The organism is Euzebya tangerina, assembly GCF_003074135.1.
GTDB classification, from domain to species: Bacteria; Actinomycetota; Nitriliruptoria; order Euzebyales; family Euzebyaceae; genus Euzebya; species Euzebya tangerina.
Window position 1 is genome coordinate 1547889 of record NZ_PPDK01000001.1, and the last position, 57077, is coordinate 1604965.

Consider the following 57077-nt stretch of genomic DNA (forward strand, 5'->3'; position numbering starts at 1 on the left):
CGATGTCGGACCGGTCCCGGCCGCTGGCCTCCAGCCCCTCGCGAATCCGGGGCAGAACGACCTGGTCCAGGTACTCGGGCGATCCGAGCTCGTGCCCCAGCCACCCATCGGCCACCCGTCCGGCCAGATCGCACATCTTCGGCCCGACGGCTGCCAGGTAGACGGGGATGGCTCGGCGTGGCTGGGTGTGCCCTCGGTCCCAGCCGCGGATCGAGGTGGACACCAGCTCTCCGCCCGCCTCGATCTCTTCTTCGTCTGGTGCGCCGGCGATGACGGCGCGGATCACCTCGACGGTCTCCTCCAGCCGCTCGACCGGGTGGTCGAACTCGGCGCCGTGCCACGACTCGACCAGTCGACGCACACCGGAGCCGAGGCCGAGGACGAACCGGCCCTGGCTCTGCTCGTCGAGGTCCATGGCCTCCAGGGCCGTGGTCATGGGAGTCCGGCAGAAGGCCCAGGCGATGCCGGTCCCGACGACCGCGTGCTCGGAGTTGGCCGCCAGCACGGACGCGGTGATGGTGGCCGAGCGCTGCAGTTCGGCGCTCCAGAGCCCCGCGACGCCAGCCTCGTCCGCCGCTCGGGCTGCCTGACCGAGTTCGGCCATCGACTCACCCCAGGGCATCAGGGTGGTGCGCGGCAGATCACGCATCGGGCCACGGCTCCTCTGCACGGGGGAACAGGTCCTTGTCCTGGGGTGCTGAGCGCTTGTAGACCATCACGGTCCGGTTGTACGTCATCACCACATCGCCGTCCTGGTTCAGCCCGCGGGTCATCGCCGAGACGATGCCGGCGTAGGGGCGCGAGTTGGACTCCCGCAGGTCGGTGATCTTGCTCTCGGCGTACAGCGTGTCGCCGACGAACACCGGGTGGGTCAGCGCGATGTCGGTCATCGCGAGGTTGGCGATCGCGTTCTCGGAGAGGTCCTGCACCGTCATCCCGAGGACCAGCGCGATGGTGAAGCCGCTGTTGACCAACAGCTTGCCGAACGTGGACCGCTCGGCGTAGTGGCGGTTGAAGTGCATCTGGTTGGTGTTCATCGTCAGCAACGTGAACCAGGTGTTGTCGACCTCCGATATGGTCCGGCCACGCTGGTGCTGATGGACGTCCCCGACCGCGAAGTCCTCGAAGTACCGCCCCTGCCAGTCCGCCACGTCGGCCATAGCCGCACAATAAACATCTGATGATTGCCTCGCAAGCTGTTGTGTCCAAAGCATCAGATGTTTTACGGTGCCGCTGGACACCGTCTTGAACGGACCGTCACCCGGACCAGCCGAGCGGTGTGACACCCAGCCCACCGAGGAGCCTGCCTGATGCCCGACGCCCCCCTGAGCGACATCCGGGTGATCGCGGTCGAGCAGTACGGGGCTGGCCCGTTCGGTTCGCTGCACCTGGCTGATCTCGGGGCCGAGGTCATCAAGATCGAGGATGCGAGGACCGGTGGCGATGTCGGGCGGTACGTGCCGCCGTTCGCGGATGCCGAGGCCGAGGACAGCCTGTTCTTCCAGACCTTCAACCGTGGCAAGCGGTCCCTCTCCCTCGACCTGTCCACGGCGGCCGGGCAGGAGGTGCTTCGCGATCTGGTCGCGGGGGCGGACGCCGTCTACTCCAACCTCCGTGGTGACCTGCCCGAGCGGCTCGGCATCACCTACGACGCCCTGGCCGACGTCAACCCGATGATCGTGTGTGCCTCGGTGTCGGGGTACGGCATGACCGGCCCGCGGGCCAAGGACCCCGCCTACGACTACATCCTCCAGGGGCTGACCGGGTGGATGTCGCTGACGGGTGAGCCGGATGGACCACCCACGAAGACCGGTCTGTCGCTGGTCGACTACCTGGGTGGTGTCCTCGGAGCCTTCTCCCTGCTGGCCGGCGTCCACCAGGCGCGGCGCGACGGGATCGGCTGCGACTGTGACGTCTCCCTGTTCGACGTGGCTGTCTCGATGCTCACCTACCCGGCCACGTGGTGGTTGAACGAGTCTCACCAGGCAACCCGCCGGGCCGACTCCGCCCATCCGTCGCTGGTCCCCTTCCAGAACTTCCGGACCGCCGACGGCTGGATGGTGGTCGGCTGTGCGAAGGAGAAGTTCTTCGTGCGCCTGGCCGAGGCCATCGGCAGGCCCGAGCTGGCGACGGACCCCCGCTACGTCGACTTCACGGCCCGGGCCGAACATCGAGAGTCGCTGCTCGACATCCTGATCCAGACCTTCCAGACCAAGCCGACGGCGGAGTGGTTGGCGATCCTCGGTGATGCCGGAGTGCCGTCAGGCCCGGTCAACGACGTGGCCACCGCCTTGCAGGATCCGCAGATCGAGGCTCGCGGCTCGATCGTCACCGTCGACCATCCGCGGCGCGGCGAGCTACGACTGCCGGGGACCGCCGTCCGCGTCGGTGACCAGGGACCGGGACGGGCGGCGGCGCCCGAGCGGGACGCCGACGCCGCGGTGCTGATGGCAGAGCTGGGCTACGACGAGGCGCGGGTGCGAACACTCCGCGATGCAGGCGCCTTCGGGTCGGTGGCCGACGGATGAGTGCGAGGGCCCGGTGACCCTCGCCGCAGACCTGGCGGAGTGGGCTGAGAACGCAACGATCCCGGACCACGTCGAGGACGTTGTCGCTCGGCACCTCGCCGATGCCCTGACCTGCGCCTGGGCCGGTCGCGGGACGCCGGTCGTGCAGTCGGCGCTGGCAGCGGTCGCGGGTGACGCAGGTCCCTGCAGGCTGCCCGGTCTCGGCGTGTCGCTGGCTGCCCCCTCTGCCGCGCTCGTACTCGGTACCGCCATCCACGCCTTGGACTTCGACGACACCCACGCTGCAGGCCTGGTCCACGCCTCAGCGCCAACCGTCGCCGCGGGGCTGGCCGTCGGGCAGGTACAGGGCTCCCGGCCGGTTGAGATCCTCGCCGCCATCGCGGTCGGGATGGAGATCATCTGCCGACTCGGCACGGCGGTCCGCCACGGCTTCCACGCCCGCGGGTTCCACGCCACATCGGTGTGCGGCACCCCCGCGGCCGCCGCGGTGGCAGCCCGCCTATCCGGCGCTGACAAGCAGGGGATCGCGGCTGCCATGACCCTGGCCACGTCGATGTCCTCGGGACTGCTCGAATTCCTGGCCGATGGCTCATCGACCAAGCAGGTCCACCCGGGGTGGGCGGCACACGCCGGGGTCATGGCAGCTCGGCTTGCAGGACAGGGCATCGCCGGCCCCGCCGCCGCGCTGGAGGGGACGAACGGCCTCTTCGCCACCTTCACCGGGACGGCGGTTCCGCCCGAAGCTGTCACCGACGCTCTGGATGAGCGGTGGGAGGCGACCCGCATCACGATCAAGCCCTACCCGGCCTGCCAACTGGTCCACGCCGCGCTGGACGCGGCCGTCGAGATCGGCCCGCAGGTGGACGAGCACGGCCTGGCCGACATCACGTCCATCACGGTCGACCTGCCCAGAGCGGCCGCTGACGTTGTCGCCGAACCCGACGCGACCAAGCGCCGGCCACGAACGCCGTACGAGGCCAAGTTCTCCCTGGTCTGGTCGCTCGCGGCGATGCTGCACGACGGCGCGGTGACGGCCACGACGTTCGCCGCGGGGCGGCTGGCAGACCCGGCGCTGCTCGCACTGGTGGACCGGACCGACGTCCGGCTGGTCGAGTCGGACGGCCCGGCCGCCGCAGCACCCGGACGGGTCGCCATCACCTGGGTCGACGGTCACACCGCCGAGGGCCGCGTGGCGCACAGCAGCGGCGGCCCCGACGACCCCGATCTGGACCAGGTGGTCCAGCGCAAGATGGTGGCGGCCCTCGGCTCGGAGCGGGCGACGGCGCTGGCGACAGCCGTTGACGGTTTGCGCCGGAGCGGCAGCCCCGCAGCCCTCGAGGTGATGCTCGCCGCCCTCGAGGACACCACACCCCCGCAGCTGACAGGATCCACGACGTGACCTTCACCCCCATCACCCCGACGGACTTCCCCTGGTTCGACTACCAGCGCTACAGCTTCTCCCTCGGCCTGCGCACCGGTGGTGCCGAGGGGAAGGTGGTGCTGTCCGGCCACTCGGCGTCGGAGTACAGCCCCGACCGCGGGCGGATCGTGGTCGACGGTGACATGCGAGCGCAGGCGAACACGGCGTACGACAAGGTCGAGCGGATCCTGGAGGCCGCGGGGCTGACGCTGGAGGACTGTGTCAAGGTCACCGAGAACATCACCCGTGCCGGGATCGACGACGTCGCCATCGCCGCGGAGGTCCGGCGCGAGCGAGTGGGCTCGGCCGCGCCGGCCGTCAACACCATCTGCGTCGACGCGCTGCTCCGGCCCGACGCGCTCATCGAGGTCGCCATCACGGCGGCCCCCGGCGGCGGCCGGGCCGTGGTCGCCGACTCCACCCGCCCGGGGCTGCTGGCCGACGCGCCGGCTCGCGCGGCCGAGGGCATCACCTATCTGCCATCGGTCCTGCCGGTGGACGACGACGGCAAGATCCTCGGTGAGGACCTCCTCACCCAGACCGAGGCCGTCTACGACCGGGCGGCCCGCATGCTGGAGGACGCCGGTCTGGCTTGGTCGAACGTCGGCTTCGTGGTCGACTTCACGACGCCGGACACCCTCCGGGACTACAAGAAGACCGGTCGGATCCGCCGCGACCACCTGGCCGCCCCCTACCCCGGATCGGCCGGGATCCTGATGTCGCGCCTGGCACACCCGGGCGCGCTGATCCAGCTGGACCTGATGGCATCGACGGCGCCGCTGGAGGCCATCAACCCCGGCTGGGAGCGCTACGAGAAGCTGACCTACTCGCCGGCGGTCAGGGCCGGCAACGTGCTGTTCATGTCCGGCCAGGCGGCGCTGGATCCCGAGACCGAACAGGCCGTCCACGCCGGCGACATCGCCGCCCAGGCCGAGTACACCTATGGCAACATCATCACCGTCCTCGAGGCTGCCGGGGCCGGGCCCGAGCACCTGGTAGAGACCGTCGAGTTCGTCACGCCCGCCGGGCTACCGCGCTACCGCGAGACCGCGGCCGTCCGCTCGCGGCTGCTGGCCGAGCCATATCCATCCTCGACAGGAATCATCTGCCAGGGTCTGCTACGACCCGAGTTCGAGCTCGAGGTCCTGCCACTCGCGATCCTCGACGACGCTGCCGCCGCGGGTGGGGATCCGCATGCGGAGGGTACGTCGTGAGCCTGCTCACCGATGAGCTCCGCGCCCGGATCGGCGAGCAGGCCACCTACACCGCGCCGGAGCCGCTGGGCCGTGCCGCCATCCGGTACTTCGCCGTGGCGATCGGCGACACCAATCCGGTGTACACCGACGCAGGCGCTGCGGCCGACGCCGGGTTCGCCGATGTCGTGGCCCCGCCGACCTTCGTCGTGGAGACCAACGCGTACGCCGACCGGCAGCCTGACGCGATGGGCTCGATCGGGCACCGCTGGGACATCGAGATCCCGGGGACCCGGGAGATCCGGGGCGGCCACACCTACGAGTTCGGTCGCCCTGCCCAGCCCGAGGACGTCCTGCACGTGACCTGGCGGCTGGACGACGCCGTGGAGAAGACCGGTCGGGACGGCCGCGCGATGCTGATCGTCACCTCCTCCCAGACCGTCGCCACGACCACGGGCGACCACCTGGCCACCAACGTGGAGACCACCATCTACCAGGCCCTGGACGCACCTCGATGAGCGCCCCGAGCGTCGGGACCGAGCTGCCGCCCTTCACCCGTCACCTGGACAGCGTCACGCTGGTCGCCTATGCCGGCGCCACCTGGGACTGGTACGCCACCCACCACGACGCCGACGCCGCCGCAGAGGCCGGCCTGCCCAGCCCGATCGTCGACGGGCAGCAGTTGGGCGCAATGCTCGCAGCGCAGGCGCTGGCCGGCCTCCCGCCCGGCAGCTGGCCGACCCGGATGGCGTTCCGCTTCAGCGCCATGGTGTTCGCCGGTGAGACCGCCACGGTCACGGGGACCGTCACCGCCGCCGGGGACGGTCTGGTCACCATCACCCAGCAGATCACCACCGACGCGGGGACCGTCGCCATCCGCGGAGCAGAGACGGTCGTCCGACTGCCTGCCGGCGAGGGAGCCGCATGACCCTACGCGACGTCGCCATCGTCGGGGTCGCCGAGTCCGAGCTCGGCATCACCGGTGCCTCGATCGCCGAACTGCAGACCCAGGCGGTGACCCGGGCGCTGGCCGAAGCGGGCCTGACCCCGGCCGACGTCGACGGCTTCGCGACCAACGGTGCCGCCCGGTTCTCCGTCACCGCGATGGCCGAGTACCTGGGCATCCAGCCGCGCTGGACCGATTCGACGTTCGCTGGCGGGGCCAGCTACGAGATCTTCGTCGGCCACGCCGCCACCGCCATCGCAACCGGCCAGGCCGAGGTCGTCGTGATCGCCTACGGGTCCAACCAGCGCTCGGCGTCGTCCCGGTCCCTGGGTGGTGTCGTCGAAGCCCACGTCCCGGACGCCCAGTTCGATGCGCCGTACGGTCCGCTGCAGCCGATCTCCGCCTACGCCCTCGCGGCTGATCGGCACATGTACACCCACGGCACCACTCGGGCCCAGCTGGCCGAGGTGGCCGTCGCGGCCCGCGAGTGGGCGCTGCTGAATCCGATCGCCTACCGGCACGACGAGGGTCCGCTGACCGTGGCTGATGTGCTGGAGAGCCGGCCGCTCTCCACGCCGCTGTCCGCGCTGGACTGCTGCTTGGTCACCGACGGCGGCGGTGCGGTGGTGCTCACCTCCCTTGACCGCGCCCGTGATCTGCCCACCACGCCGGTCCAGGTCCTGGGGTTCGCCGAGACCACCACCCACAACGCCATCTCGCAGGCCCCTGATCTGCTGCAGACCGGAGCCGCGGTGACCGGGCCGGCTGCGCTCGCAGCCGCCGGGGTCGACCTGGCCGACATCGACGTCGCGCAGCTGTACGACAGCTTCACGATCACCGTGCTGCTCACCTTGGAGTCCCTCGGCTTCTGCGGGCCGGGTGAGGCCGGTGCCTTCGTCGAGGACGGCCGCATCGCACCGGGCGGCGGCTTCCCGCTCAACACCTCCGGCGGTGGCCTCAGCTACTGCCACCCTGGCATGTTCGGGATCTTCCTGCTGATCGAGGCCGTCCGGCAGCTGCGGGGCGAGGCCGGCGCCCGCCAGGTCGGGGGTGCCGAGCTGGCGCTGTGCCACGGCACCGGTGGGATCCTCTCGACCCACGCCACCACGATCCTCGGGATCGACCGATGAGTGCGCACCGATGAGCGCCGGGCACCCCAACCCACTTGAGCCGCCGCTGGAGGACCGGATCACGACGGGGTGGTGGGACGCCACCCGGGATCGTCGCCTGGTCCTGCAGACCTGCGCGGCGTGCGGCACGGCCCAGCACTACCCCCGGGCGCTGTGCACGACCTGCGGGGCGACGGACCAACTCACCCTCGAGCCGGCGAGCGGCGAGGGTGTGGTCCACGCCTCGACCGTGGTCCACCGCGCCCCCCACCCGGACCTCGAGACCCCCTACGTGATCGCCCTGGTCGACCTGGCCGAGGGCCCACGCCTGATGACCCGGCTCGACGTCGACCCTGAAACCGGACCGTTCACCGGCCGGTCCGTCACCGTCGGCTGGTGGCCGCTGCCCGACGGCCGAGCCCTGCCGGTCTTCACCCCCACCCCGTCCCAACCCTGAGGAACCGCAGATGGACTTCACACTCTCCGACGAACAGGCCCAGTTCCGCGACGTCATGCGACGGTGGGTCGCCGAGCAGGTCCGCCCCGTCGCCTCCCGCTACGAGCGCGAGGGGATCTACCCCGACGAGCTCGTGGCCGCCATGGGTGAGATGGGTCTGTTCGGGATGCTCGTGCCCGAGCGGTTCGGCGGTCTGGAACTCGACGCGGTGTCCTACGGCATCGTCTTCGAGGAGATCTCCAAGGCCTGGATGGGATTGGCTGGGATCCTCGGCTCCCACTCACTGGCGACGAACCTGATCCTGAAGTACGGCACCGACGAGCAGCGGGAGCGCTACCTGCCGGACCTGGCCACCGGCGCGCGGCGCTCGGGGATCGGGCTGACCGAACCGGGAGCCGGATCCGACCTGCAGGGCATCTCCACCACCGCGACCCTCGACGGCGACCACTACGTGGTCAACGGGACCAAGACCTGGATCACCAACGCCCGGCACGCCGACCCGCTCCCGGTGCTGGTCAAGACCGACCCGTCCGCCGACCCCTCCCACCGCGGCATGAGCGTCCTGCTCATCGACGGCGACACGCCGGGGTTCACGGTGTCGAAGGACATCGGCAAGCTGGGCTACAAGGGCCCGGAGTCCTGCGAGGTGGTGCTCGAGGACGCCCGCGTGCCCGTCGGGAACCTGCTGGGCGGCACCGAGGGGACCGGACTCAAGCAGGCCCTGTCCGCGCTCGAGATCGGGCGGGTCAACATCGCCGCCCGAGCGATCGGGATCGCCACCGCGTCGCTGGAGCAGTCCCTGGACTACGCCAAGCAGCGCGAGGCCTTCGGGCAGCCGATCAGTGAGTTCCAGGCCATCAAGCTCAAGCTCGCGGACATGGCCACCAAGATCGAGGCCGGCCGGCTGCTCATGTGGTGGGCCGCCGACCGCTTCGACAGCGGCGAGCGAACCGACCGCGAGTCGGGCATGGCCAAGCTGTTCTGCTCCGAGGTCGCCATCGAGTGCTCGCTCGAGGCCATGCGGATCCACGGCGGCTACGGCTACTCCACCGAATTCGAGATCGAGCGGCTCTACCGCGACGCCCCGCTGATGGCCATCGGCGAGGGAACCAACGACATCCTGCGCCTGGTCATCGCCCGCTCGTTGCTGCGCGACGGCCTCTGACCCCACCACATCCGACCGACCCAACAGCGAGGAGACCGACATGCCACTGCCCGACACCGACCTGACCGAAGACACCGTCCTGCTGGTGATCGACATGCAGAACGGGTTCTGCCACCCCGACGGCTCCTTCGGGACCCTCGACATGGACGTCTCGATGACCGGCGGCGCCATAGCGGGCTGCAAGACCCTGGTCGCCGCCGCCAGGGAGGCGGGGGTGCCCGTGGTGTGGACCCGCTACGTCTACCGGCCGGACTACGCCGACGGTGGGGTGCTGGTCGCCGACCTGCTGCCGGCCATCAAGGACATCCGCTCGCTGGAGGACGGCACCTGGGACGCCGAGATCGTCGACGACCTGCCCCCTGCCGAGGGTGAGGAGATCATCGACAAGAACCGCTACTCCGCCTTCTACGGCACCCGGCTGGAGCCGTACCTGACCTCGCAGGGCATCCGCAACATCGTCCTGTGCGGCGTCACGACCAACATGTGCGTCGAGACCTCGGCCCGGGACGCCGCCCAACGGGACTACCGGACGGTCGTGGTGTCCGACGCCACCGGCGAGTTGGAGCAGGCCCGCCACGAGCATGCGCTGACCGCCATCGGCTTCGGCTTCGGCTGGGTGGCCTCGACCGACGACGTCGTCGGTGCCTGGAGCTGAGCCGGCGGCGTCACGCCTGGGCCACGCCCGCAGCCTGCTGTACGTGCCTGGCGACCGGCCGGACCTGCTGGGCAAGGCCGAGACCGCCGGCGCCGACGTCATCGTGGCCGACCTCGAGGACGGCGTCGCCCCCGACCGCAAGGACGATGCCCGCGCCGCGGTGGCCGCTTGGCTGCGTGAGCCCTCCGCGACGGGCCCGACGGACGGGCCCGCCGACCCTGAGCGCACCCACCACCCGCACCGAGTCGTCCGCATCGACGGCAGCGCACCGGCCCCGGATCTGGAGTCGATGACCGGTCACCTGCCCGACGCCCTTCTGGTCTCGAAGGCCTCCGTGGATCGTGTACGGACCGTCGCCGCCTGGCTGGCCGAGCGCGCCACGAGGCTCCCTCCGCTGATCGGACTGATCGAGTCCGCCATCGGCGTGCAGGAGGCGCCGGCTCTCGCCGCCTGCGGCCACCTGGTCCAACTCGCGATGGGCGAGGCGGATCTGGCCGCCGACCTGCACCTGCAGCCCTCCCCAGACGGCCGCGAACTGCTGCCCCACCGCGCCGCCGTGGTCGTGGCTTCAGCAGCCGGTGGACTGCCGCCACCCGCGGGACCGGTGTCGACGGACTTCACCGACCTCGACACGCTCCGGGCCGACACGCTCGCGCTGCGACGGCAGGGGTTCCGTTCCCGGCAGGCCATCCACCCCGCACAGGTCGCCGTCATCAACGAGGTGTTCACCCCCACGGCGGCAGAGGTGGCACGGGCCGCGGATGTGGTGGCCCGCTTCGAGCAGGCCGAGGCCCGCGGCTCGGGCGTCTGCGTGGACGCCGACGGCCGGCTGATCGATGTAGCCGTGGTTCGGACGGCCCGTGAGGTCCTGGCGCGCGTGGCCTACTCGACGGGATCGATGACCTCGTAGGTGATGCGCAGCCGGTCCAGGTGCGCGGCCATCTCGGCAGCTGCAGCATCCGCGTCGCCGGCCGCGATGGCATCGGCGATCCGCCCATGGTCGTGATGGACGTCACGCCAGAACGCCGCGCCGGCCTTGTCTCGCAGGAATCGGGTGCGCAGTGGCTGATGGACCGACCGGCTCATGATGGACAGCAGGGGGTTCTTCGACGCCCCCACGACCCGGTCGTGGAAGGCCAGACGCACATCGAGGGCGGAGGACACCTCCACCTCCTCCTCGACGCAGATCCGCAGCTGCGTGACATCGTCCTCGGTGCGCCGCTCCGCTGCCAGACGCGCAGCAGGCACCTCGACCATGGACCGGGCCTCGAGCAGATCCTGCACGCTGAGGACCTCGGCGGCCGACAGCAGGCCCACGGACGTCTCCAGTCGGTCGGCGACGTGGGCGGGCGCCGGTGCCACGATGAAGCTGCCGCCGTTGACGCCCCGCTTGGTCTCGATCAGGCCCTCGGACCCAAGCGCCTTCAGCGCCTCCCGCGCCGTCAGCCGCGACACGCCGAAGAGGTCGCCGAGCTCCCCCTCGTTCGGGAGCTTCGCGCCCAGTGACAGGTCGCCCGACACAATTCGGTCGCGCAACTCGCTGGCGACCTTGTCTGAGGCCGACGCCATCCGGTCACCCCTTTCGCGCTCCGTGTGAGATGGCTGGCCGAACCACCTCGGTGACCGAGCGTACCCGCCCGTGAGAACGACCTTCCGTCGCGTAAACATCTGATGTATTGTCCGAGGTCCGAACCGGACCCAGAGGAGAGCAGCCGTGAGCGACCGTTTCGTCATCGACGGGGTGTGCCACCCCTACAACTTCGCGCCGGAGAACCAGGTCGGCCGCTTTGGTCGGATCTTCACCGACGTGATGCACAGCTACTACCCGCTGGTCAACGACCCCGCCACGGCCTTCGACCGGCAGGCGTGGGAGCGGGAGTGGCAGACCGAGGAGTTCATGGACACCATGCTCCTCGAGTCCGACACCGACATCTGCGCCGTCCACACCCTGCCGATCTACGACGCCTACCGGGATGGGCTGACTGCCACCGATAAGGGCATCCAGCTCAAGCGCGACTACCCGGACCGGGTGCTGCTGTACGTCGGGATCGACATGTTCGCCGAGCCGGAGGAGATCGAGGCCGAGGCGCAGATGGCGGTCGAGAACGGCGCCGACGGTCTCAAGTTCTACCCCTCCCGCTACATGGAGGGGCGGACGGAGACGTGGCCGGTGGACCGCATGTTCCCTGCGTTGCAGATCGCGCAGGACGCCGGCGTCACCAACATCGGCTGGCACAAGGTGCTGCCGATCGGGCCGGTCTCGACCGAGGGCATGGGGGTCGACGACGTCTCGACCGCGGCCAACGTCTTCCCCGACCTCAACTTCCAGGTCATCCACGCGGGCTTCATGTTCATCGACGAGACCACGTTCCTCATCGCCAACCACCCCAACGTCTACGTCACGATGGAGGCCTCGATGCTGCTGGCGATCCTCAACCCGCCGAAGCTGCAGGAGATCCTCGGCAACTTCATCGGCTTCGGTGGGCCCCACAAGGTCATCTACGCCTCCGCCGCCGTGAACCCGCACCCGCAGGCGGTGATCGAGGCGATGGAGAACTTCCAGATGCCGGAGGGCAGCCCACTGCAGCTCACCGAGGAGATCCGCGACATGATCATGGGCGGGACCCTCGCCCGGCTGCACGGGATCGACGTCGAGGAGCGGGCGGCGGCGCTGGCCAGCGACCGGTTCTCGACCTACAAGGCCGAGCACGGCCTGCGTGAGCGATGGACGGCTGTCAACGGCGAGCCGGCGAACGCGTGACCGCGGCTCCGACGCCCGGACCTGACCCCGACCTCGCGGCCGGGGTCGCCGCGGCCCTCGCCGAGATCGACGACCCCTGCCTGGCGGCGGCGGGCCTTCCGGGCAGCATCACCGAGCTCGGGCTGGTCCAAGGGATCACCGCGGACAGCGAGGGCGTCGTCGAGGTCCGGGTTGCGCTCACCGAGATCGGGTGCGCCTTCACCCACCACCTGATCGATGCGATCACCACGGCGACCGAGCGCACAGCTGGTGTCACCAGCGCCAGTGTCCAGACGGTGTGGACGTGGGTGCCAGAGCAGATGGACCCGACCCTGCGCGACCGGCTTGCCGCGAACTCGACCGGGCTGGCGGAGCAGTTGGGAACCGCGCCGGGGCGCGTGACGCGCCTGCCGATCGTGACCGCCTGACCGCGCGCGGGGGTCAGTCGGCGGCGCCCGCTGTTTCGTCGCCCTCGCGGGGCTCACCGGAAGCGAATCCGCTGCCGCCGAAGGCGACCGCGCTCTTCGGCCGGTCGTCGATGTCCAGGCGCAGCACCTCGGCACGCCCGTAGTGGCCGGCGGAGTCGACGAACACCTTGACGCCGCCGAGCTCGTCGAGGTCGAGGTCAGCGACCAGGATCGTCTCCTCGGACCCGATGTGCGGTCCGGCCAAGTACGGCGTCATCGGGTGGATGATCGCCGACCAGCCGCCACCGACACCGACGAACTCCTGCTCTCCGAGTGCCTCGGCCATCACGTCCAGCATCTGCTGGGTGACCGGGTTGCTGGCCACGACCACGAAGGTCTGGCCGGTGATGGCATGGCTTCGGCTCATGGCTTCGACCTGCGGGTCGAAGACCTCGTTGAAGCCGGCCAGGGTCGACAGCCCCGGCCATGAGCCGGCGTGGATCTGCTCGCCTTGGACCACGAGGGCCTGCCGGGCCAGGTTCATCGTGTGCTCCCAGCACGCCAGCGCGCCGACGCGGCCCGCCGCGGTGTCCACCACCCGGAGGGTCGAGCCGTCGCCCTGCCCCCAGACGGTGCGCTCGGCGAACGTCGGTTGGAGCTTGCGGTGCACCGAGCGGATCTGGCCGTCGGCGTCGATCGTCGCCTGGCTGTTGTAGAGCGTTCCGCCGTTCCGCTCGCTGAACCCCATGACGACCGTCATCCCGTGCGTCTTCGCCGCCTCCGCGACCGCGGCGAGTTCAGGGCCGTCGGCCATGACCGATGCGGCGGCGTAGCGCTGGTGCAGCCTGGCCTGGACGATGGGCGGATAGCAGTTGATCCAGTAGGGGAATCCGGGCAGGAACACCTCCGGGAACACCGCGAACGTGGCCCCCTGCTCGGCTGCGTCGGCGATCAACGAGCGGGCCTTGTCGGTCGAGGCGGCGGTGTCGAGGAGGATCGGAGCGGCGTGCACGGCCGCGGCGCGAACGGTGGTCATACCGCACCCTAAACATCAGAGGATTGACCGTCAAGCTGCTCGTGATCCTCCGGTCAACCTGGGTTGACGAGTGTGATCTGTCAACGTATGTTGACGATATGACTGCCCCCCCTGTCGTCACCGCCGCCGGTGCGGCGTCGAGCCGCGACCCGGACACCGGCCTTCGAGCCGTGGCAGCGCTCCGTCGCCTCACCGACGACCTGGAGGCGCTGCAGGTCGACAACGCCCGGGAGCAGGGCTGGACCTGGCGGCAGATCGCAGAAGCCCTCGGCGTCTCCAAGCAGGCCGTCCACAAGAAGCACGGCCGCCCCCGCCTACGGAGAGGATGATCCATGTTCGAGCGATTCACCGAGGATGCGCGCGAAGTCGTCGTCGAGGCCCAGCGGATCGGCCGCGAGCGGGGCGAGCGAGCAATCGACGAAGAGCACCTGCTCCTCGCCCTGCTGGTGATCGGCCAACCGCTCGGCGGGGCGCTGTTGACGACCGGCGGCCTGACTGCCGCGGCAGTGCGGGAACGGATGGACCGGTCGGACGAACAACTCCTGGCCACGCTCGGCGTCGATGTCGAGGTGGTGCGAGCGCGGATGGTCAGGACCTTCGGTGAGGCGGCCGTCCGCCGTCTGGGCCGTCACCGACGAGGCGGCCACATTCCGTTCACGAGTGCCGCGAAGACGCTCCTCGAACGCTCGCTGCGGGAGGCGCTGGCCCGGAAGGACCGGCACATCGGCCCCGAGCACATCGTCCTGGCCATGTTCCGCCGCGGCGGCCGTGTAGCCGCAGACCTGCGGGAAGCCGGGATCACTCGCAGCCAGGTGGAGGTCGAGGTTGACCGGGTGCGGCGGGCGGCCTGAGGACCGGTGCCCCGCCGGTGGTCGCAACAGCGAGGACCGAACAGGCGCCGTGGTGACGTCGATGCCCGCGGTGTCGAACAGCGCCGCGCGTAGGATCTTCGCATGGTCGGCATCGTGTGCCTGCAGGGCGGTCGGGAGCGCCACGGATGAATGCGGCCGGATCGCTGCACGACGACGAGCCACACGCGGAGTCGACCGCCGCGCGCCTGAACTGGCTGCGAGCGGGTGTGCTGGGCGCGAACGACGGGATCGTGTCCATCTCCGGCCTGGTCGTCGGCGTCGCCGCCGCAACAACCTCCACCGGCGCCATCGCCACCGCGGGCGTGGCCGGCGTCGTGGCGGGAGCGGTCTCGATGGCCCTGGGCGAGTACGTCTCCGTGAGCACCCAGCGGGACTCCGAGAACGCCCTGATCGCGAAGGAGGAGGCCGAACTCGAGGAGATGCCGGAGGAGGAGCTCGAGGAGTTGGTCGCGCTGCTGGAGGTCAAGGGGCTGTCAGCCCCCACGGCTCGGGCAGCCGCGACGGAGATGACCCAGCACGATGCGCTGGCGGCACACCTTGACGTCGAGCTGGGACTCACGCCCGAGGACATGGCCAACCCCTGGGCGGCAGCCGTCGCCTCGGCAATCGCGTTCGTGCTCGGATCCCTCCTGCCGATGGCTGCGATCCTGATCCCACCCGCTGGATCGCGAATCCCGATCGCGTTCGTCGGGGTGCTGGTGGCGCTCACCCTCACCGGTGCGCTCAGTGCGCGGCTCGGCGCCTCACCCCTTCGTCCCGCGGTCGTCCGGTTGGTGGTCGGCGGAGCGCTCGCGATGGGCTTCACCTACGGCATCGGCGCCCTGCTGGGCGTCTCGGTCGCGGGCTAGCGACGCGCCACCGACTGGCTGGCGCCTCCTCGCTCCGCCCGCCAAGGCGACGACCGACCAGTACCGCACGGCTGACGAACCGCGCGGATCAGGCTAAGACGGTGGGATGACCCTCGTCGCGGGCCGATATGAGCTGGGTGAACGCCTGGGCACTGGCGGCACCGGTGAGGTGTGGCGGGCCGTCGACACCACCCTCGAGCGACCCGTAGCCGTCAAGCGGATCCGCCTCGACCGAGTCGGCCACTCCGGCGACACGCTGTCCACCGAGGAGCGGGTCATGCGAGAGGCCCGCGTCACCGCCCGCATGGCCGACCCCGGTGCGGTCAGCATCTTCGACGTCGTCACCGAGGACGCCGATCTCTACCTGGTCATGGAGCTGGTCGACGCCCCGGACCTGGCGCGGCTGGTTGCCCGCGACGGCCCGCTCCGGCCGGCCGCCGCCGCGAGGCTCGGTCTGCAGCTGCTGGCCACCCTCCGTGCCGCCCACGACCTCGGCATCGTCCACCGCGACGTCAAGCCCAGCAACGTGCTGGTGCAGCCCGACGGGACGCCGCGCCTGACGGACTTCGGGACCGCCATGCTGGTCGACGACGACCGGCTGACCATGACTGGCATGGTGATCGGTTCGCCGGCCTACATGTCCCCGGAGCAGGCCACCGGCGATCCGGTCGACCACCGCAGCGACCTCTGGTCGTTGGCCGCCACGCTCTACCACGCCGTCGAGGGAACGGCCCCGTTCGGCGGAGGCACTCCGGTTGCCACCATCAACCAGGTGACCAACGAACCACCCCGGCAGCCACAGCGGGCCGGCCCCCTCGCCGACGTCCTCCTCGGCGTCCTCGTTCGCGACCCGGCGGCTCGACCGGGCCACGACCAACTCGCCGGCTCGCTGACGGCCGTCGCCGATGGACGGGCTCCTCGCAGGGTGACAGCGCGGCGGGCGACATCGACGTCGAACAGACCACCTTCTGCGCCTCGGACTGACGCCGCTCCAGCGCGGGCCACCCAGTCAGCGGAGCCGCCGACGTCACGCCGATCGGCGTCGATCGCCACCGTGGTCGGCCTGACGGTCGGCGCCCTGCTGGTCGTTGCCGGAACCGGGTTCCTGGTGGCTCAGCGACTGTCCTCGGCAGAGGGCACGGCCGCGGCCGAAGCGAGCGCCGCCGCAGCCGTCCCTCCAGCGCTGATCAGCCCGACCGAGACCGCCCAACCCTCGACGGCACCACTCCTGCCGAGTGACCAGCCGACGTCGCCCGCGACCAGCGAGCCGACACCGGAGCCATCGCCAACCCCCGCGCCCGCCCCGAGCCCGACTCCGACGGCCGCCGAGGTCGACCCACCCTCGCCCGCCCCGACACCCACCGACGCGGAGCCGATCGCCATCGATGACGACGGCGAGACGGAGTTCGGCCAGGGAGACGTGCCGGACGACTGGGAGCGCTACCGCCCTGATGACGCGCCCTACCGGGTTGAGCACCCGGCGGGCTGGACCATCGATCGGCGCAGCGACACGATCACCGACATCGCCGACCCGGACAGCCCTGCCTACCTGCGCCTGGACTGGACCGACGATCCCCAACCGGACGCACTGGCCAACTGGGAGGCGTTCGAGCAGGACTTCGGCCCCTCCAAGCCCAACTACCGGCGCCTGCGGCTGGAAGCCACCACGTTCGACGGCCAGAACGCCGCGATCTGGGAGTACACCTACGACACCGACGCCGGGACGGTGCACGCCTACAACCTCAACGTCAGCGGTGAGGAGTTCGGCTATGCGCTGAACTTCCAGACCAGCGCAGACCTGTGGGACTCCCAGGTCGAGCTCTTCGACGCGTTCGCGACGTCCTACGAGATCGTCGGTCTGGACGACGAGGACGACGACCAGGACGACGAGGAGTAGGCAGACTCGGCCACCCGGACAGACGAGACGGCGATACGATGGACAGTCCCCGTGAAAGGCCGAGCCGTGCGCAAGACCTACCTGGTGGTCCTGGGAAGTGTCATCGTCGTCGCCGGGCTTGCCATGCTGCTGCTGCCGGGGCCCGGCCTGCTCGTGATCGCGCTCGGTCTGACCACGCTGGCCTCGGCAGGTGTGCTGTGGGCGGCGCGGTTGCTGGTCCGGACCAGGGACCGGCTGCCAGACGCCGAGGACGGGTCCGGCAAGCCCGGCCTGGGCAAGACCATGCTGATCAGCATCGACCGACGGATGGGTCGCATCTCCGCGGTCCGGGAGGTCCGCAGGCAGGACCGGCTGGCCCGCGAGGCCGCGTGGCGGGAGCAGCTCGTGACGACCGACCTCGACACCCTGCCCGGCAGCCAGTCGGTGGACGACATCAAGGCGCGCGGGTCTGCAGACACCGCACACCGTCGGCTGGTCTAGGCGGGCCGTCCCCGCGGTAGCGCGGCCGAGGACGGTCGGGCACCGCAGCTCATGATCGGTATCCCTGGGCTCCGACCATGCCGCGATGGAACACCCGGTCGCCGACGACGTCGCTGTGGTCCCCGCGGTGCAGCACCCGCGCGTTGTCCCACATGACCACATCACCAGGCATCCAACGATGCCGGAGAACCGTGTGGTCCTGTGTTGCGTGCGTCAGCAGACGGTCGACCAGACCCCGTCCGGCATCGGCCGACAGCCCACTCACCGACGCACAACGATCCCGGGTCGAGAGGTACAGCGCCGGCCGACCGGTTCGGGGGTGTGGCCGCACGATGGGGTGGACCGCCTGGCGTTCCTGCTCCTCGCCCGGGTCGACACCGGTGACGACGTGGGTGATCGTCCGGCCGACCACTGCGGCGCTCAGCTCCTGATCCAGCGTGTCGAGTGCGACCGCCTGGTCGCTGAAGAGGGTCTCGCCGCCCTGCTCTGGCACTCGGATCGCACGGAGCGCGGTGTAGGACGGTGGACTCGAGACGTAGCTGGTGTCGGTGTGCCAGCGACTGACCGGTGGACGCTCACGGCCCACGTTGCTGATCACGTTGAGGGAGGGTTCGTGGGGGACCGGCGCCTCGCCGGCGGTGAAGATCAGCGGACCGAAGCGACGGAGGAGTGTTGCAAAGCCCTGATCGTCGAGGTCGGGGTCGTGCATCACCAGAACGCCGTGATCGGCGAGGAGGTCGCGAAGCTGGTCGATCTCCTCCTCAGCGAGCTGGCTGAGCGACTGGGGGATCCCGTCGTCCCGCGCCACCGCGATCCGGACGCCGAACGGGTCCATGGGGGTCAGGTGCAGCATGGCGTCTCCTCTAGGTCGTCCGGTGCGTACGGATAGCGGCGGTCACACACTCGGCGAACAGTGCCGGTAGTGGGATGTCAGCCGCGGCAGCCATGGTCGTGATGACGCTCTGCTCGGCGAAGGAGCAGTAGGGGCCGGCCTCCAGGAACCACGGCTGCCCGGCCGGGTCGATGCGGAAGTCGACGAGGCCGTACTGGCGGCAGCCCAGCGCCTGATGACAGGTTCGAGCCGCGGCCTGAACGGCCGGGACGATGGGATCGTCGTCGGCCACGATCCAGGCGTGCGCAGCGTCCTTGGCCACGAGGTGCAGCTGGTCGTCCTCATCTCTTCGCAGCTTGTCGCTGGCATCCCGGATGGGTTTGTTGACCGGGTCGACGCGATACTCCTCCAGCGGCAGGGCGACGATCTCGCCCTCGAGTTCGAGGGTCCCACACCGCACCTCACGTCCCAGGGGGATGTACTGCTCGACCAGGGCCCTCGGTGCGACTGACCACGCGCCGTCCAGCGCCGGCCCGAGCTCCGCCTTCGCCCGGACCAGCGTCACACCGACGGAGTTGTCGGCATCAACCGGCTTGACCACCACAGGAGGCGACAGGCTGGGAGTCTGCGCCGGTTCGACGACCTCCGCGTCCGGCACGGCGACACCAGCCGCCGCAACCACCGCACGAGCCAGCGCCTTGTCAGCAGCCAGGGCCATCACGTGGGGAGGATTGCCGACGTAGGGCAGGTCGAGCAGATCGAGCAAGGCCCGGACGTGGGTCATGCCAGGCAGGTCGAACAGCTGGGGGATCACCACGTCTGGCGCCATCTCGACCAGCCGCGCCACCGCCCGGTCCACCGACACCGACTCGGCGGCGGCCAGCGCCGTCTGGTCCAGGCTGGCGGGAAAGCGCCACGTCCCATCCGGGGCGAGGTCGACGAAGGAGAAGGTCCAGCGCGACGGGTCGGCACACGCGGCGGCGCAGTCACGGGCGTACAGATGCGACAGGTCCGCCATCTCCTGCGTGGTCGTGGCCCCGCTCAGGTGCAGCACATGGACGGGCGGGGGCATCTAGTCCCCACCGACCTCGACCAGCTTGCCGATGTTGAAGTCGATGCGGACCCACTCGCGGCCGTGTCGCAGCGCATCCACGAGCAGCGCGGGGACCTGCAGGTGCGGCAGCAGGAGGAAGGGGAGGGGATCATCACCCCGCAGGACCGCGTCCCGACCTCGCCGGAGGATCCCAAGGCGCTCCGGGATGCGTGACGGCCGGGTGAGCATTCGCCACAGCTCGTGGTGCAGCCAGTACGTCGGTCGGCTCGACGCGTGCGGCACCAGCAGGCCGCTACCAGGGTCGAGGTAGGCCGCGGCGAGCGCGGGAAGGTCGTCGAACATCGTGATGGCCGAGTGCGTGCGCGGGTTGCACTCGATTGCCACCGTCCGGCCCGTCTCGGTTCGGATGAAGTCGAAGGACACCTGCCCGGTCAGGTCGAGGTCACTGACGAACTGCTCCACCCAGGCCTGGATGTCCGGCTCGTCGACCATCTCGTAGTTGACCTGGAAGGGGGAGGAGGCGCAGCAGGCCCAGACGCGGATGGTGCCGTCGCGAACGGTTGCGTGGGCGCAGAACTCCTGGCCCTCCACGAACTCCTGCAGGATCCATGGGCGGTCGGGGCCGATCGGCAACGAGGCCACGTGGGCGGCGGTCTCGGCCTGCGTCGGACGGGGCAGCCGGGTCAGGTCCAGGCGGTGCACGGGGTCGTAGGGAATGGACTTCAGGATCCAGGTCCGGCCGTCGTCGGGGAAGTCGAAGTCGAGCACCTGGGCCGGGTCGGTGATCAGGTGGGTCTCCGGCACGTCGAGGCCGAGAGCCGCCGCACGCGTGGCGAAGCGGTACTTGTCGTCCAGGTCGTCGATCACGTCCACATCGACGTGGAAGACCTCGCAGTGATCGGGGAGGAGCTTGCTGGACTCGGCGTCGTACCTGCTGGAGACGGGGGAGCAGACCGGGACGTACACGTCGACCTGCTCGCGTCTGACGATCCTCGCCAGCGCATCGGCGTAGTCGGGGTGGGATGGCGCCGGCACCACGTGGAAGGCGTCGACAGCGCGGCTGTAGCGATGCGCGCCCAGCCGATAGCGCGCGGTCTCGACCATGACCACCCGGTGACCGGCGGCGTGGAAGGCCCGGGCGAGGTGGAGCGACTTGGTCATCTTGCCGCCGCTCACCATGATGGTCAGCGGCCGATTCGTGCTCGCCGAGGTTGTCGGTGGGACGGGCCGGACGCGATCTCGACGTAGCTCTGCGCGTGCGGCCGCGGCAGCTGTCAGCGCCAGGTCGAGTGGAAGGGCAGCGGTCAGCAACCCGAGCGTTCCGACCGTTCGACCGACGCTCCGAAGGCCCGACCATGGTGTCTGCTGGTCGCTGCGAGGCGGTCCCGCAACCGTCTCAGTCATCGCCGAGCACCCGCATCAGCGTCACACCGTCCCGGAGCGGGATGAGGACCTGCTCCACCCGTTGCTCGGCGAGGACCGCCTCGTTGAAGGTCGCGATGGCCGCGCCAGAGCCGCTGGGTGAGCCGGTGGCGTACGGCTGGCCCTGCAGCAGCGTGTTGTCGGCCAGGATCAGCCCGCCCGGGCGGACCAGGCGGTCATCGAGCAGCCGCGTCAAGTAGCCCTGGTAGCCGCCCTTGTCGGCGTCGAGGAACGCCACGTCGAAGACCTGCTGCTCGGCGGTCAGCGCCGCCAGGGTCTCAGTAGCGGGCCCGACGCGGATCTCGACCTTGTGACCGTGCGGCGACCGCTCGAGCCGGTCCCGCGCGAAGTCGGCCACGCGTGGATCGACCTCGCAGCCGATGACGCGGCCGTCGTCGGGCAGCCCCTCTGCCATGGCCAGCGAGGAGTAGCCGCTGAAGAGCCCGATGTCGAGGACGGACCGGGCCGCCGCGACCCCGACCAGCATGCGCAGCAACTGGCCCTCCACATGGCCCGACAGCATCTCGCGCTCGACGCCCGGCGTGGCTCCGTCCGCGTCGACAGCGCTCCAGTCGTGCCGATTGGTGTCGGCCTCCAACTGCTCGAGCGCTGCGGACGCCGGCGTCGTGCACCGGGCGACGTAGGGCTCGAGACCCGCGACGCGAGCCGTCGCGCCGCGCAGATCATCGAGGATGTCCTGGTCCACGTCGCCGTGAGCGACGAGGCGATCCTCGACGGCCTCGAGCAGCGCGGCGGCGATGCCGATGGGCGTGACCGGACGCAGGCGTGGCGCGCCAGGCCCGGCGGCCTCAGGCGACGCGCTCACGATGCGGCAGCGGTCCCCGAGACGGCCGCGACCAGGGCGGCGGGATCAAGCGCCGCCTCGACCTGGTCAGCCCGGCCGAAGTCGTGGCGGGCGGTGTTGGCATTCGGCAGGGCCACACAACGGATGCCGGCATCCGCGGCTGCGTCGACGCCGCCGACGTTGTCCTCCACCGCGATGCACTCCTCTGCGGTCAGCTCGAGTTGCTGCAGCGCCGTCAGGTACACCTCCGGTGCCGGCTTGCCCTCGTCGACGTCCTCGCGGGTCAGGACCAGATCCAACTCGTCCTGGCTGATGCCGGCAGCTCGCAGGATCGCCGCGACGTTGAGCGGCGACGTCGTGGTCGCCATACCGACGGCCACATCACTCGCCTGTGCAGCCCGGATCGTCTCCAGCACACCGGGCCGGGCACTCGGCGAGGTCTCGGCCAGCAGTTGCTGGAAGCGCGAGGACTTCGTGGCGTGCACGGCGTCGGCGTCGACCTCGACGCCGCGATCGGCGCCGTATGCGGCAATGCGCTGGGCGCCACCGTTGCTCTGGAGCAGGTCGCGGTACAGCTCCTGATCCCAGTGCCAGTTCAGGCCGTGGTGCTGGAAGGCGTCGTTGAACGCCTGACGTTGCAACTCTGAGGTGTCGACGACGGAGCTGATCGATCCGAAGAGGATGGCGGGCATGTGATGGGCCTTTCTGGTGTGGTCCGGGAACGTGGTGGATCAGCGGCTGGTGGCGGTGCCGATGGTGGTGTGGCCGACGGTGGCCGGATCCTCCAGTCCGACGTCGCTGCAGAGCGGTTCGATGCCGCGACCCGCCCGCGGATAGCTGGCCGCCAGGCCGCGGAGGTGGTCAACCGTGGCCTCGAGTTCGGTCCGCTCGAGCGTGTCGATGTAGCCGCATCTGCCCACATCGCCGGTCGGCACCGGGGCCACGAGGCGGCCGCCGCGCTTCTGCGTGATCCGCTCCTGTGCGAGCCACAGCAGGTCACGGTCCTCGAGGATGTCGTGCCACAGGCTCAGACCGAACCCGCTCTGCAGGCGCAGGATGCGGTGCAGGACCGACTCGGGAATCATGCCGGCACGATTCGCGGCCGTGGCGCCCAGCGCCATCCCGATCGACACCGCGTGGCCGTGCAGCAGGCCAGCGTCGATCTCGAAGCCTGGCGACCAGGTGTGCCCATAGGCGTGCGGGCGAGCCTGGTGAGTCTCGTAGAGGTTGTCGTACTCCGCCTGGACGTAGCTCCGCAGCGCACCGGCGAGGATCTGCCGGGAGTTCGCCGCCAGCACGGGATCGTCACCCGGCAGTGTCCCGAAGCGTGAGGTCACCAGTTGCGGGCCGACGGCCTCGAGTTGGCTGAAGAGGTCGGCGTCCTCGACCACGGCCATCTTGATGATCTCCGCCACGCCGTGACGGAGCCAGCCCTCGCGCAGCGTGGCGAAGAACGTCCGGTCGGTGATGGTCAGGATCGGCGGGTGGTAGGCGCCGACCAGGTTCTTGTACCCGAACCCATCACAGCAGGTCCGTGGCGACGGTCCCGCGTCGATGCCGGCAACCAGTGAGGTGGCGAGCATCACGTACGGCGTGTTGCGGTGGTACAGCGCACAGGCGAGACCGGCGACATCGGTCAGGACACCCCCACCGACCACGAGCACCGGCTCGCGGCGTGACACGCCCAACTCCTTGAAGTGGCCCAGCAATCGCTCGACGGTGCCGAGGCCCTTGTCGACCTCCATCGCCCGCACCACCAGCTGATCGACGGTGATGTCGTGTGCCGCGAAGTAGCCCTCCAGTGAACCGTCGAGGTGCCCCGCGACGTTGCTGTCGACCACGGCGACGACCCGGCCGGCAGGTGCCCACACATCGCGGAGCAGTCGATTGTCGGGGTCCAGCACGTCCTCGACGATGCGCAGAGAGGTGAACGTCTGCTGGGTCATCGCCGCCTCGATGATGGTGTCGTCCGAGCTGGACAGGACGTGGCCGTCGCTGCGCCGATACGGCGAGGTCGGGTACACCGCGTGCGGGTCGGACTGCACCAGTTGATCCGCGAGATCTGCCCAGGCGCTGCCGCGCGGCCCGGTGCGAAGCAGGTCCAGCAGTCGTGCAGACCCCTCCGCGCGAGTGCGCAGACCCTCGGCAAGACGCCACCAGTCCGCGGCTACGCCGGCATCCACCGCCGCCGCAACCTCCGCTATCAGCCCCGCCACCGAGACGACCGAGTCGTTGAGCGAGGTGCGCAGCTGCCGCACGGCCGGGAGTGCGGTCAACGCGCCCTGGCTCTGCAGATCACGGCCGACCTTCTCGTCGTAGACATCCAGACCCAACACGCCGTGCAGCAAGACCTCCAAGGCCGGGTCGGTGACCACGGCGGCGAGGTCACTGGTCCCGCTGCGAAGGGCAGCCAGATCGGCGTTCTCGACGTACTCGCTGATCAGCGCGGACACGGTCATGGCGGCGTGGGCTCTCCCGGAGACGTTGTGTGGGACCTGGAACCGGTGTCGGTCGGCGGTCGCTGCACAACTCATTCCGCAGACCGAGGTCTGAAGAACCCACGGAGTCTGCGCTCAGGGTTGCGATGCGAAGAGGTTTAAGGGCCCGTCCGACCCGGTCACCGAGGGATCGTGGCCTGATGGCTCCTCGCGAGGACGTGTCAGCCCCCGACCGGCTGGGGATGGCCTCGAAGAACCCTCGAATCAAGGAGTCACCATGTTGTCCTCCCGTCTCGCCTCCGCTCTTCTCGTCGTCCTGATCGCCCTCGGCCTTGCCGCCTGCGACGACACCGTGGACGGCATCCAGGACGACGCCGAGACCATCGAGAGCGAGGTCGAGGAGGGCATCGAGGACGCCACGGACGAGTAGCGCTAGACGGCGCTCCCCGTCGTCTCCCCGACGGCTGAAGGAAAGCCCCCGACCGTCCGCTCGTAGGCGTCCGCCACGCGCAGCACCGTGGCGTCGTCGAACCGGCGGCCGACCAGCATCATCCCGGCCGGGAGGCCATCGACCAGTGCGGTCGGGACCGAGCAGGCCGGGTGGCCGGTGACGTCCATCGGGCAGGTGTTGGCGATCATCTCGAGGGCCCGCGCGATGACCTCCTCCCGTGGGGCGTCGTCGGCCGGCAGCTTGCTGGCCGTGATCGGCAGCGTCGGCATCACCAGCACGTCGACCTCCTCGAGCACGCTGTCGTACGCCGCTCGCAGCGTCGGGACCAGGTTTCGGGCCATGCCGTAGTAGGAGCCGTGCCCCTCGTCGAGGGCGTGTCGACCGGCCAGCAGCACCAGCTTGACCGTCTCGGAGAACTGGCTTGGATCCTGGCGCCACTGGCTGCCGTAGTAGTCCATGCACTCCGGGTCGTACAGGCCGTCCCAGTTCAGCCCGTATCCGTTCGTGTCGACCATCTGCGCCGTCGCCCCCTCCGTGGCGATCACGTCCCAGATGGCCGTGGCGTGCCGGTGCCAGGGGATCGACACCTCCTCGACGGTCATCCCCGCACGGCGCAGTGCCTCGATCGCGTCCCGCACAGCCTGGTCGACACCGGGATCGGAGTTGTCATGACCGAAGCCCTCGGTGACCACCCCGAGCCGCATGCCGGTCACGTCCTGGCCGAGCGCCGCCAGGTAATCCTGCGGCTGGAGCCCGACAGGCTGGCGCGGGTCGTCGCCGTCCGCCCCGGCGATGACGCCGAGCATCAGTGCAGCGTCGGCGACGGTGGCGGTGATCGGGCCGACGTGGTCGATGGTCTGCTCGATCGGAAACGCGCCGGTGTAGGGCACCAGCCCGTGCGTGGGCTTATGACCGACCGTCCCGCAGAAGGCCGACGGGATGCGCACCGAGCCGCCCTGGTCGCCACCGGTGGCCATGTCGACCACCCCGCCGGCCACCAGCGCGGCACTCCCGGAGGAGCTGCCACCAGCGGAGCGGCGCTCGTCCCACGGGTTGCGGACCGCGCCGGTCCGGGACGTGTGCGAGCCGCCCGAGAAGCACAGGTCCTCGCACACCGCCTTCCCGGCGATGGTCGCCCCGGCCTCGATCAGCCGGGAGACGATGGTGGCGTCCCGTCGTGGGGTGAAGCCCTCGAGGGTGGCCGAGCCGTTCATCATCGGCATGCCGGCCACGGCCGTGTTGTCCTTGATGGCCACACGCCGACCGGCCAAGGGCCCGTCCTCGCCGGAGGAGATCTCACAGGTCACGTACCAGGCGTTGTAGGGGTTGTCGGCGTCGTCGGGCCGGTACCAGTCGCGTTCGATCGTGGGAGAGGCCGACTCCTCATACAGCCGCTCGACGGTGTCCCACGAGGCCAACAACCCCTCGACCAGCGGCTTGAAGCTGTCCAGGTCGGCGCGACTGAGATCCAGTCCGTAGTGGTCACGAGCTGCCTGCAGGGCGGTCAGGTCAGGTGGCGTGAGGGACATCACGAACTCCTCGGGCAGGGTTTCCGGCGTCCCCTGACCCAAGTACAGCCGGGCCGGCGTGTCAATCACGAATCCTCCCAGGACAATGTGATGGCTATGGACTCCCTTTGGACGCAGTTGGCCCTCGTCGCGGTGCTGGTCACGCTGAACGCACTGTTCGCTGGATCCGAGCTTGCGCTGGTCTCGCTCCGCGACTCCCAGCTCAACCGCCTGGAGCAAGAGGGTGGAACGGGTGCCCTGCTGGCCCGGCTGGCTCGTGACCCCAACCGCTTCTTCGCCACGATCCAGATCGGCATCACGTTGGCGGGGTTCCTCGCCTCTGCCACCGCCGCCGTGTCACTGGCCGAGCCGCTCGTCGAGCCGCTCTCGACGGTACTGGGCACTGCCGCCCGCCCCGCCTCGATCGTGCTCATCACGCTGCTGTTGACCTACGTGACGCTCGTGTTCGGCGAGTTGGCGCCCAAGCGCGTCGCGATGCAGACCGCGGAGCGCTGGGGTCTGCTGGCGGCCCGTCCGCTCAACCTGCTCGGCACGCTGGCGCGCCCGGCCGTGTGGTTCCTCGGCGTCTCGACCGACTTGGTCGTCCGGCTGGCCGGGAAGGATCCGGACGCCACGGGCGATGAGATCTCGGAGGACGAGCTGCGCGACATGGTGGCCACGCAGCCCGAGCTGGACGAGAACGAGCGCCTGATCATCGATGGGGCGTTCGAGTTCGCCGACCGCCGACTGCGCCAGATCATCACGCCGCGCACCCGGATGGTCGTGCTGGACGAGACCACCGCTGCGAAGGAGGCACGACAGGTCCTGGCCGACACCGGTCACACCCGGGCCCCCGTGATCCGAGGCGACGTCGATCACGTCACCGGCACCGTCCACCTGCGTGACCTGGTCGGCAAGACCGGACCGGTCGGCGAGGTTGCGCTCCCCGTCCTCCCGCTGCCGGAGACCCTGGGTTGCCTGGACGCCCTCCGGCGCATGCAGGCCGAGCGGCAGCAGATGGCGCTCGTGGTGGACGAACACGGCGGGATCGAGGGTCTGGTCACCATCGAGGATCTCGTCGAGGAGCTCGTCGGAGAGATCTGGGACGAAGCGGACCCCGATGTCCGGAGCGTCGAGCGCCGGGCCGACGGCTCCTTCGTCGTGGTCGGCACCTACCCGATCCACGATCTCGACGATCTCGGCATCGACCTTCCGGAGGGCGACTACACCACCATCGGTGGTCTGGTCATGGCCGAGCTCGGCCGGGTCCCCGAGGTCGGTGACCAGGTGGAGCGCGATGGCTGGCAGGTGCAGGTCCTCGAGTCCACCACCCGAACCGTGGAGCGCGTGCACATCAGCCCGATGGAGCCCATCCAGCCAGAGTGACATCCGGGTTACGCGCTGCCATGCTTGTGGCTCCAGCAGCCGGGTAAGGCCGGGCTGCACCCGCAGTCCATGCGCCCTCGGGAGGGGTCCTTGACCACGTCACGCCGAACACGTCCGCTCGCAGTCATCGCGCTGCTCACCGTGTTGGCCACCGCCGCCGCCATCCTGGGTCTGGCTCAGCCGGCCCAGGCCGAGATCGTCAGGCTGGCGGGGGCGGGCCGCGCCGAGACCGCCGCGTTCGCGTCCGGCGAGACGTTCGGGCCCGGTCTGCCGATCGTGGTCGTGGCCTCTGCCGTCGACTTCCCGGATGCGCTCGCCGGCGCGAGTGTGGCCGGCAGGTTCGGCCCCGTTCTGCTGACGGGCGTCGACTCCGTGCCCGACGCCACCGCGTCAGAGCTCGGCCGCCTGGCGCCGGAGCGCGTGGTGTTGCTGGGCGGCACAGCGGCCATCAGCACCGAGGTCGAGCAGGAGCTCGCGCTGATCTCGCCGACTTCGACGGTGGAACGGATGGGCGGTGCCACCCGCATCGCGACCGCGGAGCAGATCGCGGAGCAGACCTTCCCCGATGGCACCGAGACCGTGATCATCACCTCGGGGGCGGACTTCCCCGATGCTGTCGTCGCCGGCCCGCTCGCGGCCGGGACACCCGCGCCGATCCTGCTCAGCAACCCGGACGGGCTGCTCGACAGCACGCTGGCGACGATCGCGCGACTGGAGGCTACGGACGCCATCGTCGTCGGCGGGCCGGCGGTGTTGGACCTGGCGGTGGAGGAGCAGCTCGTGGCCGCCGGTCTCGATGTCGTGCGCGTGTTCGGCGAGAACCGCTTCGAGACCGCCGCGGCGTTGACCTCGGTTGTCCCGCAGGCCGAGTCCGTCCTGCTCGCGACCGGGGAGGCCTTCCCCGACGCGTTGTCGGGGGGACCCATCGGGGCCGCGCGGGGTGCGCCACTGCTGCTCACGGGGTCCCAGACACTGGCCGAGCCGGCCCGGTGTGAGATCGCCCGACTGCGGCCGGATCGCGTGCTCATCCTCGGCGGGCCGAGCGCCGTCTCGGAGGAGGTGGCCGAGCAAGCTGAGCAGGCACGGACCAGCGAACCCTGCGCCGAGCCGACCGAGCCGACCGAGCCGACTGGTCCGACTGAGGGGCCGACCGAGGAACCCACCACCGACCCGACAGTCGAGCCCACCGTCGAGCCGACCGACGAACCGACCGACGAACCAACCGAGGAGCCCACGGCAGAGCCCACCGAGGAACCGACCCCTGATCCCACCGTCCCCCCGCTGGAGGAGCCGGTCAGCCTGTCGATCACGACGGGACCGATCGCCGATGTCGTCACCGCGACCTCGGGCCAGGTGGCGTACGCCTCCAACGCCGGGCGGAACCAGGTCGAAGTCGTCGACCTGGCAACCCGCGAGATCACGGACAGCGTGCCGACCGGCTCACTGCCGGCAGGCATGGACCTGACGGTTGATGGCGCGGAGCTGTGGGTCGCCAATGCCGGCGGCAGCAACTTCACGGTGATCGACACCGCGACGCTCAACCGGCGCACCGTCCAGGTCGACGTGGCCGATGGCACCCGCCCGCTCTCGATCGTGATCGTCGACGCGACCACGGCCCTGTTCACCACGACCTTCGACGGCAGCGGATTTGGGGGTCGGATGTACGAGTTGGATCTGACGACCGGTGCGGTCGTCATTCGGACGGACTACGGGGTCCGGGGTGAGACCACGCAGGCGACAGTGCTGGCCCGGTCAGCCGACCGAAGCACGGTTGGCGTCGTCGAGGGCGGCAGCTCGGGTGGCCGGGTCAGCGTGTACACCACGGCTCAGGATGCCTTCACGGCTGATGCGCAGACTCGTGGATTCAGGGACACCATCGCCGTCAGCTCGGACGGGAGCCGGATCCTGGTGGGCGGCAGGACCGCTGAGACGCTGGTGCTCGACAACTCGGCGGGACTGCTCGGGACGATCACCGGCGCCGGTGGGGAGGACGTCACCGTCGACCCGACTGACCCGAGCCGTGGCTACCGCGTGAGCGACGGCGGCGTCATCGTCCTCGACCTGGACCGCTACCTGGTCGAGGGGGATGCCATCCCGGTCGAGGACGGCGTCGTCCTGGCGATGACGCCCGACGCCGGCATCATCGTCGTGGGCGGCGCCGAGTCGGTGGATCTGCTGCCGCCGGCACCGGAGCGCGGGTAGGCCCGTCAGCTGGCGGACGACCGGTCAGTCGGAGGCCAGCCACGCTATTCGGAGGACAGCAGGGTGCGGGCCGACCGGAAGAACACGGCGGCTGCCTCGACCTGATCCTCGGCGGCCAGGAGCTGGTGGAGGGTCAACGCGGCACCGCCGAACGGGGTCGACCAGAAGGGTCCCTCCTGGGTGGTCCAGGGCGCGACGTAGAGGTAGGGCTCCCCGACGGCGTCGTCGCCCGGCGAGGCGCCGAAGCTCGCCCGCGTCCCGGCATCGGCATCGCCCAGCTCGATGGCCGGGTCGAAGTGCTCCGGCCACAGCTGGACCCGGGTGTCGGAGGGGCGGCCCGCAGCGTCCCGCAGGAGCTCGAGGACCAGGGTGCCGAACCCGAACCAGCTGTCCAGGAAGCCCACAGCCTCGGCGTCGACCGTGAGGGGCTCATCCAGCGCCGGGATGGACGGCATGTCGTGGAAGTCGATCCCCTCCGGCGCACCTGGCTCGACGTCGACGAACCGGCCGGCTGCAGCCAACGTCGAGATCGGCTCGGACTGCACCGTGTCGCCGACCTGGACGACCAGGTCGGTGCCCTCAACCCGGACCTGCCGATCGTCGGCGAAGAACGGGGTGCCGAACCCGCCCTTGGTCCAGCGCAGCCCGATCTTGCCGGTGTGCTGGTGCCGCACGGTGGCGATCACCGTGAACGCCAGTGCCGTCAGCGCTGACCGGGTGGCCTCCAACGTGGTCGGCGCCGGTCCGACGCGGGCCACGCCACCGAGCCAGTGCGTGCTGGCCCACTCGCCCAGTTCCGGCCGCGCGACGACCACTTCGTCCCAGGTCGACCCCGCTGCCGAGGTGGGGCCGACACTGCCGACGCGCCCGTCGTCGTCGGTGGGGACGGTGGGGTCGTCGGCGAACCACGGGCCGACGTCGACGGCTGGCGCTGAGGGTTCCAGGACCAGTCCCAGGCGTCCGTCGCCCAACCGTCGGGTTGCCTCGGCCTGCGGGTTGCGTGCAACGGGGTCGGTCATCACATCTCCTCTGTCCGGCTGGCCGCCGAATTCGACACGATCGTGCAGAAACCCCCGATGGCGTGGGTTGGGCCCCGATCGTGCACCATCCGGGCGTCGCGGCCAGGGCGGCTCGGCGTGGTGGCGGTAGCGATCACAGCAGCTCGACGTCGGTCACGATGTGGACCAGCGCCGGCCCGTCGAGCGCCACGGCCTCGCGCAGCGCCGGCTCCAACTCCGCCGCGGTCGTGACCCGCCACGCCCGCACGCCGCAGCTCTCGGCCATCGACACCCAGTCGGGGTTGACCAGGGACGTCTGCCACACCGGCCACTCACCAGCCCGCTGCTCCTTGCTGATCTTGCCCAACTCCTGATTGTCTAGCAGGACGTGGCAGATCGGCATGCCGTACTTGCCGATCGTGGTGAGCTCCATCGCGTACTGACCCAGGCCACCATCGCCCGATACGGAGATCACCTTGCGGGTGTCGCCGACCGCCGCGTAGGCGCCCATCGCACCGGGGAGCGCGAACCCGATCGAGCCGAGGTACCCCGACATCAGGACGTCCTGACTGCCGGAGGTCTCCAGGTACCGCCCGAATGAGTAGGTGTTGTTCCCCACGTCGACACTGAAGACCGCGTCGGCCGGGGCCGTCCGCCCAAGCGCCTCGAAGACCGCCGCCGAGTTCACGCCCTCGCCCTGGTCATCCCGCCGACGGCTGGCCTTCTCCTCCCGCCAGATCGCCCAGCGCTCCGCGACCTCAGCACGATGATCCACACAGCGGATGTCGTCGGGCAGGCGGTCGCGGATGACCGATGCCGTGGTCCCGACGTGGCCGAGCAGCGGCAGGTCAACCGGGTGATAGCGGCCGAGGCCCTGCTGGTCCAGGTCGACCTGGATCGTCGGCTTGTAGTCGGCGATCCCGGTGTGGTTCGAGAAGGAGGCGCCGAACACCACGAGGAGGTCCGACTCGTTCATGAACCAGCTGGCGATCGGGGTCCCCGATCGTCCGAGGACGCCGCACCCGAGCTCGTGATCGTCCGCCACCAGGCCCTTGGCCTTGAAGGTCGTCAGCACCGGTGCGCCGATGGTCTCAGCCAGGCCCATCACCTCGGTCATCTGCCCGCGAGCTCCGGCACCGACGATGATGACCGGACGTTCGGTGCCGGCGATCATCTGCACCGCCCGGTCCACCTCGGCCAGCGGTGGGTGGACCTGCGGCGCGCCGACCCGGCCCTCGGGGCCGCGGGGCTCGGCGTCGGGTGCGGGGTGGGTCTGGACCTCGTCGGGGAAGGAGAGGTGGACGACGTCCCGCTCGACGATGGCCGTCTTGGCAGCTTTGGCGGCGAGCTCCGCGACGTCGGACCCGGCCACGATCTTGGCCTGATAGCGCGCGACGTCGCTGAAGGCCGTCGTCAGGTCCAGGTCCTGGAAGGCACCCTGCCCGGCAACCGAGGAGGGAACGAGACCGGAGAGCGCCACCACCGGCGCGCGGTCGACCTTGGCGTCGTACAAGCCGGTCAGCAGGTTGGTCGACCCCGGACCAGCAATCCCGAAGCACCCGGCGATGCCGCCCGTCAGCTTGCCGTAGGCACTGGCCGCGAAGGCCGCGGCCCCCTCATGGCGGATGCCGATGAAGGTCAGGTCACCTCGCTCTTCGGCGACCCGCATGGCGTCGGCCAGGCCGAGGTTGGAGTGCCCCACCATCCCGAAGACGTGGGTCATGCCCCACGCGATCAGGGTCTCGATCGCGATGTCGGCCACGGTGCGCTCCCGCTCGGCCGGGAGAGGCAGCGCCGCGTACACGCCGTCATCGCGCACCTCCACCCGGAAGGCTGCCGGGGCGTCGCCGAACGCGCTGGGTGGAACGCCGTTGCAGGGGGAGTAGTCGTACCCGTGCCAGGGGCACCGCAGCCAGCCCTTCTCGATCGAGCCCTCGCCGAGTGGACCGCCCTGGTGCGGACAGTGGTTGTCGAGGACCCCGAACCCGTCGTCGCTTCTGGTGACCGCGTACGTACGGTCCTCGATGGCGACGGTGGTCACGCGGCCGACCGGCAGCTCGTCGGTTCCGATGATGCGGTGCCACTCGAAGGGGCCGTCCGGCAGGTCCGGCGCCTCGGTCGACGGTGTCTCGGCGGCCGCATCAGACGTCATGAGCGCCCTATCACACCCTCGATCATCCGATCTGTCCACCGGCAGGTGGTCGCTGATCTCGTCCTGGGCGACACTGGCCAGGTGACTGCCATGGGCGACAGGAGCGTTGATCGCCTCGCGCTCCTGGTCGTGACGGTGACGTGCCTGGCCTCCTGCGGAGGTTCACCTGACGCCGAAGGGGCCGGGTCCGGCGGCGCCGCTCTTCCGACGGCTCAGGACGAGGCCGGCGATGTGATCCAGGTGACCGGCACCCCGCCACTGTTCGAGGGCGGCGAGACGCCGCTCACCCCGCCGCTGTCCGTGCTACAGCTCGCCTCCGACCAGATCGTCCGGGCCGACGAGAGCTGGACGGTCGCTCCGGCAGTGGACCGCGACCTGGTGATCGAGCAGCCGGCTGGCAGCCTGCCACGGCCGTCCGAACCGATCTGGTACCTGCTCTGCCTGACGCAGGGCGAGGGGCGCTTCTGCGAGCCTGCGCTGGTCGACGCGCACGTGGCCGGCGTGCACCTGGCCGGCGACGGCGGAACGGTGGTCATCTGCGATGACCGGTCCGTCATCGAGGTGGCGATCCTGGAGCAGCAGCCCCAGCCGGTGTGCACCTGAGCGCCGGGCGACCGCTCACCGCTCCGCGATCGCGTCGAGGGTGGCACGCAGTTCGGCCGCGACGTCAGCGGTCACCGCCCGCTCGCCACCGATGATCCGCACCTGGGTGACGCCGAGCTCCTGAAGTGCGCGGATGGTGTCGGCCGGCAGGACGTCCGGCTCGGTCAGCAGCACCGGCGTCCCGGTCAGCGCGGCCACGGGCGCGATCGCCAGCCCGTCGGGGAATGCGCGGCCGGTGGCGACGAATGCCGAGACCGAACGGCCGAACGGCTCCATGGCCACGGCCGCGGTGGCGAACCGGTTCTCACCGGCACGTCGAACCACACTGTCCACGCCGGGCTCGTCCGCAAGTGCTGCGGCGACATCCTCGCTGATCGCTGCCGTTCCCCCGAGCAGCTCGACCGTGACGGTCCGGCCATCGAGATACGCCGTCAGCTCGGCGGGAATGGAGTCGGAGTTGGTCAACAGGATCGGACTGCCACGCCACCCGGCGACCGCGCCTCCCGTCAGCGCGTCGGGGAAGTCCGCTCCGGTCGCCAGGTAGATCCGGTCGGCGGACGGCAGAAAGCGATCAGCCAGGGCTGCCGCAGTGGCGAAGCGGTTGGACCCGAAGACCCGGTCGACGAACGCGTCGGGCGCCGCCTCCCTGATCTCCTCGATCACCGGGTCCTCGATCACGGCGGCTCCGCCGATCACCGTGACCCGCCGCGGCTGCAGTCGCTCCAACTCCGCGGCCGTGGCCGACGGCAGGGCGGTACGCCCGGCCAGGAGGATCGGGGCGCCGACCGCGGCGGCCGCAGGGCCGGCGGTGAGCGCATCGGGGAAGTTCTCCCCGGACGCCACGAACACGTGCTGGGCCCCGGCCGGCCACTGCAGCCGCGAGATCGACGCCGCGGTCTGGTACCGGTCGTTGCCAGCCGTGCGCTGCAGGACCACCGACTGCTCCGGCACCGGGGCGGTCTGAACCGTGATGGAGGCCCGATCAAGTAGCTGACGGACCTCCTGGTCGTCCCGTCCCGCCACCCCGTACAGGCTGATGACGTGTTCTCCTGGTGACAGGTCGGCTGCAGCGACGCCGTCGGACTGCAGGATCCGTCCGTCGACGTCGGACGCCCACTCCACCCGATGGGTCGGGGCGTTGCTGGTCGACTCGGCGCTCAGTGGGATGATCTCGCCGTAGGTGTAGGTGCTCGAGTCGACCGGGTCCACGATGGTCCCGGCCACCCACGGTTGGTCGGATGAGACGTAGTCGAGTGTGATCAGGTCCGCGTCAGTCCGGATGCCGTCGGAGGCGACGACGCGGACGCGAACGACGGCGTCGGTCCAGGTGAACGACGACAGGTCCAGATCGAGCTGGTTCGCGGTGATGCCCGCCGCCACAGGGATCCAGACGTCCTCCGGGCGCACGAGCACGTCGTAGGACAGCGCGTCACCGTCGTCGTCCGTCGCCTCCCAGGTCAGGTTCAACGGGCCGGTGACCTGACCGCTGACATCCGTGGTGATCTCGATCTGCGGTCGTGACGGCGACACGGCGACCTCCGAGACCACAGCGCTGTCGGCCAGGTTCACGACCTGGATCGTGTGTGCCGCGCCCTCGCGGAGACTCGTCGGAAGCCCGACGGCGATGGGGTCCTGGCTGACCGACTCGGGATCGCTGGCCGGGCCGAGTGTGCCGTCGTCGAAGAGCAGCGGAACACCGGGTTCGCCGCGCAGGTCGACGTCGAGTTGGGCGATCGGCTCGGGCTCACCGTCACGGATGATGTCGATCCGGTGGGTCGGGTCGCTCGGGGCGGCGACGGCGGTCGGGCGCGGCCGGAGGTCAGCCACCTCGAGCGCGTCGCCGTCGCGCCCAGGCGTGATGGCGATGCTGTCGCCGAAGTCGACCCGCAGTTCGACGTCCTCGCCGACGATCCGGTTCCACTGGGCGCCACCCAGCCACTGGGTCGGCGCGAAGGCCCGATCCGGCGCGCCGCAGTACCCCATGAGGTTCGGCATCGTGCTGCGGGGCATGACCCCTCTGATGGCCGTGCCGGGGCTGCTGCCGGTGTGTCCCCAGAAGCCCGCGCCGTCCCCATCTGGCCCCAGGGCCGCGACGTCTCGGCCGTCGATCGTCACCGTGTCGGGCCACTGGTCTGCGGCAACGGCGCCACAGGGGTCGGCGAAGCGCTCCCCGTCCTCGGCGGTGGCGGCGTGCGGCAGGCCCAGCGAGTGACCGATCTCGTGCAGGTGGACCAGTCGGGTCTGGAACGCCGCTCCGGCCGAGGTGGCCGCGTCGAATCCGTTGGCGCGCCCGCCGATCCCCGGGATGTCGAACAGGCCATAGACGACCGTCGACTCCGGATCCTCGGTGACCCGCCACTGCTGCTCGATCGTCAGCGCGAGGATGTCGCCGAGCAGGTCCCGGTGGGCGTCGACCTGGCCATCGCGGCGGGCCTGCACGAACTGATCGAACTCGTCCTCATCGTCCGCGGGGTCGTCAACCAGACCCATCGCGACGGCATCGACGGCCGCCGTCCGGGCGGCGTCGCGTGCGTCCAGGTACTCGGTGGCGTCGTAGCTGCGGGCGGACTCGACGTAGGACCACCTCCGCAGGTCGAACGGCAGTCCGCGCCGCGCCCACGCAGCCAGGACTGCGGCTGCCGCCGATGCCTCGCGGGGGTCGGCCTCGAAGACCACCTCCTCGCCGGCGTCGGTCTGCCGCACCACATCGGTGCCGATGAACACGATCTCGCGCTCGAAGCGCTGCGGTGTCAGCGTCACCTCGCAGTCGGCATCGATGTCCAGGCAGCTGACCTGCCCGGAGGCGGGAACGAAGCGAACGGTCACCTGACGGCCGTCCCGCAGGTCGGTGGCCAGCACGTGGAACTCGAGCGCCGCCGCTCGCAGCTCCGCAAGGGATGCATCGGGGCCGAGGTTGCTCGCGCTGCCGCCCGCTGGACCGTACTCCCGGATGAGGGTGCCGTCGGCCTCGCGCAACTCCAAGCGTCCCGTCCACTCGCTGATGCCCGCGCCGGCGTGCCCGGTCACCCGGACCATGGCCCGCTTCCCCGCGACCAACGCGGCGTCATTGGCCAGGTTCTGCACGCCCTGATTGACCTCGATTCCCTCCACATCGATCGAGGGCGTGAAGCAACCGTCAGCCACCGAGGAGGGGATGACACCCCGGTTGGTGGTCGCCGTGAACCCACCGCCGCCGAAGACGAGTGGCCCGTACTCGGCGGCCAGCTCCTCGACGGAGTGCCGACTGTCCTCCGCCGCGACCACCGAGAAGCGATCGGCGCCGGCGTCGACCAGGAAGTCCACCGACGGGACGGTCTCTCCCTCGACGTTCTCGATCCCGTCCGTCAGCAGGCACACCGTCGTCTCGGTCGCGGCGCCGCCGTGGGAGACCGCTTCGGCCGCGCCACGCAGGCCGGCCGTCACGGGGGTCGACCCCTCCGTCTGGGCATGCCCGCGGACGACGGCACCGATCTCGGCCGCGTCATCCTCCGTGTCCAGCAGTCGGTTCGAGACGATCTCCTGGACCAGCGGCACCTCCGATCCCACGGCGCCCGGCCCGGTGAAGACCACGACGGAGACGGCAGAGACGCCCAGGGGCAGGTGGTCGCGGCGACGCAGGGTGACGTCGACACCGCGGGTGATCGCCCGCCACTCCACCGGCGTGACGGACCGGGACGCATCGAGGACGAACACGACCTCTCGCTCCGGCGCTGCCTCCTGGCTCGGCTGTGCGCGACCGGGGCGGGCTGGGGTCAGCAGGCTCGTGAGCAAGCCGGCGAGCAGGACCCAGACGACCGCGGGGCGGTGGGACGTCCGGCGTGGTCTCCCCCTGGTGTTGGCAGCCGTCATGGACCCTCCCCGGTCACTCGGCGGGCCGCGACTCTAACCGCACCCGAGGCCCGCGGGCCAGCTCAGGTCGTGTCCGCAGGTCGGGTCAGGTGGTGGCCAGCAGGGTCTGGCCCAGCCGTACCTTCCCCAACTCGGGGATGTACTCGCCCTCATCCCACACCACGGTCCCGCCGAGCACCGTCTGGGTGACGATTCCCTCCGGCCGGTTGACCATCTGCTCGTGGTCGAAGGCCTCGCGGTACTCCGTGGTGATCGTGGACTCCGGATCCCAGTCGTGCAGCGCCAGCGGGTCGATGATGACGACGTCGCCTCGTGCGCCGACGCGCAAGCTGCCGGCGTCGATCCGCCAGAACGCCGCGGGCTCGCTGGTCAGCCGGGCGATGTGTCGCGACAGCTGCGTGCTGCCGTAGCGGGCGGCGATCTGCAGTCCTCGGAGGTTCGCGTCGTAGAACGCCATGTTGGTCAGGTGGGCGCCCGAGTCATTGAAGCCCGGCAGGTTGTGCTCGAAGAACAGGGCGTCCTCCAGCTTGGCCTGGTCCGCGTTGGCGGTGATGGCGTACCACCGCAGGTCGGTGTCGTAGGCGGCGAAGAGGTGCAGGACCAGACCGGCGTCGTGGATGCCCTCCGGCATCGCCTCAGCCATCGTCTCCAAGGCCTCGCGTTCGGCAGCCGAGCCGGGGTCCAGCACTCCGGCCTGATGAGCCTGCCCCCGGCGGAGCACCTCAGCGAAGGTCAGTCCGTCCCACTCGGGACAGGGGACGTCGCCGTCGAGCACCAGCTGGTCCAGATCGCGGGGGACGGCGTGTTCCTCGTAGCGGAGCCGGCGTCGCAGGCCAGCCAGCCCACGACCGTCCTTGCCGGTCATCCACTCACGCGTGAACTGGGCCCGCCAGTCCGGGTCGGCCAGGATCGCCCGGCGGCCGGCCCTGTCCTCGAGGTCGGGCTCGTTCAGCCGTCGCAGGCTCGGGATCTCCTCGAACAGCGGCGTCAGCGGGCCGTCGGCCCAGACCTTGAACTGCGCAGCGAGCGCCTGCATGCGGAAGCGCCCGTCGACCAGCCGGGAGTTCAGGATCCGTGACAGGACCTTCGAGAGCGGCAGGACCGTCCGGTCGGTGTGGACGTCCATCGAGGTGAGGAAGGTGGTGCGGAGCGGAGCGCCGAACCATCGGCCGGAGGTGAAGAAGAGGGTCTTCGCGATCCCCACGGGGCTGTCCTTCGGCGGGGTGCCCTGCCACACGCGGTCGTGCGCGCGCACCACGTGGGTGAGGACCCGAAGCTCCTCCCGGGTGGTCCACTGGGTCGGGATCTTCGTGGCCCGGTGCGGGTCGTTGGCCAGGAAGTGGAACGGCAGCGCGTCGGTCGTGAACCCCGGATACCCCTCCTCCAGCGCCCGGTTCAACAGCTGGGCCATCCGCACGATGTCGTCGTCGGACGGGTCGCGGGACACTGAACCCTGTAGACCCATGACCTCTGCACGCAGCATCGAGTGCGGGATCTGCGGGACCACGTTGGCGCCCAACGGCTGGGCGTCCAGGTGGGTGAGGTACGCCGCCGTGCCGGACCAGTCGATCGCGTCGACCACGCGCTGCAGCACGTGCTTCGGCATGTTCTCGACGCGGGCGAAGCAGTCGACGATCGGGTTCTCGACGTAGCTGCCGTTGTCGCGGACCTGCGAGCCGAACGTGGTGCCGAGCGAGCAGTTGGCCGTGATGACGGTGGTCGTGCCGTGCCGGGCAGCCTCCGGAAGCCCGGGGGCCAGTTCGAGTTCGAGGTCGTAGTGCGTGTGGATGTCCAGCAGACCGGGCATCACCCAGCGGCCGGAGGCGTCGACGACTCGTGCGGCGGCGGCGGGGTCAAGGCCAGGCCCAACCGCGGCGACCCGGCCACCGCTGAGGGCCACGTCCACCAGTTGGGGTGGGCCGCCGTGCCCGTCGAAGACGAGCCCACCGGTGACCAGCAGATCCCACGAGCCAGCAGAGGTCATGTGCCGAGTATCCCATCCGTCGGGCGAACGTCCAGCCCGCCCGATCGTCCCGCCCGCGGGAGGACCATCGGCCTGGTGGTCGTGGGTCGACATCGGCCACCGTGGAGGCACAGACCTCGGCAGCCTGACCTGCCCCTCACCGGAGGAGACCCGTGAACGTCCGCGACTGGATGAACAGCGACCCAATCACCATCTCGCCCGAGGCAACCGTGGCCGAGGCCCGGGCCGTGATGCGGGCTCAGGGGATCCGGCACCTGCCCGTGGTCAGCGCGGGCCATCTGATCGGCATCATCAGCGATCGCGACGTCAGCATCGACGACGCCACGCTCAACCGCGTTCGGTCTCTCGAACGGCTGGGGGAGGTGACCGGAGAGAGCCGGCCGGTCGAGGCGGTCATGAGCACCTCCGTGCACACCGTCCCGGTGTCGGCGACCATGGCCGAGGCAGCCCGGATGATGCTCTCCCGCCGCGTGAGCGCCCTGCCGCTCGTCGAGGACGACGGCCGCCTGATCGGCATCGTCACCACGACCGACTGCCTGCTCGTGTCACTCACCGCGACCGACGACCTGGTCGGCGGCTTGGCGCAGGGTGCGGGGGAGGTCGACGCGTGAGCAGACTCGCGGAGCTCGGCGACGGCGAGTGCATCCAGTTGCTGCGGGCCCACCCGCGGCACGTCGGGCGCGTCGGGTTCTACAGCCAGGACGGCCTGACGATCCTGCCGGTTAACTATCGGGTGTTCGGGGGCGAGGTCGTCTTCCACACCGACCCCGGGTCCCTGCTCTTCTCCGCCGTCATGCAGGACCGAGTGGCGTTCGAGGTCGACGATGTGACCCCGTCCTGGCGGGAGGGCTGGAGTGTGCTGGTCCGGGGCACGGCACGTGAGGTCACCGACGCGGAGTCCATCGAGGCCATCGAACGGCTGGTGCGCTCCTGGGCCGGCCGTGACAGCCGCACGATCGCGATCACGCCGGATCAGATCACTGGACGTCGGATCGTCTGAGGGCTACCGCTCCAGCGTGACCGACCAGCCGTCGTCAGCGCCGGCCCAGACCATCCCGGTCGCCCGCGGCCCGCGGACGAACTTCCGGCCCGTGAAGGAGAGGATGTCACAGCCGAGCTCCTCGAGCCGCACCGGCAGCTGGCCGACCGACTGACAGGCATCCAGCTGGTAGAGGACCTCGCTGCCGGCCAGGAGTTCGCCCACGGCGACGGCGGGGTTCACCAGCCCGCCCTGTGTCGGCACGTGGGTCACCGAGACCAATCGGGTTCGCTCGTCCAGCAGGTCAGCCATGGCCCCGACGTCTACCTGCCCGTGGTCGTCGTCCGGGACCACGACGATCTCGATCCCCTGGATCTCGTGGGCTCTGAGCAGTCCCGCCATGTTGCTGGGGTACTCCGCTTGTGTGGTCAGAACCCGGTCGCCCGGCTGGAACCGCAAGGCCGAGAAGGCGGCGTTCCAAGCCCGGGTCGCCGACTCGACGAAGGCCCAGTTCCTGGTGTCGCCGCCGATGAGGTGTGCAGCCTCGACGTAGACCTGTGCCAGCTCCGCCTCACGGGCATCGACCGCCTCGTAGCCACCGATCCGGGCCTCGAGATCCAGGTAGCCGGTCACCGCGTCGAGGACCTGTTGGGTCGGCAGGCTGGCCCCGGCGTTGTTCAGGTGCGTGACCTCGCTGCAACCGGGCGTCCGGCTGCGCTCCGCTGCGACATCGATCGGCATTGCGGCTGGCTCAGGTCGGCGCCAGGAAGACCCCGGAGTGGGGCTTCGGACGCACGTAGGTCGACTTGAGCGGCAGCGTCCGGCCAGCCTCCGCCGCGGCGATGATGTCGTCGAACGTCGCCGGTGCCAACGCGATCACCACGGTGCCCGGATGGGCGTCGGCCAGCATCCGCGGCGAGCCCAGTCCCGGGACGTACTGCAGCCGTGGATCGCTCTGCTCGAATCCGAGCGGGTCGAGCACCTGGGCGTGCAGTCGCGCGGCGTCCATCGACTCCGGCACCTCCGCCACGACGGGCGCCGGCAGCTGTCCCGACCACCAGTCGCGACCCAGACCGACCCAGACCGACCCGGGCGCTGGTCCCACCGATCCATCCAGATCCTCCACCGATGCCACCTCCTCGAGTCCCCCCAACACCTGGTCCACATCCGCCCCTCGCACCAGACGATGAAATGGCGCGACGTCGACGTCGCGGGTGGAGGTCAGCGCGGTCAGGACCAAGCGGTCCCGGTCACCCGGAACGGTTCGGGCGGCCTCCACGCGATGGTGGCCGTCCGACACGTACGCCCGCGTGATCCCTGCGAATGCCGCGGTCGCTGCCGCGGTGTCCTCGATGCCCCAGACCGTCTGGGCGTTCCCGTCCGCAGTCACGAAGTCGAGCAGCGGCGCGGACTGTGTCGCCCGTGTCAGAACCTCGTCGACCGCTGCCGAGGGCGGATGGGCGACCGCGACCGGACTGGAGACGTAGCCGACCGTGGCCCGGTAGTGCGAGAGGTAGGCCACCCGCGCCGGGCGGGTCTTCTCGTGGGGGAGGATGACGGAGTCGTACTCCTCGACCGGAACGGTCGCGACGACGGAGACCTGCGTCAACCCGCCGCTGCGCATCCGGTAGGCGTACATCTCGGCCGGGCCCGGCTCGAACACACCGGCATCCACCAGTCGCGCCAGCCCCTCGCCCGAGTGGACGGCCGCGGCACGAATCGTGGCTGCCTCGAGGTCGACCGGCTCCTGCAGCGCATGCAGGTAGGACCAGGGGTTACGAGCGCGGATCCGATCCCGGTCGTCGGTGCTCAGGGAGTCGAGGGCCGGGATCACCACCTGCTCGGCCAGTGCCGGCTGGACCAGACGTGCTGCGGTCGGCTGGATGTGCATACGTCACTCGACGGACGGAACGGCCGACAACACGTGGTCGACGTGCCGGATGGCGTCGAGGGTCTCCGGCCGGACCGTCCTGGAGAGGCGCAGCGTGGCGACGGCGGCGCTCGCCCCCGCGAAGATGCGGTTGTCCATCTGCGCCACGTTGATGCCGTCCTCCCGCAACTGGTCCAGCACCCCCGAGAGCACGCCGACCTCGTTGCGATGCCGGACCACCAGCACGCAGTCGCCGATCGCTGCGGTCGCGAGGTTCACCGCGTTCCGGGGTTGGCCGTCCTCGAAGTCCGCGATCACCTCCAACACGCCGTCGGCGGTCGAGTGCTGGGCCTGTGTGGTCGACGCACCGATGTGATGGGTGCCGATGACGTTCGGGTGCTGGGCGAGTCGACTGGCGAACGCACCGGTCTTGGCTGCCGGCTCATCCTGGAACACATCCAGGCCGGCTCGCATGCCGCGGTCCTCCAGCGCTGCCAGCAGGGCCCCCTCGTCCACGACGTCTCCGCGGCTCGTGTTGATGATCCACGCGCTGTCGGGCAGTTGGGAGATGAACGCGGCGTCGACGAGTGCTCGGGTCTCCTCCGTCGAGGGGACGTGCAGGGTGACGACATCGCACTCGCCGAGCATCGCCGGCAGATCGTCGAACAGCTCGATGTCGGCCGTCGCGAGCGCCTCGCGGCGCGCAGCCGACCACGACGGCCTGGCGAGGCCCAGGACCCGCATGTCGAACGCGACGCAGCGAGCCGCAACAGCGCGACCGATCGCGCCGAGGCCGACGATGCCGATGGTCCGCCCGGCGATCCCGGTGGCGGTGGAGTACCGAGCCTTGTCCCAGTGGCCGTCTCGGAGGTCGGCGGTGGCCTCGGGGATGTGCCGATCGAGCCCCAGGAGCAGGCCCAAGGTCAGCTCGGCCACCGCGACGGCGTTCCGACCGGGCACGTTGCAGACGTAGACGGCTTGCTCGGCTGCGGACTGCACATCGATGGTGTTGGTGCCCGCGCCAGCTCGAACGATCAGTCGCAGTCGCTTGGCGCTCGTGATCGCCGTGGCATCCACCACCGTGCTGCGGACGACGAGGACGTCCGCATCGTCGAGCGCCTCAGCCAGGTCCTCGCCGGTGAGCCCAGGTCGGTACCGCACGGTGTGGCCACGATCGCCCAGGTGATCCCGGTGGGGTTCGGGGAAGGTGTCGGCGATGAGGATGTCCATCCCCGCAAGGTAACCCCGTCTGCGGCTGCTCCGTCGACCGTTCTGGCCAGGCGGGTTGAGTACGCTCGCGGTCGTTGGCCTGAACACCAGCACCATTCGCCTGCACATCCTCTGGAGGGCTGTGGCATGTACCCGGGGACCTTTGCGACCACGACGCCGGACCGCCCGGCGGTGATCATGACCGACACCGGCCGGACGGTGACCTACGGAGAGCTGGAGGAGCGGTCAACGCGGCTGGCCAACCACCTTCGTGACCAGGGTCTTGGTGTTGGCAGCGTCGTCGCGATCCTGGCCAGCAATGCGCCTGAGTATCTGGAGGCCTACTGGGCCTGCCTTCGCTCGGGGATGTACGCCGGCGGGGTGAACCACAACCTCTCGCCGGATGAGATCGCCTACATCCTGGACAACTCCGACGCAGCGGCCTTGATCATCTCCGCAGATCTGGCCGATCTGGCCGTTGCGGCCCTCGAGCGCGTGGAGGGCGTGGACCTGCGCGTGGTCTTCGGCGGGACGGCGGCCGGTTTCGACGACTACGAGTCCGCGCTGGCTGCCGCCTCACCCCTTGCCCCCGACGATCAACCACGTGGCGCGGACATGCTGTACTCCTCCGGCACGACGGGTCGCCCGAAGGGCGTCAAGCCCGAGCTGCTCGGCCTGCAGGTCGATGAGCCGGGCGTGCCGCTGATCGACGCCTTCGCGCCGGTCTTCGGATTCGACCCCGCCACCATCTATCTGTCGCCGGCGCCGCTGTACCACGCTGCCCCCCTCCGGTTCTGCGGCCTGGTGATCGCCACCGGCGGGACCGTCCTGGTCATGCCGAGGTTCGACGCCCGGGCGTCCCTCGAGGCGATCGAGCGCTACAGGGCCACGCACTCGCAGTGGGTGCCGACCATGTTCGTCCGCATGTTGAAGCTGCCAGAGGAGACCCGGACTGCCTACGACCTCTCATCCATGCGGTGCACCATCCACGCGGCAGCACCCTGCCCGGTCGAGGTCAAGAAGGCGATGCACGAGTGGTGGGACGGCGAGATCTGGGAGTACTACGGTGCAACCGAGGGGAACGGCCTGACCGTCGTGGCCATGGAGGACTGGTTGGCGCACGAGGGCACCGTGGGCAAGGCCGTCCTCGGGACCATCCGGATCTGTGATGCGCTGGGCAACGAGTTGCCACCCGGTGAGATCGGCACCGTCTACGTGGAGCGGGATCGCGTCACGTTCACCTATCACAAGGACCCTGAGAAGACCCGCGCCGGGCAACATCCGGAGCACGAGACCTGGTCGGCTGTCGGGGACATCGGGTACTTGGACGAGGAGGGGTACCTCTACCTCACCGATCGTCAAGCCTTCACCATCATCTCGGGTGGGGTGAACATCTATCCGCAGGAGATCGAGGACTGCCTGACGCTGCATCCCAAGGTGAGCGACGTCGCGGTGATCGGGGTTCCTGACGAGGAGATGGGCCAGCGGGTGTTGGCCGTGGTGCAGGCCGCGCCGGGACATGACCCGGGGGAGGGTTTGGTCGAGGAGTTGGCGACCTTCGTGCGCAGTCGTCTGGCCGGGTTCAAGCAGCCGCGGGAGTGGGCCTTCACCGACGACATGCCCCGCTCGGCGACGGGCAAGCTGGTCAAGCGACGACTGCAGGACCAGTTCGACTGAGCGGTCGAGGGCAGGAGTGGCTCTAGGAGCCCAGGACCGAGCCGACCAGCTCCTCCGCTGCTGCCTGGACCTGGGCCAGGTGGTCGGGGCCGCGGAAGGACTCCGCGTAGATCTTGTACTTGTCCTCCGTCCCTGACGGTCGCGCCGCGAACCAGGCCGACTCGGTGGTGACCTTCAAGCCGCCGATCGACTCGCCGTTGCCCGGCGCGGTCGTCATCGTCTCAGTGATCGGCTCGCCGGCGATCTCATCGGCCTGGACGTCCTCGGGGGAGAGGGACGCCAGCTTGGCCTTCTGCTCCCGGTTGGCGGTGGAGTCGGTGCGCTCGTAGGCGGGCTCGCCGTGCTCGGCGACCAGGTCGGCGTAGTGCTCGGAGGGCGTCTTGTCCGTGCGAGCGAGGATCTCCGAGGCCAGCAGGCACAGCAGCGGCCCGTCCTTGTCGGTCGTCCAGACGGTGCCGTCGTGGCGGAGGAAGGACCCGCCGGCTGACTCCTCCCCACCGAAGCCGAACGACCCGTCCAGCAGGCCCGGGACGAACCACTTGAAGCCGACCGGCACCTCGACCAGCTCGGCACCGATCGAGGTCGCCACCCGGTCGATCATCGAAGAGGACACCAGCGTCTTGCCGATCGCCGCGCTCGCGGGCCAGTCGGGCCGGGCCCCGCCGAAGAGGTACTGGATCGCCACCGCCAAGTAGTGATTGGGGTTCATCAGGCCACCGTCGGGTGTGACGATCCCGTGCCGGTCGGCGTCCGCGTCGTTGCCGGTGGCGATCTGGAAGGCGTCCTTCTGCTGGACCAGGGACGCCATCGCGTCGGGGGAGGAGCAGTCCATGCGGATCTTCCCGTCACTGTCGAGGGTCATGAACCGCCACGTCGGGTCGACCAGTGGGTTGACCACCGTCAGGTCGAGGTCCAGCCGCTCGGCGATTGCTCCCCAGTACGCCACGGCAGCTCCGCCCAGCGGATCGGCCGCGATGCGGATGCCGGCTGCGCGGATGGCGTCGAGGTCGAGCACCGCGGAGAGGTCACCGACGTAGGCCCCCATGAAGTCGAAGGCCGTGGCGTGTGCCCTGGCGGCGGCGAAGGGGACCCGGGTGACCTCCGCGAGCCCGTCGGCGATCAGCTCGTTCGCCCGCTCGGCGATCCAGGAGGTCGCGTCCCCACCTGCCGGTCCACCGTGCGGCGGGTTGTACTTGAACCCGCCGTCCCGTGGCGGGTTGTGCGACGGAGTCACTACGATGCCGTCGGCCAGGCCCGGGCCGCTGGTGCGCACACCGTCACCCTGCCGGTTGGCCTGCAGGATTGCGTGGGACACCGCCGGGGTGGGGGTGAAGCCGTCGGCATCGTCGACCATCACGGTCACGTCGTTCGCCGCGAGCACCTCGAGCGCGGTGGCCCAGGCCGGCTCGGACAACGCGTGGGTGTCACGCCCGATGAACAGCGGACCACTGGTCCCCCGCGCGGCGCGGTACTCACAGATCGCCTGCGTCGTCGCGGCGATGTGGTCCTCGTTGAAGGAGACATCCAGCGACGACCCGCGATGCCCGCTGGTGCCGAACGCGACGCGGTGAGCCACCTCAGCGGGATCGGGCCGCAGCGTGTAGTACGCCGTCACCACATGGGCGACGTCGATGAGGTCAGCGGGTTCCGCCGGCAGTCCGGCGCGTGGGTGGGCCATGCCGGCATCCTCGCACCACCGCGTCCCGCTCGTCGGCGAAGGGCAGGAATACCCCCCTCACGATCGTGGTTAGAATTCCAACTATGACATCATCATCGGTATTCGAACTCGGCATCGGCACGTTCGGAGACGTCACGACCGGGCCGGACGGTGCGCTCAAGCACCCCGCGCAGGTCATCCGCGACGTCGTCGAGGAGGGCGTCCTCGCGGACCGCGTCGGCCTCGACTTCATGGGTGTGGGTGAGCACCACCGGGACGACTTCGCCGTCTCGGCGCCCGAGGTGGTCCTGGCCGCCATCGCTGCGCGCACCGAGCAGATCCGCCTCGGCTCCGCCGTCACCGTGCTGAGCTCCGACGATCCCGTGCGGGTCTTCCAGCGCTTCTCGACGCTGGACGCCATCTCCGGTGGTCGGGCCGAGGTGATCCTGGGACGTGGGTCCTTCACCGAGTCCTTCCCGCTGTTCGGCTACGAACTGGAGCAGTACAACGTCCTGTTCGAGGAGAAGCTGGACCTCTTCCGCCGACTCCTGGATGAGGGTCCGGTCAGCTGGTCGGGGACCACCCGAGCAGCACTGGAGAACCAGACGGTCTGGCCGCCGACCGAGACGGGCGACCTGACCACGTGGGTCGGCGTCGGGGGCTCACCCGAATCGGTGATCCGCGCCGCCAAGCACGGTCTGCCGTTGATGCTGGCCATCATCGGAGGTGCTCCGGTCCGGTTCGCACCGTTCGTGGAGCTCTACCACCGGGCACTCGAGTCCCTCGGCCTCGACCTGCTCCCGGTCGGAGCGCACATGCCCGGCCACGTCGCCGAGACCGACGAGCAGGCGCTGGAGGAGCTGTGGCCCGGCTTCCGCGCGATGCACGCGCGGATCGGCCGCGAACGCGGCTGGCCACCCATGGCTCGGGCGGACTTCGAGGCGCAGGCAGGACCGGACGGTGCGCTGGTGGTCGGCTCACCTGCCACGGTGGCCGAGAAGCTGATCCGAGTGGCCACCGACCTCGACCTCTCCCGCATCGACGTGAAGGTCTCCGCCGGATCCATGCCACACGAGCGCGTCATGAGCAGCATCGAGCTGCTCGGTCGTGAGGTCGCTCCCGTGGTCAAGTTCGAACTGGCTGAACGCCGGACGGCCGTTCCCGCCTAGCAGGGCCGTTCCCGCCTAGCCGGGCCGTCCCCTCCCAGCCAAGCAGTTCCCGCCCGGCAGACGAGCGGCCGCGGGCAACACCCGTGGAAGAGTGGCGGGTATGACACCCGCCGAGGCCCTGGCCGACCAGCTACTCGCCGCTCATGTCGAGCACGTGGTCGGGGCGCTCCTGGCCGACGACTCGACGAGTGACCTGGCTGACGGGCTCCTGGCGGTGGCTGCGGGGGTCCCGCTGCAGGACCTCCTGTCGGCCGAGCGGGTGACCACGGTTGTCCTGCTGCTGCTCGAGCGGGTCCCACCCAGCACCACGGCCAGCACGTTGGTGGCCACCTGGGCGACCGCCGTCCACGAGGGGCCTGACAGCCCGGTGACCGCAGCAGACCTGATGACCCGGGATCAGACCGCCGCGCTCGTTGCTGAGTTCCAGCGCGCGGTGCCAGCCCTCCGGCGCGCCGTCGAGCAGATGGCCGACTCACCGGTCATGGGCCAGTTGGCCAGCGGGTTCCTGGCCCGCGTGGTGACCGATGTCGTCGCGGCCAACCGGTCCGTGGCCGAGCGGATCCCGGGTATGGGTGGGATCCTCTCACTGGGAGACCGAGCCGCCTCCGCCGTGATGGGTGCCGCAGAGGTGCCGATGCAGCTGGTCGGGGATACCGCGGGCAAGGGCGCTGCCGTGGCCGTCCGACGCCTGGCCGCCATCGTGGCCGACACACTCGAGGACCCGGCATTTCACCTAGCCGCCCTCGAGGTGTGGGACCGAGCGTCCACGCGTCGACTGGGCCCGGCTGGGGCCACCGAGGACGGTGCTCCTGACGTCGACGACGTACGGCGTGTCGCCGGCCTGCTGCAGGACCTCACGATCACCGCGTCCACCTCGCCACCGGTCCAGGACATGGCGGCGGCGTTCGTCGCGTCGTTCTACGACGTCTACGGCGAGTACCCCGTCACGACCCTGCTGGAGGAGATGGGGTTGACCACCGACGAGATCACTGCAGCCGTACGGCTTCTCGTTCGCCGATTCGCCCGTGCTGCCAACGAGCACGGGCTCCTGGAATCCCTCGTCAACGACCAGTTGGAGCCGTTCTACCGGTCGTCGAGCACCATCGCGCTGATCGACGAAGCCGTCAGGTCGAACGGCGATCGGGTCTGACGGCGAAGCCGCACGGATCGGGGCGATGTGGGTGGATCTCGTTCCACATCGCCCCGGCCCCTCCGCGGGCTGGGGCAGGGTTCGCGCAGCTCTCCGTCCGGGCCACCGCGAGTGTGCCCAGGCGTACGCAGGATAACCAAGGACACATGACGAACGTGCGAAGGCACATGTAGTAGCAAATGACTAGTGCGTCACTTGCCGATGCCGCGCGCGGCACGTTTGATAGCTTACCAAACGGTCAGAAGGTCGAAAGGCGCAGCATGTTCGTAGAAGGCCCGTACAGCCCCGTCGCTGATCGAGCGATCGTCACGGGAGGGAGTTCCGGGATCGGTCGGGACATCGCCCTGATGTTGGCCGACGCGGGGGTGAGGACCTACATCCTCGGCCGTCGGCTGGAGCGACTGGAGGAGGCGGCCGCTGCGGGCCCCGCCGGAGCGCTGATCCCACTGGTCGCTGACATCCGAGACCCGGATGCCGTTGATGCTGCGTTCACCGCCGCAGAGGCCGATGGGGGGCTTGTTCCGCTGCTCGTCAACGCCGCCAGTGGCGCATTCCTGGCCGCCGCAGAGGACATCACGCCGAACGGCTTCGGCGCCGTGGTGGGGTCGAGCCTGAACGGACCCTTCAACGTGCTGCGTCGGTGGGGGCGGCCGCTCCTCGCAGCTGAAACGCCGGGGGCGGCCTTGATGATCTCCAGCGCGTTGGCTGAACGGGAGGTGCCAGGCGCGGCACACTCGAGTGCGGCCAAGGCCGGCCTCGAGGCGCTGATCCGGTCGTTGGCCGTGGAGTGGGGCAGTCGGGGTCTGCGCATCAACTCCCTGGCACCGGGCGCCTTCTCCACCGAGGGTGCCGATGCGGGCATGTGGAGCGATGACAACGTCCGGACGGCAACCCTGGCCAACATCCCAATGGGGCGGTTTGGCACAGCCGAGGAGCTGCGCGGAGCGGCGGCGTTCCTGATCAGCCGGGCTGCCTCCTACGTCACCGGCGCAACGCTGGTGGTTGACGGTGGCTGGCACCTCTCCAACCACCCGTTCGGGGATGTGTTCCCCTCCCGCTGAGTGACGTCCGGCGAGTCACCCGTCAGCCGAAGAGGCTGCCCACCAACCCGCTCGCGGTGTCACCGACGGTGCCGGGCAGGCTGGAAGGCGAGGGGAGTTCCGGTGGGCTCACCGCTGCGCCGTCCTCGGTCGAGGCGGACGCGCTGGCTTCGACACCATCGTCCACCACGCCCACGCTGGCGCCCTGGGGCGGGCTGACCGGCTGTCCGGAGGCGCGCTTGATGGCCCGCCGGATCCGGTAGTAGGTCCCGCACCGACAGACGTTCTCGCGCATGGCCTCGTCGATGTCGGCATCCGTGGGCTGCGGGATGCGCTCCAGCAGCTTGACGGCGGTCATGATCTGGCCGGCCTGGCAGTAGCCGCACTGGGCCACGTCCTCGTCCACCCAGGCCTGCTGCACAGGGTGGAGGACGTCATCGACCGCGAGCCCCTCGATCGTGGTCAGGTCGCTGCCGGCCGCCTCCTCCATGGGAACGATGCAGGGGCGCACGGCCTGGTCGTCCTGGAAGATCGTGCAGGCGCCGCACACGCCGACACCGCAGCCGTACTTGGGGCCGGTGATGCCCAGGCGGTCGCGCAACAGGTACAGCAGTTCGTCGTCGTTCTCGGCGTCGATCGTGACGGATGCGCCGTTGACGTTGAAGGTGATCTCTGGCATCTCTAGCCCTCCGGGTACTCGTTGATGGGGAACCGGCGGGGGACGCGGCCGGTCGCGCGGGCGTAGGCGTTCGCCACCGCTGCCGCAGATGCGGTGATGCCGAGCTCTCCCGCCCCGCCCGGAAGCTCTTCGGTGGGTGGCATCACGTGGACCGACATCTCCGGTGGGGTGTGGTCCATCCGGGGCACCTCGAAGTCCCCGTAGCTGGACTCGCGGATGGCGCCGTCGTCCAGGTGGATCGCGGTGCGGATGATGTAGGAGATCGCGTCGACCAGGGCACCCTGCATCTGCGACTCGAGCCCGAGCGGGTTGATGGCCCGGCCGACGTCGACGGCACACGTGGCTCGGGTGACCCGGGGCTCAGCACCGCGGGTGTCGAGCTCCACCAGGTAGGCGGCCCTGCTCTTGTACTCCTTGTGCAGGCCGATGCCCTGGGCCACGCCGCTGGGCAGGCTGCGCCCCCACCCCCCCTCGGTCAGGACGGTCTGCAGCACGGCCCTGGACCGGTCGTCGTCCAGCCGGTCCAGCCGGAACTGCGCCTCGTCATGACCGAGGGCACGGGCGAGTTCGTCGATCACGATCTCGTTGGCCACCGCGGCCGTCCCGCTGTAGATGCCCCGCCAGGAGGCGGTCGGGACCGCGGTGGTGACCGCGTTCAGCGGCGTCTCGTTGAGGAGCAGCGTGGTGACGCCGACCTCGTACTGCATCAGCTGCGTCGTGTGCCACACGGTCTGGTTGAAGCCGAAGGGCACCAGCTCACCGCCGATCGAGGTGATCGCATCCCCGAACCCGTGCTCGAGGTCCAGTTGGGCGGTCGCCGCACGGTGATCGAACGTCAACGGCTCGCCGCCGCCCAGGAGGCCTCGGGTGTAGGTGGCCTTCACGTCGTGGACGCTGAGCGGCCGACAGCGGCCGTGGGAGGTGTCGTCCTGACGGGTGAACAGCAGCTTGATCGGACGGCCGAGCGCTCGCGAGATCCGGGCGGCCTCAACGGCCGCATCGAAGAAGAGGCGACGGCCGAACGAGCCGCCGGTCTTGATCACGTTGACCTCGACGTCCGTCGGCAGCATGCCGAGATCCCGGGCGATCTTGGCCTGGGCGGACAGCGGCGTCTTGGCTCCGGTCCAGATCCGCGCCGTCCCACCCGAGACGTCGGCGATGGCGGTCATGGTCTCCATGGGGGCGTGGGCGAAGTAGGGGAAGATGAACTCGCCGCCGACGCTGTCGGTGAGCAGCGGGATGTCAGGGAGCGTGGGCAGGTTGGCCGCGCGGAGCTGGTCGATGACGTCGTCGTCGGACACGCCCGTGCTGGGCCCGTCCTGCCAGGTGATCTGCAGCGCATCGCGGGCGCGGAACGCCTCACCGGTGGATCGCGCGACGACGGCGACGCCGGATGAGGATCCCTCGACGTCGAGGTCGACCTGCATGATCGCCTCGACGCCGGGCAGGTCTCGGGCGGCCGAGTCGTCGTAGGAGGCCACCCGTCCGAGCAGGGTGGGTGGTCGGGCGACGACGCACGGGAGCGCCCCTGCGACCGGCTCGAGATCCATCGCGTAGTCGACCTTGCCCGTGACGATGTCGTGTGCGTCGACCCGACGCGTGGGCTGTCCGATGACCCGGTACTGCTCGGCGGACTTGGGCTCGGCCAGGATCGACAGCGGCATCGGGCCCTCCGTGCCGGCGTCCAGGTCGGCGTAGGGGGCAGACCGTCCGTCAGGTGCTGACGCCACCGCGTCCTGCGTGGTCACGTCGGTCGGAGCGATGCCGAAGCGGGCGGCGGCCGCTTGCACGACCTGTTGCCGAAAGGTCGCGGCGACACGCCGAAGGGGATCCCACAGCGATGTGGTGGAGTGGGAGCCACCCGTGATCTGACCCGTAGCGCGACGGAACTCCGCCGACGAGAGCGACGCGTCGATCTGATCGAGCCGGACATCGATCTCCTCCGCCAGGATCATCATGGCGGTGGTCAGGATCCCCTGACCGACCTCCATGCGGGGCAACTCGAAGACGATCCGGTTCTCGGGGGTCACCTGGATCAGATAGTCGTAGTAGAACGGCGTGCCCGAGATGATGAGCAGATCGGTGAGGTCGAGCTCATCGGCCAACTCCGGGATGGCGACCAGAGCCTGCGCGGTGCTCGGCGCCAGGGCATCCACGCCGAAGCGCACGGCGACACCGAGCGCGGCTCCCTTCAGCGCGTAGCCGACGAAGGATCGTCGATCCAGTGAGGCGAGCGGTTCTCGCACGTCCTCCCGGCTCGGTGGTGATGGAACGGGGACGGCGTGGCTCGACAAGGGGCCCTCCAAGGCTCGACTACCAGCAGGGACCAGGTCCCGGCGCCCCGGCTACGAGGCGTTCAGCGCTACGTAGAGTGCTCCGGGGTGTACGCACCATAACCAGACCGCGGAGGGACCATGCACCGACCGCATGGACGTCCGGGAATGAATTGGCCAAAATCCGCCGAAGAGTCGGCTCCGAACGTGCGGAGGACGGGGCGCCGCGAGGATCAGGACCTCACGGCAGGTGGGGATGTCACCGGCGGCGTTCCATCAGGACGGTGTCGCGCCAGACGCCGTCCAGCTTGCCGATCCGCTCGCGCATGCCGACGATCCTGAAGCCGGACGACCGGTGCAGTCGGATGGATGCTCGATTCTCCGGGAAGATCTGCGCCTGAAGGGTCCACAGGCCCGCCTCGTCGGCGGCGTTGACCAGGCGGTCGATGAGGGCCACGCCGACACGGCGGCCACGGAACTGCTCGTCGACGTAGATCTGCGTCTCGGCCACACCCGCGTAGCACGCCCGGTCCGAGACCGGGGTGAGGGCGGCCCACCCGGCGATGGTGCCCTCGACCTCGGCGACCCACCGGTGGTCGCGGTGCCACTTGGCAGCGAGTGCGTCGGGCGTCGGCGCCTCCGTCGTGAAAGTGGCATTGCGGGTGGCGATGCCCTGGACGTAGATGTCTGCGACTGCTTGGAGGTCGGCGTCGGTCATGGCTCGGACGGCCACATCCTCCTGTACGTCCTCGGGGCAGCACGGCAGGGTGTCCAGCGTGCCCATGACGGCATCGGCGGCGTGGGGGAGCCCGGTGCAGCAGGCCTCGTTGACCCGGACCTGGGTCGACGTTCCGACCTTGCGCAGCTCCACGAAGCCGGCGTCGGCGAGCAGCTTGATGTGATGCGACGCGGTCGGCTGCGCGATGCCGACGCGCTCTGCGATGGTGCCGATGGGCAACTCCTCGGTGGAGCTGGCCACGGCGTGGAGCACGCGGACTCGTGTCGGGTCGCTGAGCGTGGCGAACCAGGCGGCGTAGGTGCTCGCGGCATCCTCCGAGAGCCCGCTGGTGGCCACGGTGGGGAGGGTTGCAGTCATTAGATCGACGATTGTAGATGAAGTTGTTGCGGTTGTTCATCGACGCACGTAGATGGACTATCCATCGACACTCGTCTATGAAAGGCCGGTCTCTCTCATGTCCCGCATCTCGAGCGAACACCCCGTCGTCGTCATCGGAGGTGGACCGATCGGTCTGGCCGCCGGGGCCCACCTGCGCGGACGAGGCCTGCCGTTCCTGGTCCTGGAGGCCGGTGCGTCCGCCGCCGCAGGCGTGCGGTCGTGGGGCCATGTGCGGCTGTTCTCCCAGTGGAACGAACTGGTCGACGATGCCGCCGCGAAGCTCTTGGCTCCGACCGGCTGGTCGGCCCCCGCGGGAGAGGTCTACCCCACCGGCTCGGAGTGGGCGGAGGCATACCTGCAGCCACTTGCCGACGGCCTGGGTGACGCCCTCAAGACCAGCTACCGCGTCGTCGCCGTCAGCCGGCAGGGCGCTGACGTGATGAAGGACACCCGGCGATCAGAGCGTCCGTTCGTCCTGGTCGTCGACACCCCATCGGGTCAGTTCCGGCAGCTGGCGGGTGCGGTGATCGACGCCAGCGGCACGATCCTGACGCCCAGTCCGCTGGGGGCTGACGGACTGCCCGCGATAGGTGAGCACGACCACGCCGAGCGGGTCACCTCCGGGGTGCCCGACACCGGCAGCGCGGAGATCCGGTCGCGGCACACCGGTGCCCACACGCTCGTCGTCGGCGCGGGGCACACAGCGATGAACGCACTGCTGAACCTCGCCGCCCTGCGCCAGGGGGACCCGTCGACCCGCATCGGCTGGGTGATCCGTGGCGGCAGCGCCGACGCCAACTACGGCGGTGGGAGCGCCGACCAACTGCCGGCCCGAGGCGCGTTGGGACTGCGCGTGCAGGCCCTGGTCGAGGACGGTGTCATCGAGGTCCACACGGGCTTTGAGACCGCGGAGGTCACCGACGGGCCAGACGGGCGCATGACCATCACGGCTACAGGTGGCCGCACCATCCCGGACGTCGACCACATCGTGAGGGCAACCGGGTACCGGCCTGACCTGTCGCTCACCGCGGAGTTGCGCCTCGACCTGGACCCGGGTGTGCAGGCCCCCCGCGCGCTCGCCCCGCTCATCGACCCCAACGTCCACTCGTGTGGCACGGTTCCACCACACGGCGAGGCCGAGCTGGCCCATCCCGAGCCAGGCTTCTACACCGTCGGGATGAAGAGCTACGGCCGCGCGCCGACCTTCCTCGCGGTCACGGGCTTCGAGCAGGTCCGGTCCGTGGTGGCGTGGCTCGACGGCGACGACGAGGCGGCACGAGAGGTGCGGCTGGTCCTGCCCGAGACGGGTGTGTGCGGCGGCAGCGGCCTGAACGAGGAGCTGACCGACGGGCTCCCGCTCGTCGAGCAGACGGCGGGTGGCGGCTGCTGCTGATGCGCGTGTCCCCACTCCACCGCACCGTCGGTGGGCTGGGACTGGCCACGATCGTCAGCTACGGGGGCTGGTACTACAGCTTCGGCGTGTTGGTCCGTCCCATCGCCGACGACACCGGGTGGACGGTGGCCGAGCTCGGGGCCGCCTACGCCATCGGTCACCTGCTGGTCGGTGGTGGTTCGGCGCTGGGCGGTCGCCTGCTGGACCGCCGTGGGGGCCGGACCACGTTCGGCTTCGGTGCGGTCCTCGGTGGCGGGATGTTGGGCGCCGCGGCCGTGGCGCCGACGGTGCTGATGTTCGGGATCTGCTTCGCCGTGGCCGCGGCGGTCGTCGGCGCGACGAGCTCCTACCACATCACCATGGCGGCGGCTCGTCGTCTGCGACCTGACCGGCCGGCCAAGGCCATCGGCCCGCTCACCATCTACGGGGCGCTGGCCTCGCCGATCTTCCTGCCGCTGACGGCGGTTCTTGTGGAGGCGTTCGGCTGGCGGGTGGCGCTCGGTGCACTCGCGCTGACCACGGCCTCCGGTCTGGGGATCGCCGCCGTGCTCGCGCCGGACGGTCGAGCAGCCGACGCCTCTCCGGAAGCCGCTCCGGTCCGGCTATCGACGGCCATCCGCCGGGCTTGGGCCGATCCGGACGCCCGGCTGCTCACGCTGATGTTCCTGGGCTACGGGTTCGGATCCGGGCTGATCCTGACCTACCAGGTGCCGATCATGGTGGACTTCGGCCTGCCCCTGGCGACCGCCTCGCTGGTGGCCGGCGGGCGGGGCTTCATGCAGCTGACGGGACGTGTGGGCCTTGACCGCATCGTCACCCGCTTCGGGGTCCGGAGGCCCCTGGCTGTGGCGGCGGGGCTGGCCACGCTGTCCTGCGCGCTCCTCGTGGGCAGCGGCACCCTCGTCGTCGCCGTGGCGTTCGCCGCCATCGCAGGTGCCAGCATGGGCTCGAACTCACCTCTTGCCGGCATCCACGCCTCCGGCATCCTGCCCGAGCGGGACCTGGCAGCGCTCATGGGTGCCGTCCACGCCGCGGGTGCGGCGGCGTCGGCAGCCGGGCCGCTGATCGGCGGTGTGGTCCGGACCGCCACCGGCTCCTACGTCATCGCAATCGCACTGGCAGCCGCGGGCTTCGCCCTGGCCGGCGTCGCGGTGCTCCGGACGACGGCCTCAGCGGGTGTCGGTCGGGACCTGACGATCCCCTAGGTGCATCGACCTAGGAGCGGGCCAGGCGCCGGAGGTCGACGGTGGGGTCGGCGGCTTGCTCGGCGGTCAGGGATGCTCTCGCTCCGATCGCGGCCTGCGCCCCCTTGATGATCCGGCCGACCGCCCGTCCACGGGAGATCCCGGCGGCGGCCACGATCCGACCGTCTGCCAGACCGATCGACACGAGTGCGTCCTCCAGCCTGGCGGGATCGCCGCGGTCGA

51 protein-coding genes and 1 pseudogene (2 of these 52 cut by a window edge) are annotated in these 57077 nt (G+C 70.1%); 29 read left to right on the top strand and 23 right to left on the bottom strand.

The genetic code is table 11. The annotated features are described in order from the left end of the window. Both C1746_RS07150 and C1746_RS07155 read right to left on the bottom strand, forming a co-directional pair. A protein-coding gene (locus C1746_RS07150) for an LLM class flavin-dependent oxidoreductase (RefSeq protein WP_205711754.1) crosses the window boundary here: on the bottom strand, positions 1–649 show its 5' portion. The gene continues 380 nt to the left of window position 1, outside the view; only the first 649 of its 1029 coding nucleotides appear in the window; the start codon lies at positions 647–649; its stop codon lies beyond the left edge, outside the window. Continuing rightward, positions 642–1160 (bottom strand): MaoC family dehydratase, encoded by a 519-nt coding sequence (locus tag C1746_RS07155; protein WP_116713950.1) that lies wholly within the window; start codon positions 1158–1160, stop codon positions 642–644. The genes C1746_RS07150 and C1746_RS07155 overlap by 8 nt, the downstream gene beginning before the upstream one ends. Positions 1161–1310: 150 nt before the next feature. Here C1746_RS07155 and C1746_RS07160 point away from each other — a divergent pair, with 150 nt between their 5' ends. Genes C1746_RS07160 through C1746_RS07205 form a run of 10 tightly spaced genes read left to right on the top strand, consistent with a single transcriptional unit; the run spans position 1311 to position 10383 of the window. Then, positions 1311–2528, top strand: coding sequence for a CaiB/BaiF CoA transferase family protein (locus tag C1746_RS07160; RefSeq protein WP_116713951.1), 1218 nt, complete (start codon positions 1311–1313; stop codon positions 2526–2528). A 13-nt stretch (positions 2529–2541) separates the two neighbouring features. After that, a complete protein-coding gene (locus C1746_RS07165) occupies positions 2542–3927 on the top strand; it encodes an MmgE/PrpD family protein (protein ID WP_162867484.1) in 1386 nt (461 codons plus the stop codon). Next, complete coding sequence (locus C1746_RS07170; protein ID WP_116713953.1) at positions 3924–5162, top strand: RidA family protein; 1239 nt, start codon at positions 3924–3926, stop codon at positions 5160–5162. Before C1746_RS07165 ends, C1746_RS07170 begins: the two co-directional genes overlap by 4 nt. Then, a complete protein-coding gene (locus C1746_RS07175) occupies positions 5159–5659 on the top strand; it encodes an FAS1-like dehydratase domain-containing protein (RefSeq protein ID WP_116713954.1) in 501 nt (166 codons plus the stop codon). The genes C1746_RS07170 and C1746_RS07175 overlap by 4 nt, the downstream gene beginning before the upstream one ends. Continuing rightward, on the top strand, positions 5656–6069 hold the full coding sequence (locus tag C1746_RS07180; protein WP_116713955.1) for a MaoC/PaaZ C-terminal domain-containing protein: 414 nt from the start codon (positions 5656–5658) through the stop codon (positions 6067–6069). The genes C1746_RS07175 and C1746_RS07180 overlap by 4 nt, the downstream gene beginning before the upstream one ends. Further along, a complete protein-coding gene (locus C1746_RS07185; RefSeq protein ID WP_116713956.1) occupies positions 6066–7217 on the top strand; it encodes an acetyl-CoA acetyltransferase in 1152 nt (383 codons plus the stop codon). The genes C1746_RS07180 and C1746_RS07185 overlap by 4 nt, the downstream gene beginning before the upstream one ends. Positions 7218–7227: 10 nt before the next feature. After that, positions 7228–7653 carry a Zn-ribbon domain-containing OB-fold protein gene (locus C1746_RS07190; protein ID WP_205711755.1) on the top strand — a complete coding sequence of 142 codons (426 nt, stop codon included), beginning with the start codon at positions 7228–7230 and terminating at the stop codon, positions 7651–7653. Positions 7654–7663: 10 nt separating this feature from the next. Next, complete coding sequence (locus C1746_RS07195) at positions 7664–8818, top strand: acyl-CoA dehydrogenase family protein (RefSeq protein ID WP_116713957.1); 1155 nt, start codon at positions 7664–7666, stop codon at positions 8816–8818. Positions 8819–8858: 40 nt separating this feature from the next. Next, on the top strand, positions 8859–9473 hold the full coding sequence (locus C1746_RS07200) for a cysteine hydrolase family protein (RefSeq protein ID WP_116713958.1): 615 nt from the start codon (positions 8859–8861) through the stop codon (positions 9471–9473). Continuing rightward, on the top strand, positions 9460–10383 hold the full coding sequence (locus tag C1746_RS07205) for an HpcH/HpaI aldolase/citrate lyase family protein (RefSeq protein ID WP_205711756.1): 924 nt from the start codon (positions 9460–9462) through the stop codon (positions 10381–10383). Before C1746_RS07200 ends, C1746_RS07205 begins: the two co-directional genes overlap by 14 nt. Here the strand turns inward: C1746_RS07205 and C1746_RS07210 are convergent. Beyond that, a complete protein-coding gene (locus C1746_RS07210) occupies positions 10356–11042 on the bottom strand; it encodes a FadR/GntR family transcriptional regulator (RefSeq protein WP_162867485.1) in 687 nt (228 codons plus the stop codon). The two genes, C1746_RS07205 and C1746_RS07210, sit on opposite strands and share 28 nt — an antisense overlap. 145 nt (positions 11043–11187) lie before the next feature. Here C1746_RS07210 and C1746_RS07215 point away from each other — a divergent pair, with 145 nt between their 5' ends. Continuing rightward, the gene (locus C1746_RS07215; protein WP_116713960.1) at positions 11188–12234 is read left to right on the top strand and encodes an amidohydrolase family protein; all 1047 of its coding nucleotides are present in this window, start codon (positions 11188–11190) and stop codon (positions 12232–12234) included. Beyond that, on the top strand, positions 12231–12641 hold the full coding sequence (locus tag C1746_RS07220) for an iron-sulfur cluster assembly protein (protein WP_162867486.1): 411 nt from the start codon (positions 12231–12233) through the stop codon (positions 12639–12641). The genes C1746_RS07215 and C1746_RS07220 overlap by 4 nt, the downstream gene beginning before the upstream one ends. Positions 12642–12654: 13 nt before the next feature. On the opposite strand, the gene C1746_RS07225 is transcribed toward C1746_RS07220, so the two are convergent. Then, positions 12655–13656, bottom strand: a complete 1002-nt coding sequence (locus C1746_RS07225) for a carbon-nitrogen hydrolase family protein (RefSeq protein ID WP_116713962.1) — start codon at positions 13654–13656, stop codon at positions 12655–12657. 98 nt (positions 13657–13754) lie between these two features. Here C1746_RS07225 and C1746_RS07230 point away from each other — a divergent pair, with 98 nt between their 5' ends. The 5 genes from C1746_RS07230 (at position 13755) to C1746_RS07250 (ending at position 17753) form a co-directional block, all read left to right on the top strand. Continuing rightward, entirely contained in the window at positions 13755–13985 is a 231-nt protein-coding gene (locus C1746_RS07230) for a helix-turn-helix domain-containing protein (protein WP_116715612.1), read from the top strand. A gap of 3 nt (positions 13986–13988) precedes the next feature. Further along, the gene (locus C1746_RS07235) at positions 13989–14507 is read left to right on the top strand and encodes a Clp protease N-terminal domain-containing protein (protein ID WP_116713963.1); all 519 of its coding nucleotides are present in this window, start codon (positions 13989–13991) and stop codon (positions 14505–14507) included. Between the two features lie 146 nt (positions 14508–14653). Next, a complete protein-coding gene (locus C1746_RS07240) occupies positions 14654–15376 on the top strand; it encodes a VIT1/CCC1 transporter family protein (RefSeq protein ID WP_116713964.1) in 723 nt (240 codons plus the stop codon). A gap of 106 nt (positions 15377–15482) precedes the next feature. Then, positions 15483–17273, top strand: a complete 1791-nt coding sequence (locus C1746_RS07245) for a serine/threonine-protein kinase (protein WP_116713965.1) — start codon at positions 15483–15485, stop codon at positions 17271–17273. A 51-nt stretch (positions 17274–17324) separates the two neighbouring features. Then, entirely contained in the window at positions 17325–17753 is a 429-nt protein-coding gene (locus C1746_RS07250; RefSeq protein ID WP_116713966.1) for a PGPGW domain-containing protein, read from the top strand. Positions 17754–17802: 49 nt separating this feature from the next. Here the strand turns inward: C1746_RS07250 and C1746_RS07255 are convergent, their stop codons facing one another. Genes C1746_RS07255 through C1746_RS07280 form a run of 6 tightly spaced genes read right to left on the bottom strand, consistent with a single transcriptional unit; the run spans position 17803 to position 24325 of the window. Next, a complete protein-coding gene (locus C1746_RS07255; RefSeq protein WP_205711757.1) occupies positions 17803–18606 on the bottom strand; it encodes a TauD/TfdA dioxygenase family protein in 804 nt (267 codons plus the stop codon). A 10-nt stretch (positions 18607–18616) separates the two neighbouring features. Further along, positions 18617–19657 (bottom strand): D-alanine--D-alanine ligase family protein, encoded by a 1041-nt coding sequence (locus C1746_RS07260; protein WP_116713967.1) that lies wholly within the window; start codon positions 19655–19657, stop codon positions 18617–18619. Beyond that, the gene (locus C1746_RS07265; protein WP_116713968.1) at positions 19658–21043 is read right to left on the bottom strand and encodes an ATP-grasp domain-containing protein; all 1386 of its coding nucleotides are present in this window, start codon (positions 21041–21043) and stop codon (positions 19658–19660) included. Further along, a complete protein-coding gene (locus C1746_RS07270; protein ID WP_205711758.1) occupies positions 21036–21887 on the bottom strand; it encodes an O-methyltransferase in 852 nt (283 codons plus the stop codon). Before C1746_RS07270 ends, C1746_RS07265 begins: the two co-directional genes overlap by 8 nt. Further along, a complete protein-coding gene (locus C1746_RS07275) occupies positions 21884–22558 on the bottom strand; it encodes an HAD family hydrolase (RefSeq protein WP_116713969.1) in 675 nt (224 codons plus the stop codon). Before C1746_RS07275 ends, C1746_RS07270 begins: the two co-directional genes overlap by 4 nt. Before the next feature lie 39 nt (positions 22559–22597). Further along, the gene (locus C1746_RS07280) at positions 22598–24325 is read right to left on the bottom strand and encodes a sedoheptulose 7-phosphate cyclase (RefSeq protein WP_116713970.1); all 1728 of its coding nucleotides are present in this window, start codon (positions 24323–24325) and stop codon (positions 22598–22600) included. A gap of 256 nt (positions 24326–24581) precedes the next feature. Here C1746_RS07280 and C1746_RS21965 point away from each other — a divergent pair, with 256 nt between their 5' ends. Then, the gene (locus C1746_RS21965) at positions 24582–24734 is read left to right on the top strand and encodes a hypothetical protein (RefSeq protein WP_162867487.1); all 153 of its coding nucleotides are present in this window, start codon (positions 24582–24584) and stop codon (positions 24732–24734) included. 2 nt (positions 24735–24736) lie between these two features. Here the strand turns inward: C1746_RS21965 and C1746_RS07285 are convergent, their stop codons facing one another. After that, positions 24737–26284 (bottom strand): amidase, encoded by a 1548-nt coding sequence (locus C1746_RS07285; protein WP_116715615.1) that lies wholly within the window; start codon positions 26282–26284, stop codon positions 24737–24739. A 96-nt stretch (positions 26285–26380) separates the two neighbouring features. Between C1746_RS07285 and C1746_RS07290 the strand changes: the two genes are divergently transcribed. Continuing rightward, positions 26381–27649, top strand: a complete 1269-nt coding sequence (locus C1746_RS07290) for a hemolysin family protein (protein WP_116713971.1) — start codon at positions 26381–26383, stop codon at positions 27647–27649. 90 nt (positions 27650–27739) lie between these two features. Next, positions 27740–29851, top strand: a complete 2112-nt coding sequence (locus C1746_RS07295) for a cell wall-binding repeat-containing protein (RefSeq protein ID WP_162867488.1) — start codon at positions 27740–27742, stop codon at positions 29849–29851. Positions 29852–29895: 44 nt separating this feature from the next. Here the strand turns inward: C1746_RS07295 and C1746_RS07300 are convergent, their stop codons facing one another. Then, on the bottom strand, positions 29896–30870 hold the full coding sequence (locus tag C1746_RS07300) for a hypothetical protein (RefSeq protein WP_162867489.1): 975 nt from the start codon (positions 30868–30870) through the stop codon (positions 29896–29898). A gap of 133 nt (positions 30871–31003) precedes the next feature. Further along, a complete protein-coding gene (locus C1746_RS07305) occupies positions 31004–33001 on the bottom strand; it encodes a thiamine pyrophosphate-dependent enzyme (protein WP_116713974.1) in 1998 nt (665 codons plus the stop codon). A gap of 90 nt (positions 33002–33091) precedes the next feature. On the opposite strand from C1746_RS07305, the gene C1746_RS07310 reads away from it, so the two are divergent. Continuing rightward, entirely contained in the window at positions 33092–33604 is a 513-nt protein-coding gene (locus tag C1746_RS07310; RefSeq protein ID WP_162867490.1) for a hypothetical protein, read from the top strand. A gap of 15 nt (positions 33605–33619) precedes the next feature. Here C1746_RS07310 and C1746_RS07315 read toward each other — a convergent pair whose 3' ends face one another. Further along, positions 33620–37453, bottom strand: a complete 3834-nt coding sequence (locus tag C1746_RS07315; protein WP_116713976.1) for a cell wall-binding repeat-containing protein — start codon at positions 37451–37453, stop codon at positions 33620–33622. 85 nt (positions 37454–37538) lie between these two features. Continuing rightward, positions 37539–39437 carry an N-acyl-D-amino-acid deacylase family protein gene (locus C1746_RS07320; RefSeq protein WP_116713977.1) on the bottom strand — a complete coding sequence of 633 codons (1899 nt, stop codon included), beginning with the start codon at positions 39435–39437 and terminating at the stop codon, positions 37539–37541. 170 nt (positions 39438–39607) lie between these two features. Here C1746_RS07320 and C1746_RS07325 point away from each other — a divergent pair, with 170 nt between their 5' ends. Both C1746_RS07325 and C1746_RS07330 read left to right on the top strand, forming a co-directional pair. Next, a complete protein-coding gene (locus C1746_RS07325; RefSeq protein ID WP_116713978.1) occupies positions 39608–40048 on the top strand; it encodes a CBS domain-containing protein in 441 nt (146 codons plus the stop codon). Then, a complete protein-coding gene (locus tag C1746_RS07330) occupies positions 40045–40437 on the top strand; it encodes a pyridoxamine 5'-phosphate oxidase family protein (RefSeq protein WP_162867491.1) in 393 nt (130 codons plus the stop codon). The genes C1746_RS07325 and C1746_RS07330 overlap by 4 nt, the downstream gene beginning before the upstream one ends. A gap of 3 nt (positions 40438–40440) precedes the next feature. Here C1746_RS07330 and C1746_RS07335 read toward each other — a convergent pair whose 3' ends face one another. The 3 genes from C1746_RS07335 to C1746_RS07345 are packed head-to-tail and all read right to left on the bottom strand — an operon-like array spanning position 40441 to position 43516. After that, positions 40441–41157 (bottom strand): aminotransferase class V-fold PLP-dependent enzyme, encoded by a 717-nt coding sequence (locus C1746_RS07335; RefSeq protein WP_116713979.1) that lies wholly within the window; start codon positions 41155–41157, stop codon positions 40441–40443. Between the two features lie 10 nt (positions 41158–41167). Then, positions 41168–42307 carry a DUF1015 family protein gene (locus tag C1746_RS07340; protein WP_116713980.1) on the bottom strand — a complete coding sequence of 380 codons (1140 nt, stop codon included), beginning with the start codon at positions 42305–42307 and terminating at the stop codon, positions 41168–41170. Positions 42308–42310: 3 nt separating this feature from the next. After that, entirely contained in the window at positions 42311–43516 is a 1206-nt protein-coding gene (locus C1746_RS07345) for an NAD(P)-dependent oxidoreductase (protein WP_116713981.1), read from the bottom strand. Positions 43517–43642: 126 nt separating this feature from the next. Here C1746_RS07345 and C1746_RS07350 point away from each other — a divergent pair, with 126 nt between their 5' ends. Beyond that, complete coding sequence (locus C1746_RS07350; RefSeq protein ID WP_116713982.1) at positions 43643–45172, top strand: acyl-CoA synthetase; 1530 nt, start codon at positions 43643–43645, stop codon at positions 45170–45172. A gap of 22 nt (positions 45173–45194) precedes the next feature. Here the strand turns inward: C1746_RS07350 and pgm are convergent, their stop codons facing one another. After that, the gene (gene pgm, locus C1746_RS07355) at positions 45195–46850 is read right to left on the bottom strand and encodes a phosphoglucomutase (alpha-D-glucose-1,6-bisphosphate-dependent) (RefSeq protein WP_116713983.1); all 1656 of its coding nucleotides are present in this window, start codon (positions 46848–46850) and stop codon (positions 45195–45197) included. 83 nt (positions 46851–46933) lie between these two features. On the opposite strand from pgm, the gene C1746_RS07360 reads away from it, so the two are divergent. The 3 genes from C1746_RS07360 to C1746_RS07370 all read left to right on the top strand — a co-directional run bounded on the left by C1746_RS07360 (position 46934) and on the right by C1746_RS07370 (position 50209). Further along, complete coding sequence (locus tag C1746_RS07360) at positions 46934–47998, top strand: LLM class flavin-dependent oxidoreductase (RefSeq protein WP_116713984.1); 1065 nt, start codon at positions 46934–46936, stop codon at positions 47996–47998. Positions 47999–48098: 100 nt separating this feature from the next. Next, positions 48099–49148, top strand: a complete 1050-nt coding sequence (locus C1746_RS07365) for a hypothetical protein (protein ID WP_116713985.1) — start codon at positions 48099–48101, stop codon at positions 49146–49148. Positions 49149–49408: 260 nt separating this feature from the next. Continuing rightward, entirely contained in the window at positions 49409–50209 is an 801-nt protein-coding gene (locus tag C1746_RS07370) for an SDR family oxidoreductase (RefSeq protein WP_162867492.1), read from the top strand. Between the two features lie 208 nt (positions 50210–50417). Here the strand turns inward: C1746_RS07370 and C1746_RS07375 are convergent. The 3 genes and pseudogenes from C1746_RS07375 to C1746_RS07385 all read right to left on the bottom strand — a co-directional run. Further along, positions 50418–50867 (bottom strand): annotated as a pseudogene (locus C1746_RS07375) ((2Fe-2S)-binding protein); the annotation flags it as partial. 2 nt (positions 50868–50869) lie between these two features. Continuing rightward, positions 50870–53113: a xanthine dehydrogenase family protein molybdopterin-binding subunit gene (locus C1746_RS07380; RefSeq protein ID WP_205711760.1), complete on the bottom strand. Its 2244-nt coding sequence runs from the start codon at positions 53111–53113 to the stop codon at positions 50870–50872. A gap of 286 nt (positions 53114–53399) precedes the next feature. Next, on the bottom strand, positions 53400–54236 hold the full coding sequence (locus C1746_RS07385) for a helix-turn-helix domain-containing GNAT family N-acetyltransferase (RefSeq protein WP_116713989.1): 837 nt from the start codon (positions 54234–54236) through the stop codon (positions 53400–53402). A gap of 97 nt (positions 54237–54333) precedes the next feature. Between C1746_RS07385 and C1746_RS07390 the strand changes: the two genes are divergently transcribed. Beyond that, positions 54334–55650 (top strand): FAD-dependent oxidoreductase, encoded by a 1317-nt coding sequence (locus tag C1746_RS07390; RefSeq protein ID WP_116713990.1) that lies wholly within the window; start codon positions 54334–54336, stop codon positions 55648–55650. After that, positions 55650–56855, top strand: a complete 1206-nt coding sequence (locus C1746_RS07395) for an MFS transporter (protein ID WP_116713991.1) — start codon at positions 55650–55652, stop codon at positions 56853–56855. Before C1746_RS07390 ends, C1746_RS07395 begins: the two co-directional genes overlap by 1 nt. Before the next feature lie 10 nt (positions 56856–56865). On the opposite strand, the gene C1746_RS07400 is transcribed toward C1746_RS07395, so the two are convergent. Then, on the bottom strand, positions 56866–57077 hold the end of the coding sequence (locus C1746_RS07400) for an NAD(P)/FAD-dependent oxidoreductase (protein ID WP_116713992.1). It continues 1048 nt past the right edge of the window; 212 of the gene's 1260 nt are visible here — the last part of the coding sequence; its start codon lies off the right edge, out of view; the stop codon is at positions 56866–56868.

Coding starts and splice junctions, on each gene's coding strand:
- C1746_RS07155 (WP_116713950.1), bottom strand. CDS start 1,160: ATGGCCGACGTGGCGGACTGGCAGGGGCGGTACTTCGAGGACTTCGCG.
- C1746_RS07160 (WP_116713951.1), top strand. CDS start 1,311: ATGCCCGACGCCCCCCTGAGCGACATCCGGGTGATCGCGGTCGAGCAG.
- C1746_RS07180 (WP_116713955.1), top strand. CDS start 5,656: ATGAGCGCCCCGAGCGTCGGGACCGAGCTGCCGCCCTTCACCCGTCAC.
- C1746_RS07185 (WP_116713956.1), top strand. CDS start 6,066: ATGACCCTACGCGACGTCGCCATCGTCGGGGTCGCCGAGTCCGAGCTC.
- C1746_RS07190 (WP_205711755.1), top strand. CDS start 7,228: ATGAGCGCCGGGCACCCCAACCCACTTGAGCCGCCGCTGGAGGACCGG.
- C1746_RS07195 (WP_116713957.1), top strand. CDS start 7,664: ATGGACTTCACACTCTCCGACGAACAGGCCCAGTTCCGCGACGTCATG.
- C1746_RS07200 (WP_116713958.1), top strand. CDS start 8,859: ATGCCACTGCCCGACACCGACCTGACCGAAGACACCGTCCTGCTGGTG.
- C1746_RS07210 (WP_162867485.1), bottom strand. CDS start 11,042: ATGGCGTCGGCCTCAGACAAGGTCGCCAGCGAGTTGCGCGACCGAATT.
- C1746_RS07225 (WP_116713962.1), bottom strand. CDS start 13,656: ATGACCACCGTTCGCGCCGCGGCCGTGCACGCCGCTCCGATCCTCCTC.
- C1746_RS07230 (WP_116715612.1), top strand. CDS start 13,755: ATGACTGCCCCCCCTGTCGTCACCGCCGCCGGTGCGGCGTCGAGCCGC.
- C1746_RS07235 (WP_116713963.1), top strand. CDS start 13,989: ATGTTCGAGCGATTCACCGAGGATGCGCGCGAAGTCGTCGTCGAGGCC.
- C1746_RS07240 (WP_116713964.1), top strand. CDS start 14,654: ATGAATGCGGCCGGATCGCTGCACGACGACGAGCCACACGCGGAGTCG.
- C1746_RS07245 (WP_116713965.1), top strand. CDS start 15,483: ATGACCCTCGTCGCGGGCCGATATGAGCTGGGTGAACGCCTGGGCACT.
- C1746_RS07255 (WP_205711757.1), bottom strand. CDS start 18,606: ATGCTGCACCTGACCCCCATGGACCCGTTCGGCGTCCGGATCGCGGTG.
- C1746_RS07260 (WP_116713967.1), bottom strand. CDS start 19,657: ATGCCCCCGCCCGTCCATGTGCTGCACCTGAGCGGGGCCACGACCACG.
- C1746_RS07265 (WP_116713968.1), bottom strand. CDS start 21,043: ATGACTGAGACGGTTGCGGGACCGCCTCGCAGCGACCAGCAGACACCA.
- C1746_RS07275 (WP_116713969.1), bottom strand. CDS start 22,558: ATGCCCGCCATCCTCTTCGGATCGATCAGCTCCGTCGTCGACACCTCA.
- C1746_RS07280 (WP_116713970.1), bottom strand. CDS start 24,325: ATGACCGTGTCCGCGCTGATCAGCGAGTACGTCGAGAACGCCGATCTG.
- C1746_RS21965 (WP_162867487.1), top strand. CDS start 24,582: ATGTTGTCCTCCCGTCTCGCCTCCGCTCTTCTCGTCGTCCTGATCGCC.
- C1746_RS07285 (WP_116715615.1), bottom strand. CDS start 26,284: ATGTCCCTCACGCCACCTGACCTGACCGCCCTGCAGGCAGCTCGTGAC.
- C1746_RS07290 (WP_116713971.1), top strand. CDS start 26,381: ATGGACTCCCTTTGGACGCAGTTGGCCCTCGTCGCGGTGCTGGTCACG.
- C1746_RS07300 (WP_162867489.1), bottom strand. CDS start 30,870: ATGACCGACCCCGTTGCACGCAACCCGCAGGCCGAGGCAACCCGACGG.
- C1746_RS07305 (WP_116713974.1), bottom strand. CDS start 33,001: ATGACGTCTGATGCGGCCGCCGAGACACCGTCGACCGAGGCGCCGGAC.
- C1746_RS07310 (WP_162867490.1), top strand. CDS start 33,092: ATGGGCGACAGGAGCGTTGATCGCCTCGCGCTCCTGGTCGTGACGGTG.
- C1746_RS07315 (WP_116713976.1), bottom strand. CDS start 37,453: ATGACGGCTGCCAACACCAGGGGGAGACCACGCCGGACGTCCCACCGC.
- C1746_RS07320 (WP_116713977.1), bottom strand. CDS start 39,437: ATGACCTCTGCTGGCTCGTGGGATCTGCTGGTCACCGGTGGGCTCGTC.
- C1746_RS07325 (WP_116713978.1), top strand. CDS start 39,608: ATGAACAGCGACCCAATCACCATCTCGCCCGAGGCAACCGTGGCCGAG.
- C1746_RS07335 (WP_116713979.1), bottom strand. CDS start 41,157: ATGCCGATCGATGTCGCAGCGGAGCGCAGCCGGACGCCCGGTTGCAGC.
- C1746_RS07340 (WP_116713980.1), bottom strand. CDS start 42,307: ATGCACATCCAGCCGACCGCAGCACGTCTGGTCCAGCCGGCACTGGCC.
- C1746_RS07345 (WP_116713981.1), bottom strand. CDS start 43,516: ATGGACATCCTCATCGCCGACACCTTCCCCGAACCCCACCGGGATCAC.
- C1746_RS07350 (WP_116713982.1), top strand. CDS start 43,643: ATGTACCCGGGGACCTTTGCGACCACGACGCCGGACCGCCCGGCGGTG.
- pgm (WP_116713983.1), bottom strand. CDS start 46,850: ATGGCCCACCCACGCGCCGGACTGCCGGCGGAACCCGCTGACCTCATC.
- C1746_RS07360 (WP_116713984.1), top strand. CDS start 46,934: ATGACATCATCATCGGTATTCGAACTCGGCATCGGCACGTTCGGAGAC.
- C1746_RS07365 (WP_116713985.1), top strand. CDS start 48,099: ATGACACCCGCCGAGGCCCTGGCCGACCAGCTACTCGCCGCTCATGTC.
- C1746_RS07370 (WP_162867492.1), top strand. CDS start 49,409: ATGTTCGTAGAAGGCCCGTACAGCCCCGTCGCTGATCGAGCGATCGTC.
- C1746_RS07385 (WP_116713989.1), bottom strand. CDS start 54,236: ATGACTGCAACCCTCCCCACCGTGGCCACCAGCGGGCTCTCGGAGGAT.
- C1746_RS07390 (WP_116713990.1), top strand. CDS start 54,334: ATGTCCCGCATCTCGAGCGAACACCCCGTCGTCGTCATCGGAGGTGGA.
- C1746_RS07395 (WP_116713991.1), top strand. CDS start 55,650: ATGCGCGTGTCCCCACTCCACCGCACCGTCGGTGGGCTGGGACTGGCC.